The sequence below is a fragment of the Xanthomonas arboricola pv. guizotiae genome (assembly GCF_002940205.1).
Taxonomy (GTDB): Bacteria; Pseudomonadota; Gammaproteobacteria; order Xanthomonadales; family Xanthomonadaceae; genus Xanthomonas; species Xanthomonas arboricola_C.
Map to the genome: position 1 here is coordinate 1 of NZ_MDSK01000016.1, position 57,671 is coordinate 57,671.

Sequence of the window (57,671 nt, forward strand, 5' to 3'; positions counted from 1 at the left end):
GAACGTCGCATCGATCTCCACTTGGCGTTGCTTTCGCTCGCATCCTCCATCATCTGCTTACGCCTTCTTCCTGGGTTTTGTTAGCCGCTCTAAGACTTGGGGGGCTATTGCTGGATCTGATTCGACTGGAGAAGTCGGTACCACTGTAGGAAAGTTTTCTGAAAGCGATGCGAGGCAAGCGGCTATTAGTCAATGCGCTCTAGGCGGCGCAGGCGATTGTAAGGTTGATCTCGTGTACCGCAATCAATGTGCTGCCTTTGCAATATCTCAATCTGCAACTTTTTTTCAAGCATCTGCTACAGAAGAGCGTGCTGTAAGTTTGGTTAAAAAAAAATGCGAAGATAGCAAAGGCGGTTTGTGCAAGGTTAGGTACTCTGAGTGCTCAAATCCTATTTTCAAGAAATATTGAATTGAATTAGCGGGGTTTTATGGCTGGCTTGCGTATTTCATTGGAGGCCTTGGTGAATTCGACTTTTTTGGCATGCGTCATTTCAATTGCAGCATGTAGTGCCAGCAATGCTCCACCTGAGGATGCTGACGGAGCGAAATTATCCGCTGAAGATCAAGCCGGAAAAAAGCCTGAATCCTCGCCGCAAAAGGACTTGAAAATGCCATCTACTACTGTCAATGCCAAGCTCAACGACCAGGGCGAGATAAGCGCAGATATCAACGGCATTGCTATTTCAATCAAGGCGCAGGGCTGTAGCGAAGATAGCCCAGGGATCATGCTATGTAACCGTTCGCCGGCCGTGGAGGTGACATTCCCCGGAGCCAAGTCGATTGCACTGGAGCCTGAGGCATTGTACGTGGATAGTAATTCCACGTTCTATCATGGTCCGTTAGACGACACTTACAAGAAAAACCGCCACTCAATTATTCTGACCGATATCAATGGCGATGGACACGAAGATGTAGTGGTGTGGTCTGGAAAAGAGGGTAATTATGGTGGCCCCTCTTATAGTGTCTATCTTTTCGATGTCGCGCAGAAACGCCCTGTTTTCAATCAGTCGCTATCCGATATTACGGTAATGGCCAATGGGCTATTCTCGGTGAAAGGAAATGTACTGACGTCTACTTCTGGTGATGGATGTTGTATCCACGTCTTCGATGCCTACGAGATTGAGAATAACGAAGCAGTGCTGATAGAGCGGTTAACCGAAGACACGAATGATCCGGCCAGTCCGAGGAAAAAGATCGAGCGGCTTCAAGACGGGGAAATGAAGGAGGTATCTAATTAGGAAGTGATTGGTAATCTGTAGTGAGTACATGCAACGCATCTTCGGGTCTGAACGCCGATAGATGCAATAACAAATTCTAATGACATGCACGTACGGAGAATACTATGAGCGATGGACGTGGTCGGAGCACCGAAGGCTTTGGTGTGGACCGGGAGTCTTCTGTTAGGTTGATCGTCAAAACCGCTCTTTAGAACGGCGTGACCGATCCAAAGCAAATATCGTACATGTTGGCGACGGCTCAGCATGAGACGCGTAATTTTCAGGCGCCTGAAGAAGATTTCGGACGCAGCCAAGCGCACAAGCTTGGATATAGCGGCGGCGAAGAGTTTTATGGCCGTGGTTACGTGCATCTTACCCACGACTACAACTATGCGAAGTTCGATAAGTTGCTAGGCCTCAACGGTGAAATGGTTCTTAACCCGGACATGGCCAAGCAACCGGAAATCGCTGCGAAGGTTCTAGTTATCGGTATGCGTGACGGTTTATTTACAGGCAAGCCTCTTGATCGCTACATCGATAATGATAGCCACGACGTCTACAACGCGCGGCGCGTTGTCAACGGAGTTACTCCTAGCAAACCCTGGAGCATAAAGGCAGCCAAGGAATGCGAGGAGTATGCGGGCAATTGGGAACGTCGCGTTCCCGATTTGATCGAAAGCGTCAAGCGCGATGGTGTCGACCTCAAGCACAGCGTGACGTCTGGTTCGACATCCCATCAAGTTTGGAAGTCCAGTGATGGCAAGCTCGAACAAGGCGAGCGCGGCGAGCAAGTGAAGCAGTTGCAAGGCCAGCTTGCGCAACTCGGTGCCGTTGGTCGCGATGGCAAACCCTTGAAGCCTGACGGCGACTTCGGCGGCAACACCAAGCACGCGGTCGAGCAATTCCAGCGCGAGCACGGGTTGCAGATAGACGGCGTCGCAGGTCAGCAGACCCAGGCCGCTTTGGCTAAGGCGTTGACCCAGGCGACACCCAAGCAACCTGAGCACACTGCCTCTCCTGCTGCGTCGGCACAGGCAGCATCCCGCTCCTTGTTGTCTGACCCTCGCCATCCCGACAACGCGATGTACAACGGCGCAGTGAGCAAGCTTGAAGCGCTGGGTGAACGTGGCGGTTTTGCCAACCGCAAAGAACTCGAGCAGGCAGCCGGGCAAATCGTGTTCGAGTCCAAGGTCAGTGGTTTGCAGCGCATCGACCATGTGGTGCCCAACAAGAGCGGCGATGGCTTCTTCGCCGTGCAGGGAGAGATGACCGACCCGGCGATGCGGCGGGTTTTTGTGGATCGCAACCAAGCGCAGAATCAGTCGCTGGAAAACAGCAGCCGGCAAGCGGCCGAGGAAAGCCAGCGTCAGGCCACCCAGGTGCAGGCCCAGGAAACTGCTTCGCGCTCGATGTCCATGTAATTTGGGATTGCTGGTCGTTGCGCTTCAGCGATCTGGTAAAAAATCGTCAAGGCGGTCAGCAATGTCCGCCTTGGCTCTACCTCCTGCGACCTGCGCGATGAAATCTCGATTCTTCAGTGGGAATTGTTGCAGCGAACGACGGCTTGGGTGGGGATGGTGTCCCTAAGGAAGCTCTGAACAACTCCTCGATAGACTTCTGATTGACGCCTGAGGCTGGAGGCATCACGCGTAAGTGATTGATTTTCAACAACGGAGATTGTCGCGATCAAGCGAAATCCCAAGTTCGCTCGCAACGCCACGAGTTGTTCAGAGGTTCCCTAACGGTGTTGACGCTGTGGATCTTCATCCAGGGCTACCGCATCGTAACCGGCCAGTCGCGCGAAGCGGCGATGGGCCTGGTGGTCACAGCGTTGCGCGCTGCGCTGATCATTGGGGTGGCGACGAGCATGGCCAAGGGCTCGCCGCAACTGTACTGGACGCTGACCGACGGGATCAGCTCGGCAATCACCAAGACAGTAACAGGTGACTCCGATAGCCCCTACAAGTCGATCGACCAAAACCTGATGCTGATGCAGATGGCGCTGGCCGGGTTGGATCAGATCAAGACCGGCGGCGACAAAGAAAGCGAAGACGCCAAGAACCGGGCACGCTGGTTTACGGGCATTGGCATGGCAGGCCCTGGCGTGGTGGCCGGCTCGATGCTGCTGTTGAACAAGCTGGCGATGGCGCTGGTGGTAGGATTTGGACCGTTGTTCATTCTGTGCTTGCTGTTCCAGGCGACGAAGTCGCTGTTCAGCAAATGGCTGTTATACGGACTGGGCACCATGTTCTCGTTGTCGGTGCTGACGTTTACGGTGAGCTTGGCAACCAAGGTCGTGGGTGCGGTAGGCATGGCGTTCCTGGCCAAATGGGCGGTCAGCGGCGGCAATGGCGAAGGCATCAGCAGCATGGCGCTGCAGCAGGGAGGAGTAGGCTTGGTGTTGACGACACTCATTCTGACCGCACCACCAATGGCGGCGGCGTTCTTCCAGGGTACGCTGGGTCAGTTTGCCCCGTATTCGGCGATTGGGTCGCTGGGCTCGTCGGGCGCAGCGTCTAACGCCAATTGTAATGACCCACCGGTTTCTGCTCAGGTCATGCCGTTAATGTAGCGGCGTAGGCCGCGTTTGGGGTCATCATCTTCAGCGCCTGATGAGGGCGCTGTTGGTTGTAGAAGGCGATCCAGTCAGCAATCACGCGCAGCGCGTGGGTTTGGCTCTCGAAGCGATGCCGGTGCACGCACTGCTCCTTCAGCGTCCGGATCACCCGTTCCACCATCCCGTTCTGCTGTGGGCAGTGCGGGGGGATGAACTCCTGCTTCAGGCCATAGCTGCGCACCAACCGGGTGTAGTCGCGGCTGGTGAAGACCAGGCCATTGTCCGAGCGCAGTAGGAACGACTCCTTGACCTTGCCCAGCGTGCCGAAGCGCGTGATCAGGGCCTGCTCCAGGGCGGCCGAGGCCGTGCTGGCCTTCCCCGTCCGTGACAGGTGCCAGCCAAGCAGCTGACGCGTGCTGCAGTCGATCACCAATGCCAGGCTGAGCCAGCCATCCTTGCCCCCCCATACGCGACACAGGTCGGTCGCCCAACGTTGATCCGGCTTCTGCGCACGCGATACCTTGGCCTCGACCCGCGGGCACAGGCCAAGGGGCCGCTTACGAACCTGCCAGCCCTTGAGCTGGAAAATCCGCGGTACGGTGTTCTTGTTCATGCCAAGCAGCGCAGCCACGGTGCGATAGCCAAACGACGGCTCCGCCTCGATCATCTCCTTGATTGGCTCAGCCAACTCCGGCTTCACCTTGGCGGGCGAGCTGGTCGGCGTGTAGTACATCGTGCGACGTGCCACGCCGAACCACTGGCACAGCTTGGTCATCGGAACTGAAACACCTTCTTCCTTCAGGCCCTGCTGGACCGAGAGCATCAGCTCTCGTCCTTTCCCAGCAGGGATACCAGCTTTTTTCGCGCACGGATCTCCAGCATGGCCTCGCCGTAGGCCTCCTGCAGGTCCTTCAGCTGGCGCTCGTACTGCTCGCGCACGTCCTCCGGCTTGGCCCTCAGCGCGTTCTCCAGGCCGCGCTTGCCCTCTTCGACCCAGCTTTCGATCTCAGCCGGAGTCAGGTCGAACTGGCGGCTGGCAGCAGCCACCGTCCTCTTGCCTTGGATGATCTCAAGGACCAGAGCAGACTTGCGCCGGGCGGTCCAGCGCTTGATCTCTGCTTCCATCACTTCGCTCATTGGTGTCTCCTTCAGGGAAAGTAACACTTGAGCAGGAATTCAGTGGGTCATTACATGAATACGTATGCACGGTCACGCTGTGGGTCTGTTCCGCCGCTACGCTAATGCTCTTGGCTGGGTGCTCCTTCTTGTGCCCGCACTGGCCCGGGAGGGGCGTACATGTCGCAGACACCATGGTGGCGCGGGGCCGTCATCTATCAGATTTACCCGCGGAGTTTTCTGGATTCCAATGGCGACGGGGTGGGCGATCTGCCCGGCATCATCGCCAAGCTCGACTACATCGCCGGGTTGGGCGTGGATGCGATCTGGATCTCGCCGTTCTTCAAGTCGCCGATGGCCGATTTCGGCTACGACATCGCGGACTACCGTGCGGTGGATCCGCTGTTCGGGACCTTGGACGACTTTGATCGTCTGCTCGGCGAGGCGCATGGCCTCGGCTTGAAGGTGATGATCGACCAGGTGTTGAGCCACACCTCGATCGCGCATGCATGGTTCCAGGAGAGCCGGCAGGACAGGACCAACGCGAAGGCGGATTGGTACGTGTGGGCGGATCCGCGCGAGGACGGGACGCCGCCCAACAATTGGTTGTCGCTGTTCGGTGGGATGGCGTGGCAGTGGGAACCGCGGCGGGAGCAGTACTACCTGCACAACTTCCTGGTGGATCAGCCCGACCTCAATTTCCACAACGCCGAGGTGCAACAGGCGACGCTGGACAACGTGCGCTTCTGGCTGGATCGCGGGGTGGATGGGTTCCGCCTGGATGCGATCAACTTCTGCTTCCACGATGCGCAGCTGCGCGACAATCCAGCCAAGCCGGCCGACAAGCGGGTGGGGCGCGGGTTCAGTGCCGACAATCCTTATGCGTATCAATACCACTACTTCAACAACACGCAGCCGGAAAATCTGGCGTTCCTGGAGCGCTTGCGCGGGCTACTGGATCTCTATCCAAATGCAGTGAGCCTTGGCGAGATCTCGTCGGAAGACTCGCTGGCGACCACTGCCGAGTACACCGCTCATGGCCGCCTGCACATGGGCTACAGCTTCGAGCTGCTGGTGCAAGACTACAGCGCGGCTTATATCCGCGAGACGGTGAGTCGGCTCGAAGCCACGATGTTGGAAGGCTGGCCATGCTGGGCCATTTCCAACCACGACGTGGTGCGCGCGGTGACACGCTGGGGCGGGGCCGATGCGTCGCCGGCGTTCGCGCGGATGGTGGTGGCGATGCTGTGCTCGTTGCGCGGGTCGATCTGCCTGTATCAGGGCGAGGAGCTGGGCCTGGGCGAGGCGGATGTGGCGTTCGAGGATTTGCGCGATCCGTATGGCATCACCTTCTGGCCAACCTTCAAGGGGCGCGATGGCTGCCGTACGCCGATGCCTTGGACGGATGCGCCGTCGGCAGGCTTCAGCAGCGGCAAGCCGTGGTTGCCGCTGGTTGAGGAGCATCGTGCGGCTGCGGTGAGCGTGCAGCAGGACGATCCGTTGTCCGTGCTAAACGCTGTGCGCCAGTTCCTGGCTTGGCGCAAGGGCGAGCCTGTGTTGCGCGAGGGGGCGATCACGTTCTACGACACCGCCGAGCCTGTGCTCATGTTCCGTCGCGAGCACGCCGGCCAGGTGATGTTGCTGGCATTCAATCTGTCGGCCGACGCAGCCGAGCTTGGGCTACCGGCCGGCACGTGGAAGCAGGTCGATGTGCCTGGGGTGGAGCGCGGCGCCATCGAACATGGCCACCTGCGCCTGGCCGGGCATGCGGTGGTGTGCGCGATCGAGGCTGGTTGACGGTGTGTCGTGCCGGCTAACTGTCGGTGCCTGATTGTCTGGAACGCAGCGAGGCATTCCTTGGGGAATGCCTCGCTTTCTTTGTAGTTGGCGGCTGCTTGGTTGGCCGAGCATCCACGGCGTTATGCCGGCTTTGCGGCTGTTGCCGATCGATCAGGTCCTTGCTCTCTGGATGAGGCAGGGTGTGCTGCTCTCCACGCCAGTCGGGATGGTTTGACCAGAAGGCCGCACGTGGATGGCGATTGACTGTGAGGACGTCTGCATTACCGGCGGCCTTGCAGCAGCGGCTTGGATTCGTGTTGGTACGGGCAGGCGCTGATGGCGCCGGGATTGGTCCGGTTTTGTTGCCACAAGCGAATGCTATGCGCAGGGGAGTGCCGATACGCCGAGGTTGTGGGCAACAGAGCCGTCTCTAAAGTGACGGCGCATGAAGTAGAAGAGCTGGGGATTGTGCTTGGTGGATGCACGCCGTGCTCGTGCCGTACCCTCACCCCAACCCCTCTCCCGGCGGGAGAGGGGCTTTGGTGTCCCGGTGGAGAGGGCTGGCGCCGGGGCCGGCCAGCCTGGTGATGCGTCGGTTGCCACGTAGGTAACGTAGCCACAGTTAGCGATGTGGCCACAGGTAACGATGTAGCTACAGGTGACGATGTAGTTACAGGTAACGATGTAGCTACAGGTAACGATGTAGTTACAAGTGACGATCTGGCCACAGATAACGATGTAGCCAGTCAGCGCATCGCTTGCAGGTCACACCCCGTCAGAACTTGTAGTTGACGCCCAGCACGAAGGTGCGGCCCCATTCGATGTATTCCAGTGGGCGGTCCTTGGTTTCGGCGTAGGTGCGGTAGGGCGAGTTGCTGAGGTTACTGGCCTGCAGCAGCAGGGTCAGGCCGGCAAGATCGCTGCTGTCGTTGAAGCTGTAGCTGATCTGCGCGTCGGTGATGTTTTCGCCGACCACGTAGCGCAGCGTGCGGTTGCCGTTGAAGTTGCCGTTGAAGTTGCCGATCTCGCCGATGAAATCCGAGCGGCGGCGCTGGCTGACGCGTGCTTCGAAACCCTTGTGCTCGTAGTAGGCGGTGAGGTTGTAGACGCGTTCGGACAGGCCGGGCAGGCTGATTTCGCCGTCACCGACGCTGGAGGCGCTTTCCGGGTCGCGGATCTTGACGTCGCTGTCGTTGAAGGTCGCGTTGGCCTGGATGCCGAAACCTTCCAAGGGAGCGAAGACCAGATCCAGCGGCAGCGAAGCGGTGAGTTCGACGCCGCGCAGCGTGCCGCCCTTGCCGTTGAACGGGGCGCTGAAGGTGCCGGTGGTCAGCACCGGCGCCGAGCCCGGCGGCGGCACATAGCCGGCCACCAACGCGGAGAAGTCGTAGTTATCGCGGCTCTGGGTGTAGATGTAGCTCTTCAGGTCCTTGTAGAAGAACGCGGCGGCCACGTAGGCGCGCTCGGCGAAATATTTTTCGTAGGAAAGATCGATGGCGTTCGCGCGCCAGGGATCCAGCATCGGGTTGCCGCCGCTGGCACCGGGGCGGCCGGTGGAGGTGTCGACGCCGAATTCCAGCGAGGCGCGCAGCTGATCCACGCGTGGGCGTGCGACCTGCTTTGCCATCGCAAAGCGCAGTGTCTGTTCGTACGGGAACTGGAAGGCCAAATTCAGGCTGGGCAGCCAGTCGCGATAGCTCTTGCCGTCGTCGATCGGGCGCACTTCACTGCCTGCCGGCTGCGACGCGTCCCAATAGTTTGCGCGCGAGGATTGGTCGGCGCTCTGCAACTGCACGCCGATATTGCCGCGCACGCCCACATCGCCCCATTCGGTATCGAGATTGGCGCGCAGCCAGGCAGTGGTGATCTTCTCTTCGACGGTCCAGGCCTTGGACACCAGGAACGAGGCATCGTCGCTGGGAGTGAACAGCATGTAACGCGAGACCACCGCCGGGACGTTCCAGGCGGGCAGGGTACCGATGCCGGCAAAGCCCAGGTTGACCGGCGCGTATTGCAGGTCCGGTGCGATGGTGGATTCGCCCTGTGCGCCAAGGGTGATGTTGCCTTCCGGCTGGGTTTTCTGTTTTTCGCGATTGGCGTAGTTGACGCCGACATCCAGATCCGAGAACCAGCTCAGCGCCTCGGGCATCGGGAAGCTGGCCTGCAGACGCGCGCCCTTGAGCACGTCTTCCACGCGTGGCACCTTGCCGTAGCCGGAGCCGTAAATGGTGTTGGTGAGGAACAGCTGATCGGGATTGGAATAATTCATGCCCGGCGTCAGTTGCGAGAAGCCGTTGCCGACCACCGATACGCCGACGGTATCCAGCTGCGGCATCGGCGCACGCTGGAGATTGTTTTCCAGATTCAGTTCGTCGCGGGTGGCCTTCGAGTAGTTCAGGTCGGCGATGATCTTGACGGCACCGGCGGTGATTTCGTTATTCCAGCCGAACGCCTCGATCTTGTCTTCGCGCTTGTTGTACATGCCACGCACCAACGGATAGACGCCGCTGGCATCACCACCGACGAAGGTGTCTATCGTTGACGCGCACGTTGCTGATGTTCAGGCCCGGCGTGTAGCCACCGTTGTAGTTGCTCAGATTGAGCTCGAACTGGTTGGCGGTGTCGATCTGCTCGGCCTTGGTGTGGAACGCATCGAAGGTGCTGGTCCAGGCGTTGGACGGGCGGTATTGCACGGTGGCCATGATGCCGTCGCGCTTCTGGTTGCCGGTGCGGCGCAGCGCCTTGATGCCGTCGGAGAAATACACGCCGTCGGCCACGCCGGGGCGCTGGCGCTGCGCATTGACCTGCTGCCACGGTTCGTACAGGCCCACCTGGTTTTCCTGGATCGGCATGTCGGTGTGTGCGTAGCCAATGGTCAGGCCGATGGTACGGTCGGCGAACTGGTCGATGTAGCTGACGTTGAAGCGGTTGCCGTACGGATCGACGTTGGCGGCCTTGCCCAGCGAATTGCGCTGGTAGCGGCCACCGATGGCGATCACGCGCTCGTTGTAGCTGAGCGGGCGTGCGGTCTGCATGTCCACGGTGCCGGACAGGCCCTGGCCGACCAGGCCGGCATCGGGCGTCTTGTAGACGGTGACGCCGCTGACCAGCTCGGACGGGTATTGGTCGAATTCCACGCTGCGGTTGTCGCCGGTGCTGACCACTTCGCGCCCATTGAGCAGCGTGGTGGAAAAGTCCGGTGACAGGCCTCGTACGCTGATGACCTGCGCACGGCCGGCGACACGTTGCGCTGCCAGGCCAGGCAGGCGCGCGAGCGATTCGGCGATGCTGACGTCGGGCAGCCGGCCGATATCTTCGGCCGAAATGGCTTCCACGATCGAGGTCGAATCCCGCTTGACCGAGATGGCACCTTCGATCGCGCGGCGCAGGCCGGTGACCTGGACCTTGTCCAAGTCGGTCACCGCGCCGGCGGTCTGTTCGGAAGCGGATTGTTCGGTGTCGGTTGTTTGCGCCGGCGTGGCCGATTGCGCGGCAGCCAACGTCGGTGCCATGGCAACGGCCAGGGCGATACTCAGCGCAGAGCGCTTGTGCTTCAACATTTTCCCCTCCCAGGTACATGTTGTTCTTTGATTTTTTCGATCCGGCGGAGGCCTGGATGCATTGCATCGCGCGCCACGACGGACGTCACGACTGCGACGTATGGTAGACACGGCACCTGGGTGCGAACGGGCACTGCATACGTATTCAACCCGGCTGATGGCACTGGAATCGATTCCACGCAGGCTTCGCTGCAGCGCGGTACGCCGTTTGGCTTGTGATGAGACGGCACCACCGCATCACGTAGCGGCTGCCGCACCGCTGCGTGATGCACTCGATCGCGTTGAAGGTCTCTTCACCCCATTGCGACCAGGTCAGCGCCTGCCTTCCATCGGCACGAAACGAATCGCCTGCCCACCGCCTGGCGCAAGACGCAATTCCAGCGTATCGGCGCTACCGACCTGGCGTTGTTCGCTGACAAAGGCGAACGGGTTGCTGACATAGTCCGCACCGTCGCCATCGCGATAGATCTGCGCGGTGTAACGCACGCCGGGCTCAAGGAATCCGAGCGGCACCTGCAGCAGCCAGCCATGCTCGTCGGTGATGCTGCCCAGGAACCAGTCGCGACTATGCCGGTCCTTGCGCGCGATGGTGACGTAGTCGCCGACTTCGCCGTTCAAGGCACGGGTCTGATCCCAATCCACCGCCACGTCTTCGATGAAGCGGAAGGCATCGCGGTGCTGCAGATAATGCTCGGGCAGATCGGCGGCCATCTGGATCGGGCTGTACAGCGTCACGTACAGCGCCAGCTGGCGCGCAAGCGTGCTGGGAATCGCCTGGCCGTTGCGGCCTTTCAGGCTGAGAATGCCGGGCGTGTAATCCATCGGCCCGGCGAGCAGGCGGGTGAACACCAGATTGACCTCGTGCTCGGGCGGATTCGGTGGCTGGCCCCAGGCGTTGTATTCCATGCCGCGCGCGCCTTCGCGCGAGATCCAGTTGGGATAGGTGCGGCGCAGGCCGGTGTCCTTGATCGGTTCGTGCGCGTTGACCGCCAGGTGGCGCGCGGCGGCTTCCTGCACCACGCGCAGATGATGGCGCGCCATCCATTGGCCGTCGTGCCATTCGCGCAGCGGCGTGCCGCCTGCCGGGTTGCGACGTTCCACCTGGCCGTCGTCGCAGACATAGCCGGTCTTGACCGAGTCCACGCCGAACCGGGCGTACAGGTCCATCGCTTCGGCGATCTGGTCTTCGTAATGATCCATTGCGCACCCCGTTTCATGATGGCCGATCAGATGCACGCCCTTGCCGGCGGCGTATCTGCTCAGTGCGGGCAGATCGAATCCGGTGTCGGCCTGGTGAAATCGAAACTGCCGCCGTTACCGAACCATTCGCCGTCCCAGCCCGGATTCCAGCCTTCCACCAGCACGCCACGAAAGCCGTGTGCCGCGGCAAAATCGATAATGCGCTTGGTGTTGGCAGTGGTGGCGCCGTGTGTCGGCCCGGTCGCCCAGGTCTGCTGGTTGAGATGCATGGACCACCACACCCCGACATATTTGGACGGCTTGACCCAGCTCACATCGCCCAAGGCATTGGGCGCGTTGAGGTTGAGGATCAGGTTGGATTCCACCAAGCCGGTGGCCTGGTCGGCGATCTGCAGCGTGCGCCACGGCGTATCGAACGGCAGCGTGCGCCGCACCTTCCAGCCTTCGGCGGCGGGCGACAGCTGCGCGCGCAGGCGCCGGCCTTCGGTGCGGCGCAGCCACATGCCGGCGTAGTCGACCAGCGCCGCCTCATGCAGCGCGACATGCAGCCCGCTCTCGGTGCGCAAGGTGAGCGGCGTATGCGCCAGCGCGACCTGGTTCAACGGCGTGCGCTGATACAGGTATTCGTAGTGGATCGGCTCGCCTGCCGGAATCCACCATGCCTCTGACGGTTGCGCGACGGCGAATTCGGTCACTTCCTCGTCGATGATGGCTTCGCGCAATCCCGCTTGCTCGGGAAAGTGATAGCGTAGGCCGATGCCATCGTCGTACACGCGCAAGATCACATCGAAGCGGCGTTGCGCGCCGCTGCGTTCGCCCAGGCTGACGCTTAGTTCGTTGTAGTGGTTGCGCACCAGGCGCGTCTCGCCCCAGGGTTGTTCCCAGGTATCGTCATGGGCTTGGCGTACTTGCGAGAGGACGACCAGGCCGCGGTCCAGCCGGCCGTCGCGCAACTGGAAGCCCAGGCGCGAGCGTTCCAGCACTGGCTGACCCAGGCGTTGCACACGGTAGTAGGGCGTGCCGCCGTCCACTTCCAGCGTGACCTGCAGGACGTTGCCGGGCGAATCGGCACTGATGGCGATGCGCTCGGCCTGCGCAATGCCCGCAAGACTGCCAAGCAACAGGACAAGCCCTCGCGCACTGCATGCGGCGCGCGATCTCGAACGCACGCGATGTGAAACCAGCGGCATATCCCCTCCCAAGGCGGCCGTTGCGTCAGCGGCGGCTATGCAGCGCTGTGGCGTGGATGGGCCATGCTGCACTGCGGCCATTGCCATGAATACGTATGCATTGATGCGGAACCGCTGAGCGCGCGTCTACCATGGCGTCACGGCACCTGGGAGGGTCCGCGCCCGTGGCACGCCAGTGCCGCGCACTACAACGCGTGCAACGAGGGAGGGAGGCCGACGGTGCAAGCCGTCTGGCCGCTTCGATGCTGAAGATGATCTGCATGGTTGCAACGCTCGGCGTTGCGGCAAGCTCGCCGGTGTTGGCCGATGGGCTGGAATTCCAGGGCCGCCGTGCGCAAGCGCAGGCGCTAGAAGACGGCGGTTTCGTGCTGCGCTGGCCGCAGGGCGAGCGCCGCATCGGGCCGCAGCCGATGCGCACCCACACCGCCAGTTCGTTGTTCGACGCCTTGTTCGCCATGGCGCAGCAGGAAATGGCCGACGACCGTGTCGAGGCGATCCGCGATCCGGCCTTCAACGACGGCAAGCCGGTGCCGTGCGCGTGCTTCGAAACCGGTGAGCGCTGGCCTTACGTGTGGACGCGCGATGTCAGCTTCGCCGCCGATCTGGCGTTGGCGCGGCTGGAGCCGGAGCGCACGCGCAATGCGCTGCGCTTCAAGCTGTCGGCGGCGCGCGACGGGCAGACGCCGGGGGTGTTCGTTGCGCAGGACACCGGCTCCGGTGGCAGCTGGCCGATCAGTAGCGACCGCGTGGTGTGGTTTCTTGCCGCGCGCGGCCTGCTGGATGACAAGGCGTTCGCCGAAGGAGTGTGGGAGGCGTTGCAGGCCACCCTCGCGCAGGATCGTGACGCGGTCTTCGATGCGCAGATCGGCCTCTACCGCGGCGAAACCTCGTTTCTGGATTGGCGCGAGCAGACCTACCCGGAGTGGACGCGCCAGGATGTGCGCTTCATCGCCGAGTCCTCCGCCCTGTCCACCAACGTGTTGCACTACCAGGCCCTGGGCCTGGCCGAGCAGCTGGCGCGCCAGCATGGCGATGCGCGTGCGTCCAGGTACGCCCAGTGGGCCGATGCGCTGCGTCAGGCGATCGCCACGCGCTTCTGGGATGCGCCCAGCAAGCAGTATGTGAGCTATCTGGGCAATGCGGCGCATCCGGTGCGCTATGCCAAGGTCGATCTGCTCGGCGTGTCGCTCGGCGTGCTGGCCGAGGTGTTTCCGAAGGAGCGTGCGCGCACCGCGCTGCGCAGGTATCCGCTGGTTGCCGGCGGCAGCCCGGTGGTGTGGCCGCAGGACGCCGAACAGCCGATTTATCACAATCGCGCCGTCTGGCCCTTCGTCAGTGCGTATGCGCTACGCGCCGCACGCCAGCTGGACGACGCGCCGCGCATTGCGCTGGAGCTGCAGTCGTTGATGCGCGGCAGCGCGCCGGCTGGCTCCAACATGGAAAACTACGAGATGCAGAGCCTGGCGGTGCATGTGGAGGAGGGCACACGTAGCGGCCCGGTAGTGAACTCGCCACGCCAGTTGTGGTCGGTTGCCGGCTATCTCTCCGCGGTGCTGGAAGGCGTGTTCGGCATTGGCGCCGATGGCAGTGTGACGCCGAAACTGCCGCGTACGTTGGTGCCGTTGTTGTTTGGCGATCGCCAGCAGATCGTGCTTGAACAGGGCGCCCGACGCTATGTGCTGCAGCGGCCGACGGCGGGTGCAGGTGAGTTGCTGGTGGCGGGGAGGCTCGAGCAACAAGGCCGGACCACCTTGGTGCATCTGATCGGTCGCAAGGCCGATACCACCGCCCCGCCGCAGCCAGGCCAGGTGTTCGCACCCAGCACGCCGGAGGCGCCCGTCGCGCAACGGCAGGGCGACGGCTATCGCATCCTGATTCCGGCTGGGACGACGCTGTACATGGATGGGCATGCGTTGGACGCTACGCAGCACTGGGACCTGCGCGAGGACGGCCGGCTGCACGTGCTCAGCCTGACCCTGCGCGCCGATGGCCTGGAGTCGCTGCACAGTCCCGCGTTGACGCTCGGCCCGTTGCAGGAAGTTGCGGGCAGCGAAGCCTGGGTTTGGACTGCCACGCGCGCGGGCCAGCATCGCGTATCGCTGCGTTATGGCAACCCCAACGGCCCGATCAATACCGGCGTCACTGCGGCGGTCAAGCGGCTGCTGCTGGAATGCCCGGGGCAGGCGACGCAGTCGCAGGTCGTGGTGATGCCGCATAGCGTGGGCGAGCAGCTGTCCACGCAGGTCAGCTTCACTGCGGTGGCCGGGCAGCAGTGCAGGTTCCGGCTGGAAAACGGCTTCAACATGAGCGCGCTCGCGCATTTTGCGCAGTATAACGGCGGCCGCGGTGGTCGCGATTGCGTGGTCAACACCGCGCAGGTGAGCGCGCTGCTGGTCGGCCCGGCAGCGGGCACGGAGGCTGCGCAATGACCGCCAAGCCACGCTTGAATTTCTGGCAGATCTGGAACATGTGCTTCGGCTTTCTCGGTGTCCAGTTCGGCTTCGCGCTGCAGAACGCCAACGCCAGCCGCATCTTCCAGACCCTGGGGGCGCAGGTCGACGATGTGCCCGGCTTGTGGATCGCCGCGCCGCTCACCGGTCTGATCGTGCAGCCCATCATCGGCTACCTGTCCGACCGCACCTGGACGCCATGGGGGCGCCGACGTCCGTATTTCATGGTCGGCGCAGTCTTCACCACACTGGCCTTGCTGGCGATGCCCAACACACCGATGCTGTGGATTGCCGCCGGCACGTTGTGGGTGCTGGATGCATCGATCAACATCTCGATGGAGCCATTCCGCGCCCTGGTCGGCGATCAACTGCCACCGGCGCAGCGGCCCACCGGCTATGCGATGCAGAGCTTCTTCATCGGGGTCGGCGCGATTGTGGCGAGTTTCCTGCCGTGGTTGCTCACGCATTGGGGCGTGGCCAATACCGCGCCGCCAGGACGGTTGCCCGACAGCGTGCGCTACGCCTTCTACCTCGGTGCCGCGGTGCTGTTCCTGTCGATCGGCTGGACGGTGCTGCGCACGCGCGAGTACAGCCCGCAGCAGCTGGCCGGTTTCGACGATGCGCATCCGCCTGTAGCGGCTGCAGCGATCGCCGGCACCTTGCCGCCGCAACGTGCGAGTGTGCTGTGGTGCGGCATCGGTGTGCTGCTCGCCACTGCGATCGCCTGGCAGCACGGCGACCGCATGCTCTACGTGCTGGCCGGCCTGTGCATCGCCTACGGTGCGCTGCTTGCGTTGGCGCGCGTGCTGCCATCCATCGCCATGCTGGTGGCGATCGTGCAGGACGTGCGCAGCATGCCGCTGACGATGCGGCGCCTGGCCTGGGTGCAGTTCTTCTCCTGGTTCGCGCTGTTTGCGATGTGGATCTATACCACCGCGGCGGTCACCCAGGTGCACTTCGGCGCCAAGGACACCGCATCGGCGGCCTATAACGAGGGTGCGAACTGGGTGGGCGTGTTGTTCGGCGCCTACAACGGGTTTGCGGCGTTGGCGGCATTGGTCATTCCGTTGCTGGTGCGTGCGATCGGCCTGCGCTGGAGTCATCTGTGCAACCTGTGGCTGGGGGCGGCCGGGCTGTTGTCGATGCTGGTGATCCGCGATCCGCAGTGGCTGCTGCTGTCGATGCTGGGTGTCGGTTTTGCCTGGGCCTCGATCCTGTCGCTGCCTTACGCCTTGCTGTCCGACAGCGTGCCCGCCGCCAAGATGGGTGTGTACATGGGCATCTTCAATTTCTTCATCGTGATTCCGCAGCTGGTCGCGGCCAGCGCACTGGGCTTTGTGCTGCGCGTCTGGCTGGGCGGTCAGCCGATCCATGCGCTGGCCATCGGCGGCGCCAGTCTGCTTATTGCCGGTGTGTGCGTGGTGCGGGTTCCAGTAGCCTTGGGAGGGCGGTAATGCGTCATGTGATGATGGCTGGATTGATCGTATCTGCAGGAGCGGCGAGCGCGGCGGCTGCACCCGGCGATTACTACGGCACGCTGGAACCGTTCGCTGCTGACGCGGTGTATTTCGTGGTGACCGACCGTTTCGTCAATGGCGACCCCGGCAACGATCAGCGCGACCAGGGTGGTGCGCATCGCACGTTCGATGTGCCGACGCCTTGCGCAGATGGGGTCGGCGACAACATCGGTTACCTGGGTGGCGACTTCAAGGGCATCGTCGAGCATGCCGACTACATCCGCGAGCTGGGATTTGGCGCGGTATGGATCACGCCGATTGTCGACAATCCGGATGAGGCCTTCACCGGCGGCAAGCCGATCAGCTGCGGCAGTACGCTCAGCGACCATGGCAAGACCGGTTATCACGGCTATTGGGGCGTGAACTTCTACGAGCTCGACGAGCACCTGCCCAGCCCGGGCCTGGACTTTGCCGGCTTCACCCGCGCCATGCATGCCAACCGCTTGAAGGTGGTGCTGGATATCGTGGGCAATCACGGCTCGCCGGCCTACAGCATGCCGGTGGCGCAGCCGGGCTTCGGCAAGCTGTACGACGCCGATGGCCGCCTGGTCGCCGATCACCAGAATCTGCCACCGGCGCAGCTGGATCCGCAGCACATTCCGCTGCACGCGTTCTACAACACCGGCGGCGGCCTGGCCGAGCTGTCCGATCTCAACGAAAACAACCCTGCGGTGCTCGATTATCTGGCCGGCGCGTATCTGCAGTGGATGGAGCAGGGCGCCGACGCATTCCGCATCGACACCATCGGCTGGATGCCCGACCGCTTCTGGCATGCCTTGGTTGCGCGCATCCGCGAAAAACGTCCGGGGTTCTTCATGTTCGGCGAAGCCTTCGATTACGACGCCAACAAGATTGCCGGGCATACCTGGGCGCGCAATGCAGGCGTCAGCGTGCTGGATTTCCCGTTGAAGCAGCAGCTGTCCGCTGTCTTCGGCCATGAGCGGGCCGGGTTCGAGACGCTCGCCGCGCCGTTGTTCCTGCGTCGGGGGCCGTATGCCAATCCGTACGAGCTGATGAGTTTCTACGACAACCACGACATGGCGCGCCTGGATGCCAGCGACACCGGCTTCATCGATGCGCACAACTGGCTGTTTACCGCGCGCGGCATCCCGGTGATCTATTACGGCTCGGAGACCGGTTTCATGCGCGGGCGCGCAGAACATGCGGGCAACCGCAATTACTTCGGTGCCGAGCGCATCCGCACTGCACCGCACAGCCCGATCTTCGGTCCGTTGCAGCAGATCGCGCGGCTGCGTCGCGATACCCCGGCATTGCAGCGCGGCGTGCAGGTGGATGTGCTGCTACGCGGGGATCACGCGGCGTTTTTACGGGTCTATCAGCATGCGGGTGCCAGCCAGACGGCGCTGGTGCTGCTCAACAAGGGCGATGCGGCGGCGAACATCGAGGTGACGCGTTTTCTGCAGCCTGGCACCTGGCGCGACGCGCTGAGTGGCGAGCAGGTGCCGGTGCAACGTCGGCTGCTGGCGCCGGTGCCCGCGCATGGGGTGCGGGTGCTGCTCTCGGACGCACCGGTCACCGACCCGGCCTTGCGCAGGCAGCTCGACGCGCAGATGGCCGAGCAAACCGCGCGCGATGCCCGCAACGGGTAGGAGCGCACCCGGGCGCGACGGGGCATTGCCGGGAACGCCCCGTCGCGCCCGGGTGCGCTCCTACGAGGCGTCAATTCGCGGGCTGTCGCGCACGCTCCAACGATTCCCGATTCCCGATTCCCGAATCCCGAATCCCGAATCCCGAATCCCGAATCCCGAATCCCAAGCCTCGGCGCCCAGCGATTCCGCTGGTCACCTGACCGCATGTCAGCTTGAGCTTTCCCGGCCGACGGTGATTTCGATCCTGGTCACGCTGCGGGCCGCGGCAGCACGGGGCCGCCCGCAACAGGTAGGAGCGCACCCGGGCGCGACGGGGCATTGCCGGGAACGCCCCGTCGCGCCCGGGTGCGCTCCTGCGAGACGTCAATTCGCAGGCTGTCGCGCACGCTCCAACGATTCCCAATTCCCAATTCCCAATTCCCAATTCCCAATTCCCAATTCCCAATTCCCGATTCCCGATTCCCGATTCCCGATTCCCGACTCAACGCCTGACAGCCCCATCGGCGGCCCGACCTAGCACCGCATCGCCGGTCTCCGAGCCGGACGGTCTCCATCCCAGCGGTGGCTGCAGCCCACTGCTGCGCGAGGAATCACGCAGCGCCAGCTTTACCGGAATCGTGCGGCTGTGTGCCGCTTCGCGGCGGATCAGTGCCACCAGGCTTTCCACCAGGAGCGTGCCGGCCTGCTTGGTGTCCTGCTGCACCGTCGACAGCGCCGGCGCCACCGACGCCGCCAATGCGATATCGTCGAAGCCGCTCACCGCCACATCCTGCGGCACCCGCAGGCCGCGCTCGCGCAAGGCGCGCATTGCGCCGATCGCAATCAGGTCGCTGGCCGCGCACACCGCATCGAATGCCTTGCCGCTGTCGAGCAGCGCCAGGCACGCGGCATGGCCGGACGACTCGGTGGTGATCGCATCGAACTGCAGCGCGCGATCGGCCACCAAACCCTGCTGCTTCAGCGCAGCCACGTAGCCGCGGTAGCGCTCTTCGAACTCGGGATAGTGGTTGGACGCGTGGCCGAGAAAGGCGATGCGGCGACAGCCCTGTGCCAGCAGATGCTCGGTGATATCCAGCCCGCCTTGATAATTGTCGCTGCCGATCGAAATGCCCGGCTGCCCCGGCAGCGCCGCGCCCCAGCGCACGAAGTGAGTCCCTTGTTCGACCAGCAACTGCAGCCGCTGGCGCGACTGCTGATAATCGCCGTAGCCGAGCAGGATGATGCCGTCGGCCTTGTTGCTGTCCTCGTAATCGGCCTGCCAGTCCTTGGACAGCTGCTGGAACGACACCAGCAGGTCGTAACCCTGCAGCGCGCAGGCGCGGGTGATCGAGCCCAGCATCGAATGGAAGAACGGGTTGATCAGCGAATCGTCGGCGGTGGGGTCTTCGAAGAACAGCAGCGCCAGCGTGCCGGCATTGCGCAGCCGCAGCGACGAGGCGTTCTTGTCGACCTTGTAGTTCAACTCCCTGGCGATGCGCAGGATGCGCTTGCGGGTTTCTTCGTTGACCATCGGGCTGCCGCGCAGTGCGCGCGACACGGTCGGCTGCGACACCCCGGCCAGGTAGGCGATATCCAGCGAGGTGGCTTTGCCCTTGCTGGTCATGGTCGGCACTGGCAGCACAGGTGGCCGGCATCATGCCACGCGCCCGCCGGCCCCGTGCCGGCATGCGCAACAGCGGGCTGATTGGTTTACCATTCGCCTCCAAGACCCCTTGCGAGAAGGTGGCCCGCGCCCCGCGCCGGCCCAGCGTGCGACATGAGCACTACCACCGCCCACCGCTGATTCCGGCCGCGCCACTCCGCAGGGCGCCCGTGTGGCGTTCGTTCTGCCCCACCTCTCGCCATAGCCTTATCCGAGCCTGTCCCGTAACGGGCAGATCTCCCTTGCAGCCGCCGCGCTGCAGCCAGCACAGACCTCATTCTTGCCCATGATCAACATCACGCTTCCCGACGGCAGCCGCCGCGAATTCGAATCCCCCGTCTCGGTGATGCAGGTCGCCCAGTCGATCGGTGCCGGCCTGGCCAAGGCCACCATCGCCGGCCAGGTCGACGGCCAGCTGGTCGATGCCAGCGACGTCATCGACCATGACGCCAGCCTGCGCATCATCACCGCCAAGGACGCCGAGGGCGTGGAGATCATCCGCCATTCCTGCGCGCATCTGGTCGGGCATGCGGTCAAGCAGCTGTACCCCGAGGTCAAGATGGTGATCGGCCCGGTCATCGCCGAGGGCTTTTATTACGACATCTACAGCGAACGCCCGTTCACGCCGGACGACATGGCCGCGATCGAGCAGCGCATGCAGGAGTTGATCGCGCAGGACTACGACGTGATCAAGAAGGTCACCCCGCGCGCCGAAGTGATCGAGGTGTTCGCCCAGCGCGGCGAGGAGTACAAGCTGCGCCTGATCGAGGACATGTCCGACGACATCACCGCGATGGGCCTGTACTACCACCAGGAATATGTGGACATGTGCCGCGGCCCGCACGTGCCCAACACGCGCTTCCTCAAGGCCTTCAGGCTGACCCGCATTTCCGGCGCCTATTGGCGCGGCGATGCCAAGAACGAGCAGCTGCAACGCATCTACGGCACCGCCTGGGCCGACAAGAAGCAGCTGGACGCCTACATCCTGCGCATGGAAGAGGCCGACAAGCGCGACCATCGCCGCATCGGCAAGCAGCAGGACCTGTTCCATCTGCAGGAAGAGGCGCCCGGCCTGGTGTTCTGGCACCCCAAGGGCTGGTCGCTGTGGCAGGTGGTCGAGCAGTACATGCGCAAGGTCTACCGCGACAGCGGCTACGGCGAAGTGCGCTGCCCGCAGATCCTGGACGTGTCGCTGTGGCAGAAATCCGGCCACTGGGACAACTACCAGGACGCGATGTTCTTCACCGAGTCGGAGAAGCGCACCTACGCGGTCAAGCCGATGAACTGCCCGGGCCACGTGCAGGTGTTCAACCAGGGCCTGCACAGCTACCGCGACCTGCCGATCCGCTACGGCGAGTTCGGTGCCTGCCACCGCAACGAGCCCTCGGGCGCGCTGCACGGCATCCTGCGCGTGCGCGGCTTCACCCAGGACGACGGCCACGTGTTCTGCCTGGAATCGCAGATCGAATCCGAAGTCACCGCCTTCCATCAGCAGGCGCTGGCGGTCTATACCGCGTTCGGCTTCGACGACATCCAGATCAAGATTGCGCTGCGTCCGGAAAAGCGCCTGGGCGACGATGCCACCTGGGACAAGGCCGAAGCCGCGCTGCGTAGCGCGCTGGGCGTCTGCGGGGTGGAGTGGCAGGAGCTGCCGGGCGAGGGCGCCTTCTACGGCCCCAAGATCGAGTACCACCTCAAGGACGCGATCGGCCGTACCTGGCAGCTGGGCACCATGCAGGTCGATTTCATGATGCCGGGCCGTCTCGGTGCCGAGTACGTGGACGAAAACAGCCAGAAAAAGCATCCGGTGATGCTGCACCGGGCCATCGTCGGTTCGATGGAGCGTTTCATCGGCATCTTGATCGAACACCATGCCGGCGCCTTGCCGTCCTGGCTGGCCCCGGTCCAGGTCGTTGTCGCAAATATCACCGATGCCCAGGCAGACTATGTGGACTCGGTTCGGAAAACCCTTGCAAATCAAGGCTTCCGTGTCAGCGCCGATTTGCGTAACGAGAAGATCGGTTATAAGATTCGCGAGCATACGCTGCAACGCGTGCCGTACCTGCTCGTCGTCGGTGACCGCGAGAAGGAAAATGGCGCAGTCGCCGTGCGGACACGTTCGGGAGAGGACCTCGGGACCATGGCGGTCTCGGCCTTCATCGAACGTCTGCAGGCAGAGCAGGCAGCGTGAGCCAACCCCGGCCGGTCTGGATGATCCGGATGCGCCGGTTCGATTCCCCTGGGAGATTGCAATATCAGTACCCCTGACAACAAACAGAACCGCAAGAACCAAGAAATCCGTGTGCCGCGCGTCCGCGTGATCGGCAGCGACGGTGAGATGGTCGGCGTGTTGTCGCGCGACGAAGCGCTCGCCAAGGCCGAGGAAGAAGGCCTGGATCTGGTCGAAATCCAGCCGCAGGCCGATCCGCCGGTCTGCAAGATCATGGATTTCGGCAAGTTCAAGTTTGAGCAGCAGAAAAAGGCCAACGAGGCCAAGAAGAAGACCAAGCAGGTCGAGATCAAGGAACTCAAGTTCCGTCCGGTCACCGACGAGGGCGACTACCAGATCAAGCTGCGCAACATGCGCCGTTTCCTGGAAGAGGGCGACAAGGTCAAGGTCAACATCCGCTTCCGTGGCCGCGAAATGAGCCACCAGGAGCTGGGGCGTGAAATGGCGTCCCGGATCGAGGCCGACCTGGGCGACGACATCGTCATCGAGTCGCGTCCGCGCCTGGAAGGGCGCCAGATGGTCATGATGATCGCGCCGAAGAAGAAGGTCTGATCCCGCGCCAGGGCGGGCCCGACGGGCGCGCCCTGGCCGGTGACAGCATCCATTTGCAAGAATTCCAGGCAACGGGTAGACTGCGCGGCCCGGTTTTGCCGGGGCGCCGCGCAAGCGGTACAGGACCTGTCCGGATCGTGTTCGATTTAGGGCTTACAAGCAGGCAAGGGCAAGGATGGAAAGCGTGGTCGCAAGACTGCCGCCCGGGTCAGTGACAAAACACCATCAAGGACATTGCAATGCCCAAGATCAAGACCAACCGGGCGGCGGCCAAGCGTTTCCGCAAGACCGCCTCCGGCAAGTACAAGTGCGGCCACGCAAACCGTAGCCATATCCTCACGAAGAAAGCGACCAAGCGGAAGCGCAACCTGCGGCAGACGAATCACGTCCGTGCCGAGGACGCTGGCCGTCTCGATCGTATGCTTCCCTACCTCTGAGGACTGACCCATGGCACGAGTAAAGCGTGGCGTACAGGCGCGTCGCCGCCACAAGAAAATTCTGACCCTGGCGAAGGGTTACTACAACGCTCGCCGCAAGGTCTTCCGCGTTGCCAAGCAGGCAGTCATCAAGGCGCAGCAGTACGCCTACATCGGCCGCAAGCAGAAGAAACGTAATTTCCGTTCGCTGTGGATCACCCGCATCAATGCGGCTGCCCGCATCAACGGCCTGAGCTACAGCCGTTTCATGAACGGCCTGCTCAAGGCTGGCATCACCCTGGACCGCAAGGTGCTGGCTGATATCGCGGTGCACGACGCCGCCGGCTTTGCCGCGCTGGCTGAGAAGGCCAAGGGCGCGCTGGCGGCATAGGTGCGAGTCCCTCGCAGGAGCCCGCACATCCATGTGCGGACTGCTGAAAGAAGCGAGTCATCGGATGTAGTCACACTCGGTGTGCTGCTGTCGATGAGGTGAAACGCAGAGATGCAGGGGGAAGGGCGCGAGTCCTTCCCCTTTTGCGTTGTAGCGACGTCGCCAAGTGGTCGATGACAGGTCAATGCAGTGACAATGCGTTCCGGTGTATCCGGAAACACCGTTCGGTTAGCAGTTGAGGCGCAAGTGCAATGAGTGAGATTCAATCCCTGACCGCGCGCGCGCTGGCCGATGTGGCCGCCGCGCAGACGCCGGACCAACTGGAAGCCTTGCGCGTTGCGCTGCTTGGCAAGAGCGGCAGCATCACCACCCAGCTCAAGCAGCTCGGTACGTTGCCCGCCGAGCAACGCAAGGCGGCCGGCGAAGCGATCAATCTGTCGCGCGATGCGCTGACCGCTGCGTTGGCCGAGCGCAAACACATGCTGGAAAACGCCGCGTTGGACGCCCGTCTGGCCGGCGAGCGCATCGATGTCACCTTGCCGGGCCGCCGCAGCGAACGCGGTGGTCTGCACCCGGTCACGCGCACGCTGGAGCGCATCGTCGAAATCTTCGCGCGGCTCGGCTACGAGCTGTCGGACGGCCCGGAGATCGAGGACGACTGGCACAATTTCGAAGCCCTGAACTTCCCGCCGCACCACCCGGCGCGCGCAATGCACGACACGTTCTATTTCGGCGACGGGCGTCTGCTGCGCACGCATACCTCGGGCGTGCAGGTGCGCTACATGGATGCGCACAAACCGCCGCTGCGCATGATCGCGGCCGGCAAGGTGTACCGCTCCGATTCGGACCAGACCCATTCGCCGATGTTCCATCAGGTCGAAGGCCTGCTGGTGGACGAGCACTCCACCTTCGCCGATCTCAAGGGCACCTTGTCCGAGTTCGTGCGGGCGTTCTTCGAGCGCGATTTCGAAATGCGCTTCCGCCCCAGCTATTTCCCGTTCGTGGAACCGGGCGCGGAAGTGGACATCGCCTGGCAGCAGCCCGACGGCAGCACGCGCTGGCTGGAAGTACTCGGCTGCGGCATGGTGCACCCGAACGTGCTGCGCAGCGTCGGCATCGACCCGGAGCGCCACACCGGCTTCGCGTTCGGCCTGGGCGTGGAGCGCTTTGCGATGCTGCGCTACGGCGTCAACGACCTGCGCGCATTCTTCGATAACGACTTGCGTTTTCTCAGGCAGTTCGCCTGACGGCGGGGAATCGGGAATTGGGAATCGGGAATCGCTGGAGCCACATGCTCTTTGGATTCCGTTCCCCAGGCCCGACGCCCCCGCTTTTGCGATTCCCCATTCTCCATTTCCGATTCCCGGCTCCTCATGAAATTCTCTGAAAATTGGCTGCGCAGCCACGTTCCCATCCAGGCGAGCCGCGACGAGCTTGCCGCGACGCTGACGGCGATCGGTCTGGAGGTCGAAGAGGTCACGCCGCTGGGCGAGGCGCTGGGGCAGGTGGTGGTGGCGCGTATCGTCGAGGCGGTGCGTCATCCGGAGGCCGATCGCCTGTGGGTCTGCAGTGTCGACGCAGGGCAGGGCGAGTTGCTGCAGATCGTGTGTGGCGCGCCCAATGCGCGTGCCGGTCTGGTGGCACCACTGGCGCTGGTCGGTGCGCAGATCGGCGCGCGGACCATTACCGCGGCCAAGCTGCGCGGGGTGGCGTCCAACGGCATGCTGTGCTCGGCCAAGGAACTGGGGCTGGACAGCGACGTGTCCGGCCTGTTCGAGCTGCCCGACGATGCACCGGTGGGTCAGGCGCTGGCCGAGTACCTGGGGCTGCCGGATGCCAGCATCGAGATCAAGCTGACGCCCAATCGCGCCGACTGCTTCAGCGTGCGCGGCATCGCCTTCGATGTGGCGGCCGCATGCGACAGCGCCGTGGTGGCCTTCGACGCCGGGGCGGTGGCACCGGTGTCCACGCGCACGCTGGCGGTGGACTTGCATGCCGGCAACGCCGCGCCGCGCTATTGCGGACGGGTGATCGAAGGCATCGACCCGGCCGCCAAAACGCCGGTGTGGTTGGCCGAGCGGTTGCGTCGCAGCGGCGTGCGTCCGGTTTCGCTGCTGGTGGACATCACCCAGTACGTGATGCTGGAACTCGGCCAGCCGATGCATGCGTTCGATCTGGACACGCTGCAAGGCCCGATCGGCGTGCGCCATTCGCGCAGCGGCGAGCAGCTGGCGTTGCTGGACGGGCGACAGGTCACGCTGGACGACAGCTTCCTGACCATCACCGATGCCGACCGCCCGGTCGCATTGGCCGGCCTGATGGGCGGCCTGGAGACCCGCGTCACCGAGACCACGCGCAACGTGTTCCTGGAGTCGGCGTACTTCGATCCGGCCGCGATCATGGGGCGCGGCCGCAAGTTCGGTCTGCATACCGATGCCGGTCATCGCTTCGAGCGTGGTGTGGATCCGGCATTGCCGCCGCAGGCGATCGAAGTGGCGACGCGGCTGGTGCTGGAACTGGCCGGTGGGACGCCGGGCCCGGTCGTGCATGCGCAGTTGCCGGAGCATCTGCCGCAGCCGGCGCGCATCCTGCTGCGGCGTGCGCGGATCGCGCGCGTGCTCGGCATCCAGATCGACGATGCCGAGGTCGTGCGCATTCTGGGCGCGCTCGGCATGCAGCTCGAGGCGGTTGCCGAAGGCTGGCAGGTGACGGCGCCGAGCCGTCGCTTCGATATCGCCATCGAAGAGGATCTGATCGAGGAGCTGGCGCGTATCCACGGGTACGACCGCGTGCCGACCACGCTGCCGGGTGGGGCAAGCCGGATTGCGATGCCGAGCGAAACCCAGCTCGATGAGCTCAGCGTGCGGCGCCAGCTGGTGGCGCGCGAACTGCAGGAAACCATCAATTACGCCTTCGTCGATGCCACCTTGCTGGAGCGCTGGCAGCTGACCGACGGTCTGGTGCCGTTGGCCAATCCGCTCAGTGCCGAGCTGGCGATCATGCGTCCACGCCTGTTGCCGGGCCTGGTGGCGACGCTGGGCCGCAATGCCGCCCGCCAGGCCGGGCGCGTGCGCCTGTTCGAGCTGGGCAAGGTGTTCGCGGCCGCTTCCGACGTCGGCGCTGCTCCGCAGGAGTCGCAGCATGTCGCCGCGGCCGTGTGTGGCGATGCCCTGGCGCTGCAGTGGGGCGAGCCCGCGCGCAAGGTGGACTTCCACGATCTGAAGGGCGACCTGATGGCGCTGGCCGCGGCCAGTGGCGCGGTGCTGGAATTCCAGCCCTCAGCGCAGCCCTTCGGGCACCCGGGGCGCTCGGCCGACATCCATCGCGATGGCGTGTGCATCGGCTGGATCGGGCAGGTGCATCCGCGCCTGGCCAAGGCGTTGGACATCGACGTGGGTGTGATTGCGTTCGAGCTGCAACTGACCGCGCTGGTCAAGCGTGCGCTGCCGCGTGCCGGCGAGCTGTCGCGGTTCCCCTCGGTGCGTCGCGATCTGGCCTTCCTGGTGCCGGAAGAGGTGAGCTGGGCGGCGCTGTCTGCCAGTGTGCGCACTGCCGTCGGGCCGTTGTTGCGCGAGCTGCAGCTATTCGACCGCTATGTCGGGCAGGGGGTCGAGCCAGGTTTCAAGAGTCTGGCTATGGGCTTGATTTTGCAGGATAACTCGCGCACTCTCACCGACCGGGACGTGGATGCAGTCGTTGCCGACGTGGTGGCCGTGATCGAGCGCGAGCACCGCGCCCGGATCCGGAGTTGAGGCGGTAACCAGGGGATTGGCATGGCATTGACGAAAGCGGAGATGGCCGAACGTCTGTTCGACGAGGTCGGTCTGAACAAGCGCGAGGCAAAGGAATTTGTCGACGCGTTCTTCGATGTGCTGCGCGATGCGCTGGAGCAGGGCCGTCAGGTGAAGCTGTCCGGTTTCGGCAACTTCGATCTGCGGCGCAAGAACCAACGGCCCGGTCGCAATCCCAAGACCGGTGAGGAAATTCCGATCTCGGCCCGCACGGTGGTGACCTTCCGTCCGGGCCAGAAGCTCAAGGAGCGGGTGGAGGCTTATGCTGGATCCGGGCAGTAATCGCGAACTACCGCCAATCCCGGCCAAGCGCTACTTCACCATTGGCGAAGTCAGCGAGCTGTGCGACGTCAAGCCGCATGTGCTGCGCTACTGGGAAACCGAGTTCCCCAGCCTGGAACCGGTCAAGCGGCGCGGCAACCGGCGCTACTACCAGCGCCACGACGTGCTGATGGTGCGCCAGATCCGTGGGCTGCTGTACGAGCAGGGCTACACCATCGGCGGCGCCCGTCTGCGTCTGGAAGGCGATGGCGCCAAGAGCGAGTCGGCCCTGAGCAACCAGATCATCAAACAGGTGCGGATGGAGCTGGAAGAGGTGCTGCAACTGCTGCGCCGCTAGGAAAACCTTTCACAAAGCCGCTATAATCGCAGGCCGCCCTCGCGGCGGATGCAACATCTTCGGGGTATAGCGCAGCCTGGTAGCGCACTAGTCTGGGGGACTAGTGGTCGTCGGTTCGAATCCGGCTACCCCGACCAAACACGGAGCCCATGTCTTCACGGACATGGGCTTTTTTGTTGCGCCGCACAATGCGGTGGCGGCTTGCCATACGGGTGAAACGATATGTCCATCGGCATACTGCAAAGCAGCATCGCGGGCTTGGCCGGGCCGGCCTGGCTGCGGTTCTGCTCGCTATGGACCTGGATCACGCAATGCAGCTAAGTCCCCGGAAACGCTCCAAATCATTGGGAGTGGATTAGTACGTGGATCACGTTTTGTTAACGCCGCAACGACGAACTTGAATCAATAGGCCAACGCCGTCAAAAAAATGGCGAGCAGCGTCTTGCGATGCGCGGGTTCTATGCCATAGTGCACTGCAACACGTCACACCCGTCGTGATCCCGAGCGTTTCGGGATGAATTTCTCTGTCGTACGTTCTTGCTGGCGTGTTGGCCGGTCGAATGCTGCGCGAGGTCCTGTCCCACCCAACCGAGGCAGCCAGCCACACGCATGAAAAAACTGATCGGACGATTTTGCCAAGGCCTCAGCTTGGCGTTGATCTGCTCGATGGCACTGGGCGCATGCAGCACCGATCCGAAGATGGCCGATTCCCTGCCGCTTCCGGATCCGCTCGCGATGTCCGGGGTGCAGCCGGAGTATCGACTCGCCCCGGGCGACTTGCTGTTGTTCAAGGTATTCCAGGTCGACGATCTGGAGCGGCAGGTCCGCATCGACCAGAACGGCCACATCTCGCTGCCGCTGATCGGCGACGTCAAGGCAGCCGGTCTGGGCGTGGGCGAACTGGAAAAGCTGGTGGCAGAACGCTACGCCGCCGGCTATCTGCAGCAACCGCAGGTGTCGGTGTTCGTGCAGGAATCCAATGGTCGCCGGGTCACGGTGACCGGTGCGGTCGACGAGCCGGGGATCTATCCGGTGATCGGCGCCAATCTGACCCTGCAGCAGGCCATCGCGCAGGCCAAGGGCGTCAGCACGGTGGCCAGCCGCGGCAACGTCATCGTGTTCCGTATGGTCAATGGGCAAAAGATGCTCGCACGGTTCGACCTGACCGAGATCGAGAAAGGGACCAATCCGGATCCTGAGATTTATGGCGGCGACATCGTCGTGGTGTACCGCTCGGACGCACGCGTCTGGTTGCGCACCATGCTGGAACTGACCCCCCTTGTGATGGTGTGGCGCGCTTACCGATGAGCATGAATTCAGACAATCGTCCTTCCCCGTCTCATCGTCATGGGCATCTCGAGCTGGCCGACGTTGGCTTGCTCGACTACTGGCACGCGCTGGTGTCGCAGCGCTGGTTGATCATTCTGATCACCGTCGCGGCAGTGGCATTGGCGTTTGGCGTCACCCTGTTGATGCCGGAAAAATACCGCGCCACCAGCACGCTGCAGATCGAGCGCGATTCGCTCAATGTGGTGAATGTCGACAACCTGATGCCGGTGGAGTCGCCGCAGGACCGCGATTTCTACCAGACCCAGTATCAGTTGCTGCAGAGCCGCTCGCTGGCCCGTGCGGTCATCCGCGAAGCCAAGCTCGATCAGGAGCCGGCGTTCAAGCAGCAGGTCGACGAAGCACTGGAGAAGGCCGCTGCCAAGAATCCGGAAGCCGGCAAGTCGGTCGACTCGCGCCAGGCGATCATCGAGCGCAGCCTGACCGATACGCTGCTGGCCGGGCTGGTGGTCGAGCCGATCCTCAATTCGCGGCTGGTCTACGTCAACTACGATTCGCCGGACCCGGTGCTGGCTGCCAAGGTCGCCAACACCTATGCCAAGGTCTTCATCGTCAGCACGCAGGAACGCCGCATCAAGGCGTCCTCGTTCGCGACCAAGTTCCTGGCCGAGCGCCTGGAGCAATTGCGCGACAAGGTGGAGGACTCGGAGAAGAGTCTGGTCTCCTATTCCACCGACGAGCAGATCGTGTCGGTGGGCGACGACAAGCCATCGCTTCCGGCGCAGAACCTCAGCGACCTCAATGCGATGCTGGCATCGGCGCAGGACGCCCGCATCAAGGCCGAGGCAGCCTGGCGTCAGGTCAGCAGCGGTGACGCGATGTCGCTGCCGCAAGTGCTGAGCAATCCGCTGATCCAGAGCCTGCGCGGCGAGCAGATCCGCCTGAGCACCGAGTATCAGCAGAAGCTGTCGACGTTCAAGCCGGATTATCCGGAAATGCAGCGTCTGAAGGCGCAGATCGAAGAGTCGCGTCGCCAGATCAATGGCGAGGTCGTCAATATCCGCCAGTCGCTGAAGGCGACCTATGACGCGTCGGTGCATCAGGAGCAGCTGCTCAACCAGCGCATCGCCGGATTGCGTAACGATGAGCTGGATCTGCAGAGCCGTAGCATCCGCTACAACATGCTCAAGCGCGACGTCGATACCAACCGCCAGCTCTACGATGCGCTCTTGCAGCGCTACAAGGAAATCGGTGTGGCGAGCAACGTCGGCGCCAACAACGTGACCATCATCGATACCGCAGACGTGCCTACGTCTAAGACTTCGCCGAAACTCAAATTGAACCTCGCTTTGGGCTTCATCTTTGGCGTATTCCTGGGCTTGGCTGTGGCACTTGTGCGCTACTTCCTGCGCGGCACGGCAGCGCAGACGCGGTTGGACTGACATCGTGATGTTGCACAACGGTGGTTAATTGAAGTGACAACTGATTCAGCGTGGAAAAGGGTGGATCCCGTATGTTTCGGGATCCTTCGTTTGAAAGTTTGTCTCTGTTGAAACAAAGGGCTGTCGTGCGATCTGGGGTCGGTAGGTATTACCGCGGTGATCGCTCGACGGAGATGATTGAAAGCTCGCGTGCGTTTCGTATGTTCCCCCCGCATGCGCCGTATCGAGTTTGGAGGACATCCCCATGCTTTTGGCAGACTTGAGTAGCGCGACCTACACCACATCCTCGCCGCGATTGTTGTCCAAGTATTCGGCTGCAGCCGATCTGGTCCTGCGCGTCTTCGACCTCACCATGGTCGTGGTCTCCGGGCTGATCGCCTACCGCATCGTCTTCGGCTCCTGGGTGCCTGCGGCACCGTACCGGGTCGCCATCGGCACCACGCTGCTGTACTCGGTGATCTGCTTTGCGCTGTTCCCGCTGTACCGCAGCTGGCGCGGTCGCGGGCTGTTGAGCGAACTGATGGTGCTGGGCGGTGCGTTCGGCGGCGTGTTTGCGCTGTTCGCGGTGCACGCACTGATCGTGCAGGTTGGCGAGCAGGTCTCGCGCGGCTGGATCGGCCTGTGGTTCGTCGGTGGGCTGGCCTCGCTGGTGGCGGCCCGCACGGTGCTGCGCGGTTTCCTGAACCACCTGCGTACCCAGGGTGTGGACGTGCAGCGGGTGGTGGTGGTGGGTCTGCGTCACCCGGTGATGAAGATCAACCACTACCTCAGCCGCAATCCCTGGGTCGGCATGAACCTGGTCGGCTACTTCCGCACGCCGTACGACATCGCGGTGACCGAGCAACGCCAGTCGCTGCCGTGCCTGGGCGATCCGGACGCGCTGATCGAGTATCTGAAGGACAACCAGGTCGAGCAGGTGTGGATTTCGCTGCCGCTGGGCGAACGCGACCACATCAAGCAGTTGCTGCAGCGCCTGGATCGCTATCCGATCAACGTGAAGCTGGTACCTGACCTGTTCGACTTCGGCCTGTTGAACCAGTCCGGCGAGCAGATCGGCAACGTACCGGTGATCAACCTGCGCCAGGGCGGCGTGGACCGCGACAACTACTTCGTGGTCGCCAAGGCGCTGCAGGACAAGATCCTGGCCGTGGTCGCGCTGATGGGTCTGTGGCCGCTGATGGCTGCGATTGCGGTGGGTGTGAAGATGAGTTCGCCGGGTCCGGTGTTCTTCCGCCAGCGTCGCCATGGCCTGGGTGGACGCGAGTTCTACATGTTCAAGTTCCGCTCGATGCGCGTGCATGACGACCATGGCACCACCATCCAGCAGGCGACCAGGAACGATACCCGTATCACCCGTTTCGGTGCGTTCCTGCGCCGCAGCAGCCTGGACGAGTTGCCGCAGATCTTCAACGTGCTCGGTGGCAGCATGTCGATCGTGGGTCCGCGTCCGCACGCCGCGCAGCACAACACCCATTACGAAAAGTTGATCAATCACTATATGCAGCGCCATTACGTCAAGCCGGGCATCACTGGTTGGGCGCAAGTCAATGGATTCCGTGGCGAAACCCCGGAGCTGCGCACGATGAAGAAGCGCATCCAGTACGACCTGGATTACATCCGTCGCTGGTCGCTGTGGCTGGATATCCGCATCATCGTGCTGACCGCAGTGCGTGTGCTCGGACAGAAGACCGCATACTGATGATGGCGGGGAGTGTGCGACCTGGCGTGCCGAGCGCCGCGGGCGGCTGCATTGCAGCCGCCCCTCTCAGACAGGCGTCTGCATGCTGATCCGACTGAGCGACGAGGCCCGCGTTCGCTGGCACAATCTGTTGATCGAGCTGACCCTGCTGATCGGCGTCGGTTACAACCTGGTGCTGGCGCTGATCAACGCGAACGTGTTCACCGTACGCCCGGTGATCACCTATGCCGTCGAGTTCATGGTCTACGCCGCGTGTTTTCTGCTCGGCCTGGGTTCGATGAGCCGCAAGCGCATTGCATTGATCGTCAGCGGCCTGGGGCTGATCGTCACCTTGATGTTCGTGCGCTTCCTGGTGAACTGGCAGATCGATCCGAAGTTCTTCCGCGACGCGCTGGTGGTGTTTGCGTTCGTGGTGCTTGGTTCGGCCTACACCGGTTCGCTGCCCAAGCTGTTCATCCGCATGACCATCATCGTTTCGCTGGTTGCCGCGTTCGAGTTGGCAATGCCGAATGCGTACGGCGATCTGGTCAACCCGAAAAGCTTCTTCGTCAACGCGCGCGGCATGAGCGCCGAAGGCTTCTGGAACGAAGACAGCAATCTGTTCGTCAGCGCGACGCGACCGGGCGAACGCAACTTCCTGCCGGGCTCCAACCTGCCGCGCGCCTCCTCAATGTTCATCGAGCCGGTGACGATGGGTAACTACATCTGCTTCTTCACCGCGATCGTGCTGGTGTTCTGGCGTTGGATGCGACCGGCGGCGCTGATCCTGTCGGTGGGCCTGATCGGCTTCATGATCGTGGCCTCGGACGGACGATTGGCGGCGGGCACCTGTGTACTGATGGTGCTGCTGTCGCCGCTATTGAAGCGGCTGGATCAACGGTTGGCCTTCCTGGTGTTTTTGCTGGTGATCATGGCCGCGTGGTTGCTGGTCTGGGTCACGGGCATCACCGCGTACCAGGACACCACGATGGGGCGGATATTCTTCACCGTCCACTCGATGAATAACCTGTCCTTCAATTCCTGGATGGGCCTGGATTTTGCGCAGGCGTATCGCTACTTCGACAGCGGCATTGCCTACTTCATCGCATCGCAGTCGATCGTCGGCGTGCTGGCCTTCCTGCTGGCGTATTCGTTCCTGCTGCTGATGCCGAGCAAGGAAGGGCAGTTGTTCAAGAACCTGGCGATCTTTGCGTTTGCGCTGAGCCTGCTGGTGTCCAACGGCTACTTCTCGATCAAGACCTCGGCGTTGTGGTGGTTCGTGTGTGGTTGCCTGTGGCACATGCTGCCGACCTGGTCTGCTGCTGCCAGCGCTACGCAGCTGCACCGACAGGATCCGGCCGACGACGAGGCGCGATTGCCACTGCCCGCGGGAGGTACGCGATGAGTGTGGCGGCAACGCAAGCACCGCAGCCGGTTGCACCGGTCGTCGGCGCGTACGTTGCCACCGGCAGGCGCAGCCGCGACCCGCGTATCGATGCCACCAAGGCCCTGGCGATTCTGTTGGTGGTGTTCTGCCACGCCAAGGGCGTGCCGCATGCGATGACGTTGTTCGCCTACAGCTTTCACGTGCCGCTGTTTTTCATGGTGTCCGGTTGGCTGGCGGCGGGCTATGCGTCGCGGACCACCGGATTGCCGCAGACCATCAGCAAGCAGGCACGCAGTCTGTTGCTGCCGTATGTGACGTTCTATCTGCTCGGTTATGTGTACTGGTTGCTGACGCGCAATATCGGCGAGAAGGCGGCGCGCTGGGGCAGCCATCCGTGGTGGGAGCCGATCGTGGCGATGTTCACCGGCATCGGCCCCGATCTGTATGTGCAGCCCCCGCTGTGGTTCCTGCCGGTGATGCTGGTGACGGTGCTGAGCTATGTGGTGCTGCGCCGCTGGCTGTCGCCGGTGGTGATCGCGGTGGCGTCGTTGATTCTGGCCTGGTGCTGGATGCGCTGGTTTCCGGGCCAGCAGGTACGACTTTTTTTCGGCCTGGACGTTCTACCGGTGTCGCTGTGCTTCTACGCACTGGGCGCCTTGCTGATCCACGTTTCCGCACGCCTGCCGAGTTCCTTGCCGGTGAGCGCGCTGGCGACGGTGGTGCTGGCGTTGGCGGTGGCCTGGCTGGCCGATCGTAACGGCCGCATCGACGTCAACATGCTGGAGTTCGGCCGCAACCACGCCGGGTTTGTGGTCAGCGCAGTACTCGGCTCACTGATGGTGATCTGTGCCGCACGGTTGGTGCAGGGCTGGGCCTGGATACAGTGGGTCGGCCGCAATACCTTGCTGATCCTGTGTACCCATATGCTGGTGTTCTTCGTGCTCTCCGGTGTCGCGGCACTGGCTGGTGGATTCGCTGCCTCGCGCCCGGGCCTGGGCTGGGCAGTGTTCGTGACGGTGTTTGCGCTGCTCGCGTGCGTGCCGCTGCGCTGGTTGCTGATGCGTTTTGCGCCGTGGACCCTGGGTGCCCGCCCGGTGGCGGCATGAGCGGCGCTGCGCCATGACCACCGCACCGTATTCCAACGCGGCCCGGCACGGCAGCCTGGGTGCCAAGGCTGCGCCGGCGCCTACATTGACCCGCGATTGGCAGATCGATGCAGCAAAGGCGCTGGCGATCGTCCTGGTGGTGCTGGGGCATGCCAACGGCATGCCGGCCGCCTACAGGTTGTTCGCCTACAGTTTTCATGTGCCGCTGTTTTTCGTGCTGTCCGGCTGGGTCGGCGAGCGCTTCGGCCACCGCGCAATGACGGTGGCGACGATTGCGAGGTTGGCGCGCACGTTGCTGGTTCCCTATGTCGCGTTTTTCCTGGTGGCCTACGCCTGCTGGTTGCTGATGGGAGTGACCAGCCGCGCGGCACATCCATCGCATGTGCTGCCGTGGTGGGATCCGTTTATCGGCCTGTTCTGGGCCAACGGCACGCGCCTGTACGTGCTTCCGGCGTTGTGGTTCCTGCCGGCCTTGTTCGTCACCACGTTGGCCTACATCGCCTTGCGCACGCGCCTGACGACGGCGGCGCTGGCGGCAGCAAGCCTGCTGCTCGCCTTGGCATGGGCAGGCTGGTTTCCGTCGTTGCACCTGCGGCTTCCGTTGGCGCTGGATGTACTGCCTGTCGCGTTGTTCTTCATCGCCGTGGGCGGATGGCTGTCGCGCTATGCCGATGCACTGCGCGCGCTTGGCGCCTCGGTGTGGGCGTTGGCACTGCCGGTGCTGGCGGCAGCATGGTGGTGGCTGGCCGGATGGAACGGGCAGGTGGATGTGAACAATCTGCAGTTCGGGCATTCCGCTGCGGTGTTCCTGCTGGTCAGCCTGCTGGGCACCGCGATGACCTTGTGCGTGGCGTATTTCGTTCGACAGTGGCGTTGGTTGCAGTGGATCGGTGGCAATACCTTGCTGATCCTGTGCACGCACACATTGGTGTTCCTGGTGCTCACCAGTGTGGTGGCACGAACGGGCGTGATCGCGCGCAGCCTGATCGGCACACCGGCCTGGGCGATGGGCCTGAGCGCGTTCGCGATCGCTGCAAGCGTGCCGATGCGCGCGGTGCTGGTGCGCGTGGCGCCGTGGATGTTGGGATTGAAACGTAAATGACGAGCTTCCAGAATGATCAGCCGAGCATGCCGACGTGTTTGCGTCGCTGGCACAGGAGATTGGCGTAATGAAAGTGGTGCATGTTGTCCGCCAATTCCATCCTTCGATTGGAGGCATGGAGGAAGTCGTCCTCAATGTGGCCCGTCAACATCAGGCCACCAGCGCCGATAGCGTGGAAATCGTGACCCTGGATCGGGTGTTTACCGATCCGGGCGCGCAGCTTGCGGAGCAGGAGACATATCAGGGCTTGCCGATCCGGCGCATCGGTTATCGCGGCTCGTCGCGTTATCCGTTGGCGCCGTCGGTGCTGAGCGCGATCCGCTCGGCGGATCTGGTGCATCTGCATGGCATCGATTTTTTCTACGACTACCTGGCGCTGACCAGGCCGCTGCATCGCAAGCCGATGGTGGTGTCCACGCACGGCGGCTTCTTCCATACCGCGTATGCCTCGCGGATGAAGCAGCTGTGGTTTCAGACGCTCACCCGCACCTCGGCATTGGCCTATGCGCGGGTGATCGCAACCAGTGAGAACGACGGCGAACTATTTGCCAAGGTGGTGTCGCCGGCACGGTTGCGGGTGATCGAAAACGGCGTGGACGTGGAGAAATACGCAGGGCAGGGTGCAGCGATGCCGGGACGGACCATGATGTATTTCGGCCGCTGGTCGGTGAACAAGGGTCTGATCGAAACCCTGGAGCTGCTGCAGGCGGTACTGCAGCGCGACCCGCAGTGGCGCCTGATCATCGCCGGGCGCGAATACGATTTGAACGAGGCCGACCTGCGCAAGGCGATCGCCGAGCGGGGCTTGCAGGACAAGGTGCAGCTCAGCATGTCGCCGTCGCAGGAGCAGTTGCGCAGCCTGATGCAGCAGGCGCAATTCTTCGTCTGCCTGTCGCGCCATGAAGGCTTCGGCATCGCTGCGGTCGAGGCGATGAGTGCGGGGCTGATTCCGATCCTCAGCGACATCCCGCCGTTCGTGCGGCTTGCCGGCGAATCGGGCCAGGGCGTGATCGTCAACCGCGACCGGATCGATGCGGCCGCAGACCAGGTACAGGCGCTTGCGTTGCAGGCGGATGCGGATTTCGATACGCGTCGTGCAGCGTCCATGGCGTATGTGAGCCGCTACGACTGGAAGCATGTGGTCGGGCGGTACGTCGACGAGTACCACATCGCGTTGGGCACGCGCCGCGCCCAGGAGGCAGTGCGATGAGCGCGCCTGCATCGGCAGCGACTGCGCGTGCGTCGGCACAGCCGCAGGTCACCGTGCTGTTCTCCACCGAGAAGCCCAATGCCAGCACCAATCCGTATCTGACCCAGCTTTACGCTTCGCTGCCCGCCGCAGTGCAGCCGCGCTTCTTTTCGATGCGCGATGCGCTGCTGTCGCGCTACGACGTGCTGCATCTGCATTGGCCGGAATATCTGCTGCGCCATCCCAGTGCGGTTGGCACCCTGGCCAAGCAGATGTGTGCGGCGCTGTTGCTGCTCAAGCTGCAGCTGAGCGGCACGCCGGTGGTGCGTACCTTGCACAATCTTGCGCCGCACGAGGATCGTGGTTGGCGCGAGCGCGGCCTGTTGCGCTGGTTCGACCGGCTGACGCGTCGCTGGATCCGCATCAACGCGACCACGCCGCCGCGACCGCCATTCACCGACACCATCCTGCACGGCCATTATCGCGAGTGGTTTGCAAGGATGCCGCAAGGCACGCCGGTTCCGGGGCGGCTGCTGCACTTCGGCCTGATCCGCCCGTACAAGGGCGTGGAAACGCTGCTGGAGGTAATGCGTCAGGTCGACGATCCGCGCCTGAAGCTGCGTATCGTCGGCAACCCGGCCACGCCGCAGATGCGCAGCCTGGTGGAGGAGGCCTGCGCGCAGGATCCGCGCATGAGCGCCCTGCTGGCCTATGTCGAGGAACCGGTGCTGGCGCGTGAGGTCAGCGAGGCCGAGCTGGTGGTGCTGCCATACCGGCAGATGCACAACTCCGGCACCTTGTTGCTGGCGTTGTCGCTGGCACGCCCGGTACTGGCACCGTGGAGCGAATCCAATGCGGCCATCGCCGAAGAAGTCGGCCCGGGCTGGGTGTTTCTCTACGACGGCGAATTCGATGCAGCATTGCTGACCGGTATGCTGGACCAGGTGCGCGCCGCGCCGCGCGGCCCGGCGCCGGATCTGTCGCAACGCGACTGGCCACGGATCGGACAGCTGCACTACCGCACCTACCTGGAAGCGCTCGGCAAGGATGGAGACGCCACGCTGTGACCGCAGAGATCCCGACGATGAATTCCCCCACGCCACCGCCACAGCGTAGCCTCGGTTCGCGCGCCGCCGGTGGCGCAGCGGTGACCATGATCGGCCAGTCGGCCAAGATGGTCGTGCAGTTCGGCGGCATCATCCTGCTGGCGCGCCTGCTGACGCCTTACGACTACGGCCTGATGGCGATGGTCACCGCGATTGTCGGTGCGGCCGAGATCCTGCGCGACTTCGGCCTGTCTGCCGCTGCCGTGCAGGCCAAGCAAGTCAGCCGCGAGCAACGCGACAACCTGTTCTGGATCAACAGCGGCATCGGCCTGTCGCTGTCGGTGATGGTGTACGCCTCTGCCCATGTGATCGCCAACTTCTACAAGGAGCCGGCGCTGGTGACGATCTCCCAGGCGCTGGCGGTGACCTTCCTGATCAACGGCATGACCACGCAGTACCGCGCGCACCTGAGCCGTGGGCTGCGTTTTGGCCAGGTTGCGCTCAGCGATGTGGGATCGCAGGTGCTGGGCCTGGGCGCGGCCGTCGCTGCCGCCTTGCTGGGCTGGGGCTATTGGGCGCTGGTGGTGCAGCAGGTAGTGCAGGCGCTGGTCAATTTCATCATCGCCGCCAGTTGTGCGCGCTGGCTGCCGGGCGGGTATCAACGCTCGGCGCCGATGCGCGACTTCATGAGTTTCGGCTGGAACCTGATGGCTGCGCAGCTGCTGGGCTATGCCAGCCGCAATGTGGGGCAGGTCATCATCGGTTGGCGCACCGGTCCGGACGCACTGGGCCTGTACAACCGCGCGTTCCAGTTGCTGATGATGCCGTTGAATCAGATCAACGCGCCCGCCACCAGCGTGGCGTTGCCGGTGTTGTCGCAGCTGCAGGACGACCGCGAACGCTTCAGCGCCTTCCTGCTGCGCGGGCAGACGGTGATGGTGCATCTGATCGTTGCGCTGTTCGCCTTCGCCTGCGCGCTGGCCATGCCGTTGATCGTGCTGGTGCTGGGCGAGCAGTGGCGCGAGGCCGTGCCCCTGTTCCAGGTGCTGACGCTGGGCGGCATTTTCCAGACCGCGTCCTATGCGACCTATTGGGTGTTCCTTGCCAGGGGCCTTATGCGCGCGCAGTTGCTGTTCTCGCTGGTCAGCCGCATCGTGCTGATCGGCTGCATCTTCGTCGGCTCGCGCTGGGGCGCGATGGGCGTGGCGATCGGCTACTCGTTCGGCCTGCTGATGACCTGGCCGTTGTCGCTGGTCTGGGTCGGCAAGATCTCCGACGCACCGGTCGGCGCGCTGTTCACCAATGCGGTGCGTGCGATGACCGCGTACGGCGTGGCAGGGGCGTGCGCGTATTACGCCTCCGTCACCGTCGGTGGCCCGCTGTGGCAGCAACTGGCCGTTGCTACGGTCACGATGGCGGCGGTCTGTCTGCTGGCGCTGGCAATCTGGCCGGCGTTCCGTCGTGACGTCATTGCCATCCTCAACATCCGCAAGTTGCTGAGACAGGCCAAGGCACGCCAATGAGATCGACATCGTCTTCGCTTGCGTCCCTGCATGCTTTCTCCCACTCCTTCATAGGACACGGCCCATGAGCGATACACCCGCCGCCGCTTCCGGCATTCGCCGGCCTTGCTATCTGGTCCTGTCCGCCCACGATTACCGCACGCCACGGCGTGCGAATATCCACTTCATCACCGATCAACTCGCGCTACGCGGCACCACGCGGTTTTTCTCGCTGCGCTACAGCCGGCTGTCGCGCATGAAGGGCGACATGCGGCTGCCGCTGGACGACACCGCAAACACCGTGGTGTCGCACAAAGGTGTGGAGTGCTACCTGTGGCGCACGACGGTGCATCCGTTCAACACGCGCCGTGCCTGGCTGCGTTCCGTCGAAGATGCGATGTTCCGCTGGTATGCCGCGCACCCGCCACGCCAGTTGCTGGACTGGATGCGCGAGGCGGACGTGATCGTGTTCGAAAGCGGTATCGCGGTGGCCTTCATCGCGCTGGCCAAGCGCGTCAATCCGTCAGCCAAGCTGGTCTATCGCGCCTCCGATGGCCTGAGCACGATCAATGTCGCGTCCTATATCGAGCGCGAGTTCGATCGGGTCGCACCGATGCTGGATGTGATCGCCTTGGTATCGCCGGCAATGGCGGAGGAAGTGGCAAGCCGCGACAACGTGTATCACGTCGGTCACGGTGTGGATCACAACCTGGACCAGCTGGGCGACCCGTCGCCGTATGGCGAGGGCATCCATGCGGTCGCGGTGGGCTCGATGTTGTTCGATCCGGACTTCTTCGTGGTGGCCAGCAAGGCGTTCCCGCAGGTCACGTTCCATGTGATCGGCTCGGGCATGGGGCGGCATCCGGGCTATGGCGACAATGTGGTCGTCTATGGCGAGATGAAGCACGCCGAGACCATCGGCTACATCAAGCACGCCCGTTTCGGAATCGCACCTTACGCATCCGAGCAGGTGCCGGTGTATCTGGCCGATAGTTCGATGAAATTGCTGCAATACGATTTCTTCGGCCTGCCTGCGGTGTGTCCGAATGCCGTCGTGGGGCCGTATCAATCGCGTTTCGGCTACACTCCCGGCAACGCTGAGTCGGTCATTGCGGCCATCAGTCGCGCGCTGGAAGCACCGCGCGCGCGTTACCGCCAATGCCTGAATTGGTCCGACACCACCGACCGCGTACTGAATCCAGGTGCGTATCCGGAAACCCGTTTGTACCCGCAGCAAGATGGCGCAGCGGTGCGTGCTTCTTCGGAGGCCGCGCTCTCGCACTGATGTGGCGCACCCAACCTTAGAAGGAGACTGCTCGTTATGGCCAATGCTTTGTTGCAGAAATGGATCGAACATGCGGAACGCCGTGCCTTGTTCTGGTGGCAGCCGAAGAACGCCGGCGTCAACATGGGCGATCATCTGTCCAAGGTGATTGTGTCCTGTGTGCTCTCCTTGCAGGACAAGACGCTGATCGAGAAGCGTGATCTCAGCAAGAAGCTGATCGCCATCGGGTCGGTGCTGCATTTCGCCAAGGACGGCGACACCGTCTGGGGCAGCGGCATCAACGGCAAGATTCCCGCCGAGCGAAATACCTTCAGCACGCTCGATGTGCGTGCAGTACGTGGTCCGAAGACGCGTCAATTCCTGCTTGATCGCGGGATCGCGGTGCCGGAGGTCTATGGCGACCCGGGTCTGCTGACACCGATGTTCTTCCCCGCCGATGCGCTGGGAACGGCGAACAAGCGCCCCTTCGCCATCGTTCCGCATTTCAACGAGCCGGTGGAGAAGTACAGCGCGTACGCGGATCACCTGGTGTTTCCCAACGTCAAGCCGGCGACGTTCATGAGTGCGTTGCTGGGCGCCGAGCTGGTGATCAGCAGTTCGCTGCACGGGCTGATTCTTGCCGAAGCCTACGGGATTCCGGCGGTGTACCTGGATTGGGGCAACGGCGAGGATCGGTTCAAGTACGACGACTACTACAACGGCACCGGACGCATGCAGTGGCACTCGGGCAACAGCGTGGAAGAGTGCCTGCAACTCGGCGGTAACGGCGATTTCGACCTGGGAAAGCTGCAGGCCGGGCTGCTGGCCGCGTTTCCTTACGACCTTTGGTGATTCGATGATGCAGGGCCGGCACGTGGATACGCAGACGACCGCTGCCACCAATGCGGCGACGCCGCAGGGCGTGGTGATTCCACTCGGTGGATTTCCGGTGCTCTCCACTACGCAGGAAGCGTTTGCACTGGAGTTGTTTCACGCATTGGCCGCCCGGCAACCACGCCGGGTATTTTTTGCCAACACCAATTTCATCGTGCAATGCCAGGCACTGCGGCTGCGGATGCGCGAGCCCAGCGTGCGCATTGTCAACGACGGCATCGGCATGGATCTGGCAGCACGCCTGATCCATGGCCGGCGCTTTGCCGGCAACCTCAATGGCACCGATCTGATTCCGTATCTGTGCCGCGAGGCCGCGCAGCCGCTCAAGTTCTTCCTGCTCGGCGGTCGCCCGGGCGTGGGCAAGACCGCTGCCGCGACCTTGAGTGGAACCCTGGGCCAGCAGGTGGTCGGCATGTGCGACGGCTACGGCGAGTTTGCCGCCGCCGGCGAAGGCCTGGCCGAGCGCATCAATCGCTCTGGCGCCGATGTGCTGCTGGTGGCCTTCGGCAACCCGCTGCAGGAGCGCTGGATCCTGGATCACAGCCATGCCTTGGACGTGCCCTTGGCGTTCGGGGTCGGCGCGTTGCTGGATTTCCTGTCCGGCACCGCCAAGCGTGCGCCGGACTGGGTGCGGCGCCTGCATATGGAATGGATGTACCGGCTGCTCAACGAGCCGCGTCGTCTGCTCAAGCGCTACAGCTGGGATCTGCTGGTGTTCTTCCGCACCTGCCTGCGTGCGGGCAAGCACCTGCCGTGATGCATGCGCGGCGTTGGCTGGCTTAGCATGTAGGCATGCATCCGACCGCCGCCAACCTGATCCGTTCGCTCGAACTCGCTCCGCATCCGGAGGGCGGGCATTTCCGTCGCGTGTATGCGTCTGCGCGCCAGGTCACAGAGGGCGGCCAGCCGCGCCCGGCGCTGACCGCCATCCGCTTCCTGCTCGCTGCCGGCGAATCCAGCGCCTGGCATCGCGTCGATGCGGAAGAAAGCTGGCATTGGCAACAGGGCGATGCGCTGGAGCTGTCGATCTACGACGAGGCCAGCGGACAGCTGCAACGCCTGATCCTGGATGCCGCCGAGCGCGGCGAGCCGATGCACGTGGTGCCGGCAGGGTGCTGGCAGGCGGCGCGGTCGCTGGGCGATTTCACCCTGGTGGGCTGCACGGTTTCGCCGGGATTCGTCTGGGAAGGATTCGCGCTGCTCGACGGCGGCTCGTCGCTGGCCGCGCACCTGGCCAGCCTGGATCCACGCTGAGCCATCGGCGGCTGCGGCGGCGAACGTTTCCCTAACGCGGCCATGGCCGGCTTGGCGTAGTGTCCGCGTTCTCACACAGGGGGCGAGACGTGATGCGAGGCCAGCGGGCGGGGTGGGGCGTGGGAATGATGTTGGTGTCGTTGCTGGCGTCGGCCAGCGATGGCACGCCGCCGCCGCCGGCCGCGCCATCGCCGCCGGCCGTGGTCGATCTGGAAGCGATGGTGGTGCGCGGGGTGCAACCCGGCCCGGGCCTGTGGAAGGTCAGCAAGGGCGATCATGTGCTGTGGATCCTGGGCACCGTGTCGCCGCTGCCGAAGCGGCTGCAGTGGCAGTCGGCCGAGGTGGAAACGATCATCGGCCAGTCGCAGCAGGTGCTGATGGCGCCGACCGTCCAGATCGATGCGGACATGGGGTTCTTCGGCAAACTGACCCTGCTGCCCTCGGCGATGAAGGCGATGAAGAACGAGGACGGCCGCGAGTTGCGCGCGCTGCTGCCGGCTGATCTGTATGCGCGCTGGTCGGTTGCCAAGGCCCGCTATCTCGGCAGCGACCGAGGGGTGGAGCGCAAGCGTCCGATGCTTGCCGCCGGTGAGTTGTATCAGGCGACGATCAAGCGCTCCGGCCTGGCGCGCTCGCCGGTGATCTGGTCGGTGGTGGAGCGTGCCGCCAAGCGCGCCGGGATCAAGCCGACGCCCACCGCGCTGGATTACAAGATCGCCGACCCGCGCCAGGCCATCAAGGAGTTCCGCGCCGGCGGCATGGACGATACCGCGTGCTTCCGCAGCATCCTGGTTACCGTCGAGCGCGACCTGCCCACGATGGTCGAGCGCGCCAACGCCTGGTCGGTGGGCGACATCGAGGCATTGCGCCAGTTGCCACGCGAGGATCCGCAGGCCGCCTGCATGAGTGCCATGGCCAGTTCCGGCGCCGCCAGGAAGCGCGGCATCGACGATCTGGAACGGCGCATGCGCGAGCACTGGTTGAGCATCGCCACCACCGCGCTGCAACGCAATCGCAGCACCTTCGCGGTGCTGCCGATCAGCCGGCTGACCGCAGCCGATGGCTATCTGGTGCGGTTGCAGGCGCTGGGATACGTGGTGGAAGCGCCTTGACACGTCGGCACGACTGGCCGGCGGTTGTGGTCTGGAACGAGACGGCGATCGACTGACCGATCGCCGTCCTTGCAGGCAGGCGATGCGCATTGCGCGCTCCGGCGATCGATCGGCTCGGCCTACGCCAGCCACGGTATGCTGCGCGCCTTGTCCAACGAGACCTCCGTGTTGAACGCATTGCCGCTGCGCATTCTGGGCACCGGGCGCCATGTCCCCGCCACGGAGGTGACCTCGCAACAGCTGGATCAACGCTGGCAGCTGCCGGCAGGCACCACCTTCGCGCGCTCGGGAGTGGCCACGCGCCATTACGTGGGCGAGGGCGAGACGGCCTCGTCGATGGGTGCGGCGGCGGCGGCCCAGGCGCTGGCAAGCGCGGGCATCGACCCCGGTCAGATCGATTGCCTGATCTCGGCCTGCAGCGTCATGGAGCAGCCGATTCCCTGCCAGGCGGTGCTGATCCAGCGCGCGCTCGGGCTGGGCGATTCGGGCATTCCGGCCTTCGACGTCAATGCGACCTGCCTGAGCTTTCTGGTGGCGCTGGACCTGGCCGCGAATGCGCTGGCGCTCGGGCGCTACCGCTGCGTGTTGATCGTTTCCAGCGAGGTGGCGTCGGGCGGGCTGGATGCATCGACGCCGGCCACCGCCGGCTTGTTCGGCGATGGCGCGGCCGCGGTGGTGGTGGGGCGCAGCGCCGACGACGAGGGATCGGCACTGCTGTCCAGCCGCCTGTCCAGCTACGGCGACGGCGCGGAGCTGTGCTGCATCCGCGGCGGCGGCACCCGCTATCCGCGCGGCGAAGAACAGTCGCCCGAGGCCTTGCGCAGCTTCCGCATGGATGGGCGCGGCGCCTACCGGTTCGCGGCACGCCATCTGCCTGCATTCTGGGAACGACTGCTGGGCGAGGCCGGCACCACCACGGCAGCGTTGCGCTGCCTGGTGCCGCACCAGGCCTCCGGTGGCGGTCTGGATCATGTGGTGCAGGCGCTGGGGCTGCGACCCGATCAGGTGATTCGCATCCTGCAAACCACCGGCAACCAGGTCGCCGCCTCGCTGCCGCATGCCCTGCATCACGCCCGGATCGAACAACGCGTGCAGCGTGGCGATCTGGTTGCGCTGCTCGGCACCGGTGCCGGGCTGGCGATCGGCGGCATGGTGTTGCGGTACTAGGGCGTGGCATGTTCCGACCAGGTCGCGCCCTGATGCCGCCGCGCGTGTCGATCGAGTTGCTGCGCATCGGCCATTGCCGCCACTGCGAGCGCATGGTGCGTGCGGATGGCCACTGGCATGCCGTGGAGTTCCCTGCGTTGAGCGTGCTGATCCGGCATCCGCAGCGCGGCGCGCTGTTGTACGACACCGGGTATGCCGAGCATTTTTTCCGCGCGACCGATCCCTGGCCCGAGCGCCTGTATCGCTGGACCACGCCGGTGCGCCTGCCCGCGCACGAAACGTTGGGCGCACAGCTGGCACGCCGCGGCGTGCAGCTGGAGGAGATCGCCTGGTGCCTGATTTCGCACTTCCATGCCGACCATGTCGGTGGCCTGCGCGATCTGCCCAACGCGCGCTTCCTGTGCCTGCGCGCCGACTATCAACAACTGCGCGGTTGTTCGCGCATCGGCGGCCTGCGGCGTGCCTTGTTGCCGCAGCTGCTCCCGGAGGATTTCGATCGCCGCCTGCAGTTTGCCGAGCAGGCGCCGTTGCGTGCGCTGACCGGCGCCTGGCGCGGCCTGGGCGCGGCCTACGATCTGTTCGCAGACGGCAGCGTGCTGGCCGTGCCGTTGCCCGGACACGTGCCCGGGCAGATGGGCCTGTGGTTGCGCGATCAACGCGACCGCGAGGTGTTGCTGTGCGCCGACGCGGTGTGGTCGTCGGCGACCTGGTCTGCGCTGCAGTGGCCTGCCTGGCCCACACGTCTATTGATGCACGATTGGCGCGCGTTCCGGCGCACCGTGCAGCAGCTGCACGCGCTGTCGCATGCGCACCCGGAGTTGGCCATCCTGCCGTCGCACTGCCAACCCAGTCTTGACCGTTATCAACCGGAGTGGCGATGAGCCTGCGTATTCTCGTGACCGGTGCATCCGGCTTTGTCGGTGGCTCCTTCCTGCGACGTTTCCAGGGGCAGCCGGGCGTGGAGATCCACGGCATCGGTCGTCGCGCCAGCGATCTGCCCAACTACCATCGCATCGATCTGAGCCAGCCGTTCTCGTTGCAGTGGCAGCCGGATGTGGTGATCCACGCTGCGGCATTGGCCTCGCCGTGGGGCACGCGCGCGCAGTTCCAGCGGCACAACGTCCAGGCCACCGCCAACCTCATCGACTTCTGCAAGCGCCATGGCTGCCCGCGTCTGCTGTATGTCTCGTCCAGTTCGGTGTTCTATCGCGAGGAGCATCAATACGAGCTCAGCGAGCACAGCCCGATCGGGCCGACGTTCGTCAACACCTACGCGCAGACCAAATACCTTGGCGAAACGCTGCTGGAGCAGTATCCGGGCGACAAATCCGTGCTGCGCCCGCGTGCGGTGTTCGGGCCGGGAGACACGGTGCTGTTCCCGCGCGTGATCGCCGCTGCGCGCAAGGGGGCGCTGCCACGCTTCGTCGGCCAGACGCAGCCGGTGATCGGCGACCTGATCTACATCGATACGCTGTGCGATTACCTCTATCGCGCTGCGACCGCGCCGCAGTTGCAGCCGGCCTACAACCTCACCAATGCGCAGCCGGTGGATCTGCAGCAGTTGCTGTTGGACCTGCTCACGCGCCTGCAGCTGCCGCTGCCGCAACGCGAGGTGCGCATCGCTACCGCACTGCGCATGGCCAGCGTGGTGGAAGCGGCGTATCGCGTGCTGCGCCTGCGCGGCGAGCCGCCGATCACGCGCTTCGGCGTGGGTGCGTTCGCCTATTCCAAGACCTTCGACCCACGACGCACGCTCGCCGATCTCGGGCCGCCCAGCGTCAGCCTGGAGCAGGGCATCGAGGCGTTCGTGGGTTGGCAGGCGGCGCAGTGGGCGTAGTCGTTCCGATAGTGGCAGCCGCCTACCTGGCGGTGCTGATGGTCAAGACGGCTGCAGTGCTGTGGGTGCTGCGTGGTGCACGCGCACTGCCAGCGGGTGGCGCCACCGCAACCCAGGCCGAGGTGACGATCCTGCAGCCGGTGCTGGGGGGCGATGCGCATTTGCAGCAGGTGCTTGCGGCCAACCTGCAGGCGCTGCCGGCCGCCCAGTTTGTCTGGTTGCTGGATGCGGACGACATCCCGGGAAATAGCGTTGCCGACGCCTTGGTCGCGCTGCATCCGCATGCACGCATCCAGCGCATGCGGGTGCCGGCCGCGCCAGCCGGCATCAACCCCAAGGCCTGGAAGCTCGAGCACGCGCTGGCGCATGTGCGCGCGCCGATCAGCCTGGTCCTCGACGACGATGCACAGCTGAGCGCCAGCGCGCTCGCACGCCTGCTGCAGGATCTCACCGACGCCGATATGGTCACCGCGCTGCCGTACTACCAGGACAGCACCACGCTGCCAGGCCGGCTGTTGTCGCAGTTCGTCAACAACAATGCGGCGCTGACCTATCTGGGCTGGTTGCCGTTCGCCGCGCCGCTGACCATCAACGGCATGTGCTATGCCGCGCGTACCGAGCAGCTGCGTGCCTGGGGCGGGTTTGCCGCGTTGCTGCAGCAGCTCACCGACGATCTGGCCGTTGCCACCCTGGTGCGTGAGCGCGGCGGGCGACTCCGCCAATCCGTCGCGCCGGTGGCGATGCGCACCGCGATGCCGGATCTGGCCAGCTACGCACGCCAGATGCATCGATGGATGCTGTTCGCATCGATCCTGCTGCGTCGGCAGAGCGTGGGCGTGCGCTCGGCGATCGGCGTGCTGCAGGGGCTGCCGCCGTTGCTGCTGCTGGCCTTGCTGGCCTGTGCCTGCGTGCAGGCGAGCTGGCCGGCGCTGGCCTGGGTGCTGGGCACCGTGCTGCTGCGTGCGCTGCTGCTGTGCCTGGTGCAATGGCGGGTGAGCGGTGCGGTTCGCCACCGTCCGCTGCTGTCGATCGTTGCGGAGTGCCTGCAGCCGCTGCATCTGCTGCATGCGGTGCTGGTGCGCACGATCCGCTGGCGCACCCGGCGTTATCGCGTGTTGCCGGATGGGCATTTTCGTGCGGACTGACGGCGCCACCCTGCAAGTCGCCTTCCTCACCGGGCAAAGCGATCCGGAGAGTTGCGCATTGAGCAGGCAGCAACAGCATTTTCTGCAGCAGCTGCAAGGCCGGGGCCGGCGGCTGATCGACTGCAATTATCCGTATTGCCTCGATAGTCCACCGCACCGGCACATGCCGCTGTGGCGCGCCAGCGTGTCCAACGCGCGCCAGTATCTGGCCGCGCGCACCGCACGCGTTGCCGATGCGGATCGCTTGCGCGTGGCGGCGCTGCTGGAGCAGGCACCGACGACGGTACTGCTGGCCGGCAGTTGTGGCCTGCAGTTGCTGACGGCCTTACGGCTGCCGCAGGCGCTGCGCACGCGTCTTGCGGTGTTCGCCTATGGCCCGGTGTGCGATGCGCCTGCGGCGTTCGGGCAGTTGCGCGTCGTCCAGGGCCGCGGCGACTGGATCTCGCGCGCGCTGTTCGCCGGTGCGCCAGATCTGACGCCTGCCTGCGGGCATCTGCACTATCTGCGCGATGCGACGGTGCTGGCCGAGTGCCAGGCCTTCATCGCGCGGGTCGAGCGGGCAGCGCAGGGAAGGGCACATGCGCATTGATCTGATTGCGCCGCCGTATAGCGGGCATCTGCATCCGATCCTGGCGATCGCCCGGCAGCTGGCGCCACATCACGATGTGCAGGTCATCAGCACGCCGGCGGCACTGGCGCGCATCCGTGCATGCGGACTGAGCGCGGTCGGCGTGCTGGATGCGCAAGCCGACCGGCACCTGCTCGATATTGCCAACCCACCGCATGCGGTAGGCCACAATCCCTTGCGGCTGCGCCGACAGTTGCACCGCGCGCTTGGCCTGATGGCGCGGGTGGGCGATGCGGTACGGCAGCGCTGGCGCGAGCGCAGGCCGGACCTGGTGATCGCCGATTTCACCCTGCCCAGCGCGGGGCTGGCGGCGCAGGCGATGGGCATCGCCTGGTGGACCAGCATGCCGTCGCCCTGCGTGATCGAAACCGGCGACGGGCCTCCGGCGTATTTCGGCGGCCTGCTTCCGCCATCCACGCCAGCGCAGCGGATCTGGCAGGCGATGGCGCGGCGGCTGACGCGTGGCTTCAAACGGAGCCTGCATCTGTGTTACCGCCGTCAGATGCGCGCATCCGGATTGCCGGCGATCTATCGCAGCGATCGCAGCGAGGCGGTGTATTCGCCGCACTGCATCCTGGCCCTGGGGCTGCCGTCGTTCGAGTTGGCGCGGCGCTGGCCGGCGGCGGTACATTTCGTCGGGCCGCAGCTGTGCACGCCGCCGGCGGCGGTGGCGCCGCCGCAGTTCGTCCCCGGTCGTCGGCATGTGCTGGTGACGCTGGGCACCCATCTGCAATGGGTCAAGCAGCGGATGGACCAGGTGCTGCGTGCCGTCGCAGTGCAGTTTCCGCAGGTGATCTTCCACTTCAGCGATGGCGATACCGCCGCGCCGCCAGCGCAGACGCACGGCAACTACCAGCGCCTGCCATACGTGGACTACGCACAGCAGCTGCATCGCTACGACCTGGTCGTCCACCATGGCGGTGCCGGCATCCTGTATGCCTGCCTGGCCGCGGGCTTGCCGTCGATCGTCTACCCGCTGGATTACGATCAGTTCGACCATGCCGCGCGCCTGCACAGCGCAGGTGCGTCGCGGTGGCTGCGCGAGCTGGACGGCCTGCCTGCGCTGTTGCGCGAGGCACTGGCTGCCACCGAGCTGCCGGCGGGCGTGCGTAGATTGCAGGCAGAGCTGCACGACATCGCTGCGCAGGCGCGCATCGTGCGGCTGGTGGAGGTGTTTGCACGCACCGGGGCGGTGCCGCAGGTCTGATGCGTCATCGCGCGCGATCGGTCGTGTCGCGGGTCACTACGTCCGCGTCAGCACGCGGCATCCGGCAGTGCCGGCACAGGCAGGCAATTTTTGCAAGCACCTGCCGCCACTGCCGCCGCGTGCGACCAGCGCAGGCCTCAGCCTGCAGCGGCATTCAACGCGGGCGGCTTGCCTGCCATCAGCTGCGGCCAGCGCTTGAGCACGGCGGCGCGGATGCCGGCCTGGTCGATGCCGGCCTCGGCCAGCAGGTCTTCGCGGCTGGCATGGTGCTGGAAGCTGTCCGGCAGGCCCAGGTGCAGCATCGGCATGGTGACCGCTTCGGCGTTGAGCAGTTCGGCCACGCCCGAGCCGGCGCCGCCGGCAACGACGTTGTCTTCGATGGTGACGAAGCCTTCGTGGCTCTTGGCCAGTTCCAGCAGCATGGCTTTGTCGAGCGGTTTGACGAAGCGCATGTTGACCACGGTCAGGCCGAGCTCGCGGCCGACCGCTTCTGCGGCGTCCACGCTGGCGCCGAAACCCAGCAGGGCGATGCGCGTGCCGCTGCGACGCAGCTGCGCCTTGCCGATCGGCAGGCTGGTGAGCGATGCGTCGAGCGCGCTGCCCGGGCCGGTGCCGCGCGGGTAACGTACTGCCGCCGGGCCTTCGTAACGCACGCCGGTGGTGAGCATCTGGCGGCATTCGGCCTCGTCGGCCGGCGCCATCACCACCATGTGCGGGACGCAGCGCAGGAAGCTCAGGTCCAGGTTGCCGGCATGGGTGGCGCCATCCGGGCCGACCACGCCGCCGCGGTCGATCGCGAACAGCACGTCGAGCTTCTGCACCGCCACGTCGTGCACCAGCTGGTCGTAGCCGCGCTGCAGGAACGTGGAGTAGATCGCCACCACCGGTTTGGCGCCCTGGGTCGCCATGCCGGCGGCCAGCGTCACCGCATGCTGCTCGGCGATCGCCACGTCGAAATAGCGCTGCGGATGTTCCTTGCTGAAACGCACCAGGCCCGAGCCCTCGCGCATCGCCGGGGTGATCACCAGCAGCCTGGGTTCGGCCGCGGCCATGTCGCAGACCCAGTCGCTGAAGACATCGGTATAGGTTGGTTTCCTGGCGCCGGCCTTGGCGACCAGGCCCTTGCTCGGGTCGAACGGGCCGACGGCGTGATAGCCGATCTGGTCGCCTTCGGCCAGCTCGTAGCCCTTGCCCTTGGTGGTGATCACGTGCAGCAGCTGTGGGCCCTTGAGCGTCTTCAGGGTCTTCAGTGCGCCGACCAGGCCGGGCAGGTCGTGGCCGTCGATCGGGCCGGTGTAGTGGAAGCCCATTTCCTCGAACAGCGTGGACGGCACGAACATGCCCTTCCAGTGTTCTTCCCAGCGCCGCACGAAGCGCGCGGTGGGGTTGTTCTTCTTGTCGCCGAGGATCTTCTTGCCGCCCTCGCGGATGGCGTTGAGGGTGCGGCTGCCGCTGGCACGCCCCAGCATCTTGGTCAGCCCGCCGACCGCTTCGGAGATCGACATGCGGTTGTCGTTGAGGATCACCAGCAGGTTCGGCTCCGGGTCCATGCCGCCGGCGTGGTTGAGCGCCTCGTAGACCATGCCGGCGGTCATCGCGCCGTCGCCGATCACCGCCACCACCTTGCGCTCGTCGCCGTTGCGCTGCGCGGCGATCGCCATGCCCAGCGCGGCCGAGATCGAGGTCGAGGAATGCCCGACGCCGAAGGTGTCGTAGATGCTCTCTTCGCGCTTGGGGAACGGCGCCACGCCGTCCTTCTGCTTGACCGTGTGGATCTGGTCGCGGCGGCCGGTGAGGATCTTGTGCGGATAGGTCTGATGGCCCACATCCCACACCAGCTGATCGACCGGGGTCTGATACAGGTAGTGCAGGGCGACGGTGAGTTCGATCACGCCCAGGCCGGCCGCAAAATGCCCGCCGCTCTTGCCCACCGATTCGATGAGGTAGGCGCGCAGCTCTTCGGCGATCGCGGGCAGATCGGCTTCGTCGAAAGTGCGCAGATCGTCGGGGGTCTGGATGCGGGACAGGCGCGGATAGCGGGTGGTGTCGATCATCATCGTGTCAATGTTCTGAAGCCGTATTGTCCTCCCCATGCGAAGGCCCGGCAAGCAAACCGGTTCAGCTGTCAGCGGGAAGTGATGGGCACGCGCGCCGTCGCGCCCGGGGCGCGCGGCGCTCACGGACATCTGCGGCAATCTGCCGCACCTGACGATGTAGCGGTTCCGCCGGGCGTTCTCGATCACGCGGCCCCTGGCGCGCCTGTGTGGGGCGGCGGAAGCTCGGCCGTATCAGGGGTGCCTCATGCGTTGGGCGCCGTGGTCACGGGACGTCAGGTCAGATACACGGCCCGCACGTAGAGCTGCCAACGCTGCGCGAGTGGGACAGCGGTACGCGCGGCCAGGCTCAACAACTGCGCGTGGCTATGTTGGCACGCATTCGAAGGTTGCTCGGCCACTGACCGGCCAGCAGTCGCAACGAGTGACCAGTTGGCTACAGCGACAGCTTGGAACGCTTGGGCAGCTGCGCGCGCAGGAATGCCATCTGGTCGGAGAGGATGTTGCGGTTGGACAGGATCAGGTGTTCGATCCAGCTCGGCCGGTACGGCACGGCCAGCAACGGCATCTGCGCCTGCTGTGGCGTCCGGTTGGCCTTGCGCGAGTTGCACTGGAAGCAGGCGGTGACCACGTTCTCCCAGCTGTCGCGGCCGCCCTTGGAGACCGGCATGACGTGATCGCGGGTCAGGTGCGGGCGACTGAAGTGCTGGCCGCAATACATGCACAGCTGCGCGTCGCGCGCGAACAGGGCGGTGTTGCTGAGCGTCGGGGTCGGGTCCAGCGCACGCGAACGCGCGTGCCCGCGCGCGGCGATGATGGGATGCAATTCCAGCATGCTGCGCTCGCCGGTCAGGCGCGAGATGCCACCATGGATCTGCATGCAGGGCTCGCCCAGCGTCCAGGACACCGCATCGCGTGCGTACAGACAGGCGGCGTCCTGCCAGTTGATCCAGTCCAGCACGCGACCATGCGCATCGAGCGACAGCAGGCGCAAGGTGGGAAGTGGCTGGATCGCAGCGACAGCACTGCCCGCGACCGGAGCAGAAGAGCCTCCGGGGAAGATCACATCACCTGCGTGCGTGTCTGTCTCCATCGGGAAAACAGCTTATACCCGATCGTTGACAGTTTGTGTATCGCAGCGAACGGCTTTGGCGCGCGTCTTGCAATCACGCGTCTTGCAATCAGGGATCGGCACGTCCCTGCCCAGCCGCTCCGACCGCGATGCCGCCGCGCTGCGCACAATGTTCGGACGCGTTGCAGGCCTTGTTTAGCCGTAGGCGCGCACCTGGGCGCGACGTCTTGCCGATCGGTACTGCCTTGTCGCGGCCAGGTCCGCTGCTACGACAGCGGCGGAATCGTGCGATGTTGCCGTGGGCGCGCACCTGGGCGCGACGTCTTGCCGATCGGTACTGCCTTGTCGCGGCCAGGTCCGCTGCTACGACGGCGGCGGAAATCCTGCGGTGTTGCCGTAGGCGCGCACCTGGGCGCGACGTCTTGCCGATCGGTACTGCCTTGTCGCGGCCAGGTCCGCTGCTACGACGGCGGCGGAAATCCTGCGGTGTTGCCGTAGGCGCGCACCTGGGCGCGAGGTCTGGCCGATCGGGGCCGCCTCATCGCGGCCAGGTCCGCTCCTACGACCGCGGCGGAATCCTGCGGTGTTGCCGTAGGAGCGCACCCGGGCGCGACGTCTTGCCGAGCGGTACCGCCTCGTCGCTGCCAGGTCCGCTCCTACGACGGCGGCGGAAATCCTGGGATGTTGCCGTAGGAGCGCACCTGGGCGCGACGTCTTGCCGATCGGTACTGCCTCGTCGCGGCCAGGTCCGCTGCTACGACAGTGGCAGCCCGCCGCGACGATTGCGCTTGCTCAGGCTTCGCCGAACAACTCCGCTTCCAGCGTCATCAACGGCGCTGCGCCGCTGCGGATGGTGGCGGCATGGGTCAGCGTGCGCGGCAACACGCGCGCGAAATAGAAGCGGGCGGTTTCGCGCTTGGCGCGCTTGAACTCCTCGCTGTGCGCGGAAGCATCGGCAGCGGCCACGCTGCGCGCCCACCAGTACGCCAGCACCACATAGCCGGAATAGAACAGGTAGTCGTAGCTGGCGGCACCGAGTTCGTCCGGGTTGCGGGCGGCGCGATCGAGCACGTCGCGGGTCAGCATCGCCCACTCGCTGCACTTGTCACGCAGCGGCTTGATGAACTCGGCCAGCGCCGGCGTATCTTGCTGCGCGTTGGCGAAGCGTTCGACATCGGCCAGGAACAGCTTCAGTCCCGCCGCCTGGCTGGCAGCGGTCTTGCGGCCGATCAGGTCCAGCGCCTGGATGCCGGTGGTGCCTTCGTAGATGGTGGTGATGCGTGCGTCGCGGGCCAGCTGCTCCATGCCGTATTCGCGGATATAGCCGTGGCCGCCGAAGCACTGCAGCGCATGGTAGGTGTTCTCGATCGACCACTCGGTCTGGCAGGCCTTGGAGATCGGGGTGAGGAAGCTCACCAGGGTCTCGGCGTCGGCGCGTTCCTGCTCGGTCTCGCCCCGGTGGCTGATGTCGACCAGGCTGGCGGCGTGCAGCGCGAGCAGGCGGCTGCCTTCGGTCAGCGACTTGATGGTCAGCAGCATGCGGCGCACGTCCGGGTGCACGATGATCGGGTCGGCCGGCTTGTCGGGAAACCTGGCGCCGCTGAGCGCGCGCGACTGCAGGCGCTCGCGGGTGTAGCGCAAGGCGTTCTGATAGGCGCGCTCGGACAGCCCGATGCCCTGCAGACCCACACTCAGGCGCGCGGTATTCATCATCGTAAACATGGCCTGCAGGCCCTTGTGCGGCTGGCCGACCAAGTAGCCCTGCGCGCCTTCGAAGTTCATCACGCAGGTCACCGAACCCTTGATGCCCATCTTGTGCTCGATCGAGCCGCAGTGCAGCGCGTTGCGTTCGCCCACGTTGCCGTCGCGGTCCACCTTGAACTTGGGGGTGACGAACAGCGAGATGCCCTTGGCGCCGGCCGGTGCATCCGGCAACTTGGCCAGCACCAGATGCACGATGTTGTCGGTGAGGTCGTGCTCGCCGGCGGTGATGAAGATCTTGGTGCCGGTGATGGCATGGCTGCCGTCGGCGTTGGGCTCGGCGCGGGTCTTGAGCAGGCCCAGGTCGGTGCCGCAATGCGGCTCGGTCAGGCACATGGTGCCGGTCCAGCGGCCGTCGATCAGCGGCTTGAGGAAGACATCCTGCTGCCAGGTTTCGCCGTGCTGGCGCAGCGCTTCCATCGCGCCGTGCGATAGCAGCGGAAAGTTGCCCCAGGCCAGGTTGGCGGCGTTGATCATTTCGCTCAACGGCACGCCCAGCGTGTGCGGCATGCCCTGGCCGCCGAATTGCGTTTCGGCGGTGAGCCCATTCCAGCCGCCTTCCACGAACTGGTCGTAGGCCGCACGGAAGCCGGGTGGGGTGGTCACCGCGTGGCTGTTCTTGTCGAAGGCGCAGCCGATTTCGTCGCCGATGCTGTTGAGCGGCGCCAGTACCTGCGCGGTGAAGCGGCCGGCTTCTTCGAGCACGGCGTCGATGATGTCGGTGCTGGCGTCGGCATAGCCGAGCCGGGCGAACAGGGCCTGCGCGCCGAGCACGTCGTGCAGGGCGAAGCGGAAATCGGTCAGCGGGGCGGTGTAGCTGCTCATGCGGAATCCTTCAAATGCGTGCGGGAAGGCGTGCGCGTCAGCGCAGCACGCCGTTGAGGCCGGGGGCCGGGCTGAGCGTGTTGCGCGACTCGACGCTGAAATCGCGCTGCTTCTTGTCCTGCGGCGTCGCCCACACCGTGCCCTTGAGCGCGTAAGGCAGCGAGCGGCCACTGGCGAGCACATCGGCCACGGTGAGGCGGCCCAGCGAGGTTGGCTGCACGCTGACGGTCACGACGTCGGCGGTTTCCGGGCCGATCGAGATGCCGACGTTCTGGTCGAGCTTGCCGGCCAGCTGGTCGCCGGCGGAAATCTCCAGCGCCACGCGTTCGAACTGCATCGGGATGCTGCTGTAGTTCTGCAGCCGCAGATCCACCGACCAGGTGCCGTCGGCACGCACGGTCAGTTGCTGGATGCTGGCGGCCGGCTCGGACACGCGGCGGACCGCACCGCCGCAGGCGCTCAGCAGCAGGCCGCAGGCCAGCGACAGGATCAGGAGACGGGAGGCACGACGCATGTACTGAGGTCCTTGGCGGGTGTAAGGCGGCGCCAAGAATACTACGCAGTACGGACGCTGCCTTGCTGCCTTGCGGCGTGTCCGTGCGCAGGCGTTGCGGCACACCACGCAGCACGGCCTGCGTTCAGGCTGCTGGCGTCAACGCAAGGGCGCAGCCACGATCAGCGGCGACAGGTCATAGCCCATCTGCGTGGCCTGCGCCTTGAGTTGCTCGAGCTGCGCGCGCGGCATCTGTGGCGAGCGCGACAGGATCCACAGATACTTGCGATCCGGTTCGCCGACCATCGCCCATTGGTAGTCCGGGTCGAGCGCGATCACCCAGTAGTCGGCCCACACCAGCGGCAACCAGCTCAGCCACTCCGGCGCAAAGCGCACCTGCAGCTGCCCGGGCCGGCCCTCGACCGGCCGTGCCACTCCCTCGGCCTGGGTCAGCTCGCCATCGGCGCTGCGGCAGCCGTTGCGCACGCCGATCAGGCCATCGTCGCGCAAGGTGTAGCTGGCGGTGATGTCGCTGCGGCACTTCTTCTGGAACGACACCGGAAGATGCGCGATCTCGTGCCACTGGCCGGCGTAGCGGGAGATGTCCAGTTGCGGCACTGCGCGTACCGGCTGTTGGGCCGCGGCCATCAACGGCAGCAGCAAGGCGAACGACAACAGCAGGCGGGGCAGGCGCATGACAATCTCCTCGGGACCTGCGCAGGCTAGGCCATGCCGCCCGCCGTGCGGCGTGAACCGGCGCAGGAAAGCACGCTCACCGCGCCGGCCCGCAACAAAGTTCATCACAATGCTTGCTCAAACTGCGCCTGCTCGCTATGATGCGCGTCCTCGTAACGCAGGCAGCATGTTGCGATAGTGGCCGAGTAGCTCAGTTGGTAGAGCAGGGGATTGAAAATCCCCGTGTCGGCGGTTCGATTCCGTCCTCGGCCACCATTTCCACGCCTTCGTTCGCAAGGCGTCCCGGCAATCGCCGGATGTGCAAACTCTCTTGCTTCGTTTTGTCGATGCCACGTGGCGGCGATTGCTGCGGATGGAATTCTTGCGTTTGCCGGCAGGCCTGGCGCCTGCGGCGGTGGTTTTCCACGTGGTCTTCAACTGCGCGTGGCGATACTTCCGCGCATGACGCACAGAACACTTCGACGCACGTTGATTCACGGCTACTGCGGTGAGTTCCGCGTGGAAACGATGGAAAGTCAGGCGCCTGGACAGACCCAGTGGTCGTCGACGGCGTTCGTGTATCACCGCGACCACCCTTCGCCGATCGCCACGATCGAAGGCGCCGGACAGGGCGAATACCGCGGCGATGCGCGCGAGCAGGCACTGCGTGTGGGTTCGTGTCTGGCCGAGTTTCTGGACCCGAAGGA

General features: G+C 64.4%; 45 protein-coding genes, 2 tRNA genes and 3 pseudogenes (1 of these 50 running past the window's edge). 40 read left to right on the plus strand and 10 right to left on the minus strand.

The window, feature by feature from the left end; genetic code table 11:
- The 5 genes and pseudogenes from XarbCFBP7408_RS23160 to XarbCFBP7408_RS11375 form a co-directional block, all read left to right on the plus strand.
- A pseudogene (locus XarbCFBP7408_RS23160) lies at nt 1-84 on the plus strand (IS5/IS1182 family transposase); the annotation flags it as partial.
- Between the two features lie 22 nt (nt 85-106).
- Nucleotides 107-409 (plus strand): DUF4189 domain-containing protein, encoded by a 303-nt coding sequence (locus tag XarbCFBP7408_RS22375; protein ID WP_258072115.1) that lies wholly within the window; start codon nt 107-109, stop codon nt 407-409.
- Nucleotides 410-461: 52 nt separating this feature from the next.
- Nucleotides 462-1,238 carry an FG-GAP repeat protein gene (locus tag XarbCFBP7408_RS11350; RefSeq protein ID WP_258072113.1) on the plus strand — a complete coding sequence of 259 codons (777 nt, stop codon included), beginning with the start codon at nt 462-464 and terminating at the stop codon, nt 1,236-1,238.
- A 224-nt stretch (nt 1,239-1,462) separates the two neighbouring features.
- A complete protein-coding gene (locus XarbCFBP7408_RS22960) occupies nt 1,463-2,638 on the plus strand; it encodes a peptidoglycan-binding protein (RefSeq protein WP_146093762.1) in 1,176 nt (391 codons plus the stop codon).
- A 302-nt stretch (nt 2,639-2,940) separates the two neighbouring features.
- Nucleotides 2,941-3,789 carry a type IV secretion system protein gene (locus XarbCFBP7408_RS11375; RefSeq protein ID WP_258072116.1) on the plus strand — a complete coding sequence of 283 codons (849 nt, stop codon included), beginning with the start codon at nt 2,941-2,943 and terminating at the stop codon, nt 3,787-3,789.
- On the opposite strand, the gene XarbCFBP7408_RS11380 is transcribed toward XarbCFBP7408_RS11375, so the two are convergent.
- Nucleotides 3,773-4,597 (minus strand): IS3 family transposase, encoded by an 825-nt coding sequence (locus XarbCFBP7408_RS11380; RefSeq protein ID WP_104563049.1) that lies wholly within the window; start codon nt 4,595-4,597, stop codon nt 3,773-3,775. The two genes, XarbCFBP7408_RS11375 and XarbCFBP7408_RS11380, sit on opposite strands and share 17 nt — an antisense overlap.
- The gene (locus XarbCFBP7408_RS11385; RefSeq protein ID WP_104563050.1) at nt 4,597-4,911 is read right to left on the minus strand and encodes a DUF1153 domain-containing protein; all 315 of its coding nucleotides are present in this window, start codon (nt 4,909-4,911) and stop codon (nt 4,597-4,599) included. Before XarbCFBP7408_RS11385 ends, XarbCFBP7408_RS11380 begins: the two co-directional genes overlap by 1 nt.
- A gap of 159 nt (nt 4,912-5,070) precedes the next feature.
- Here XarbCFBP7408_RS11385 and XarbCFBP7408_RS11390 point away from each other — a divergent pair, with 159 nt between their 5' ends.
- On the plus strand, nt 5,071-6,687 hold the full coding sequence (locus tag XarbCFBP7408_RS11390; RefSeq protein ID WP_104563051.1) for an alpha-glucosidase: 1,617 nt from the start codon (nt 5,071-5,073) through the stop codon (nt 6,685-6,687).
- Between the two features lie 757 nt (nt 6,688-7,444).
- Here the strand turns inward: XarbCFBP7408_RS11390 and XarbCFBP7408_RS11395 are convergent.
- Together XarbCFBP7408_RS11395 and XarbCFBP7408_RS11400 are read right to left on the minus strand one after the other, a co-directional pair.
- A pseudogene (locus tag XarbCFBP7408_RS11395) lies at nt 7,445-10,229 on the minus strand (TonB-dependent receptor).
- 312 nt (nt 10,230-10,541) lie between these two features.
- Nucleotides 10,542-12,619: pseudogene (locus XarbCFBP7408_RS11400) on the minus strand (glycoside hydrolase family 97 protein).
- A 242-nt stretch (nt 12,620-12,861) separates the two neighbouring features.
- Here XarbCFBP7408_RS11400 and XarbCFBP7408_RS11405 point away from each other — a divergent pair.
- Genes XarbCFBP7408_RS11405 through XarbCFBP7408_RS11415 form a run of 3 tightly spaced genes read left to right on the plus strand, consistent with a single transcriptional unit; the run spans nt 12,862 to nt 18,196 of the window.
- Nucleotides 12,862-15,048: a Six-hairpin glycosidase-like protein gene (locus XarbCFBP7408_RS11405; protein ID WP_104563052.1), complete on the plus strand. Its 2,187-nt coding sequence runs from the start codon at nt 12,862-12,864 to the stop codon at nt 15,046-15,048.
- On the plus strand, nt 15,045-16,523 hold the full coding sequence (locus tag XarbCFBP7408_RS11410) for an MFS transporter (RefSeq protein WP_104563053.1): 1,479 nt from the start codon (nt 15,045-15,047) through the stop codon (nt 16,521-16,523). Before XarbCFBP7408_RS11405 ends, XarbCFBP7408_RS11410 begins: the two co-directional genes overlap by 4 nt.
- Nucleotides 16,523-18,196 carry an alpha-amylase family glycosyl hydrolase gene (locus XarbCFBP7408_RS11415; RefSeq protein WP_429001376.1) on the plus strand — a complete coding sequence of 558 codons (1,674 nt, stop codon included), beginning with the start codon at nt 16,523-16,525 and terminating at the stop codon, nt 18,194-18,196. The genes XarbCFBP7408_RS11410 and XarbCFBP7408_RS11415 overlap by 1 nt, the downstream gene beginning before the upstream one ends.
- Nucleotides 18,197-18,677: 481 nt before the next feature.
- Here XarbCFBP7408_RS11415 and XarbCFBP7408_RS11430 read toward each other — a convergent pair whose 3' ends face one another.
- Complete coding sequence (locus XarbCFBP7408_RS11430; protein ID WP_181106361.1) at nt 18,678-19,799, minus strand: LacI family DNA-binding transcriptional regulator; 1,122 nt, start codon at nt 19,797-19,799, stop codon at nt 18,678-18,680.
- Between the two features lie 325 nt (nt 19,800-20,124).
- Between XarbCFBP7408_RS11430 and thrS the strand changes: the two genes are divergently transcribed.
- The 29 genes from thrS to XarbCFBP7408_RS11575 all read left to right on the plus strand — a co-directional run bounded on the left by thrS (nt 20,125) and on the right by XarbCFBP7408_RS11575 (nt 50,084).
- A complete protein-coding gene (thrS, locus tag XarbCFBP7408_RS11435; RefSeq protein WP_104563055.1) occupies nt 20,125-22,029 on the plus strand; it encodes a threonine--tRNA ligase in 1,905 nt (634 codons plus the stop codon).
- 48 nt (nt 22,030-22,077) lie between these two features.
- Complete coding sequence (infC, locus tag XarbCFBP7408_RS11440) at nt 22,078-22,620, plus strand: translation initiation factor IF-3 (protein WP_104563056.1); 543 nt, start codon at nt 22,078-22,080, stop codon at nt 22,618-22,620.
- A 239-nt stretch (nt 22,621-22,859) separates the two neighbouring features.
- The gene (rpmI, locus tag XarbCFBP7408_RS11445) at nt 22,860-23,057 is read left to right on the plus strand and encodes a 50S ribosomal protein L35 (protein WP_002811096.1); all 198 of its coding nucleotides are present in this window, start codon (nt 22,860-22,862) and stop codon (nt 23,055-23,057) included.
- Nucleotides 23,058-23,067: 10 nt separating this feature from the next.
- Complete coding sequence (gene rplT, locus XarbCFBP7408_RS11450) at nt 23,068-23,427, plus strand: 50S ribosomal protein L20 (RefSeq protein WP_003484828.1); 360 nt, start codon at nt 23,068-23,070, stop codon at nt 23,425-23,427.
- A gap of 251 nt (nt 23,428-23,678) precedes the next feature.
- Entirely contained in the window at nt 23,679-24,674 is a 996-nt protein-coding gene (gene pheS / locus XarbCFBP7408_RS11455; RefSeq protein ID WP_104563057.1) for a phenylalanine--tRNA ligase subunit alpha, read from the plus strand.
- 126 nt (nt 24,675-24,800) lie between these two features.
- Nucleotides 24,801-27,179, plus strand: coding sequence for a phenylalanine--tRNA ligase subunit beta (gene pheT / locus XarbCFBP7408_RS11460; protein WP_104563058.1), 2,379 nt, complete (start codon nt 24,801-24,803; stop codon nt 27,177-27,179).
- Between the two features lie 21 nt (nt 27,180-27,200).
- A complete protein-coding gene (locus XarbCFBP7408_RS11465; protein WP_002811076.1) occupies nt 27,201-27,500 on the plus strand; it encodes an integration host factor subunit alpha in 300 nt (99 codons plus the stop codon).
- Nucleotides 27,481-27,837 carry a MerR family transcriptional regulator gene (locus tag XarbCFBP7408_RS11470; protein WP_005995911.1) on the plus strand — a complete coding sequence of 119 codons (357 nt, stop codon included), beginning with the start codon at nt 27,481-27,483 and terminating at the stop codon, nt 27,835-27,837. The genes XarbCFBP7408_RS11465 and XarbCFBP7408_RS11470 overlap by 20 nt, the downstream gene beginning before the upstream one ends.
- Nucleotides 27,838-27,897: 60 nt before the next feature.
- Nucleotides 27,898-27,974 (plus strand) — tRNA-Pro (locus XarbCFBP7408_RS11475).
- Between the two features lie 472 nt (nt 27,975-28,446).
- Nucleotides 28,447-29,145 (plus strand): polysaccharide biosynthesis/export family protein, encoded by a 699-nt coding sequence (locus XarbCFBP7408_RS11480; protein WP_181106339.1) that lies wholly within the window; start codon nt 28,447-28,449, stop codon nt 29,143-29,145.
- Nucleotides 29,127-30,566, plus strand: a complete 1,440-nt coding sequence (locus XarbCFBP7408_RS11485) for a GumC family protein (RefSeq protein ID WP_181106341.1) — start codon at nt 29,127-29,129, stop codon at nt 30,564-30,566. Before XarbCFBP7408_RS11480 ends, XarbCFBP7408_RS11485 begins: the two co-directional genes overlap by 19 nt.
- A gap of 244 nt (nt 30,567-30,810) precedes the next feature.
- Nucleotides 30,811-32,265, plus strand: a complete 1,455-nt coding sequence (locus XarbCFBP7408_RS11490; protein ID WP_104563060.1) for an undecaprenyl-phosphate glucose phosphotransferase — start codon at nt 30,811-30,813, stop codon at nt 32,263-32,265.
- Nucleotides 32,266-32,347: 82 nt separating this feature from the next.
- Complete coding sequence (locus XarbCFBP7408_RS11495) at nt 32,348-33,649, plus strand: polysaccharide biosynthesis protein GumE (protein WP_104563061.1); 1,302 nt, start codon at nt 32,348-32,350, stop codon at nt 33,647-33,649.
- Nucleotides 33,646-34,737 carry an acyltransferase family protein gene (locus tag XarbCFBP7408_RS11500; RefSeq protein ID WP_104563062.1) on the plus strand — a complete coding sequence of 364 codons (1,092 nt, stop codon included), beginning with the start codon at nt 33,646-33,648 and terminating at the stop codon, nt 34,735-34,737. Before XarbCFBP7408_RS11495 ends, XarbCFBP7408_RS11500 begins: the two co-directional genes overlap by 4 nt.
- A 13-nt stretch (nt 34,738-34,750) precedes the next feature.
- Entirely contained in the window at nt 34,751-35,839 is a 1,089-nt protein-coding gene (locus XarbCFBP7408_RS11505; RefSeq protein ID WP_104563063.1) for an acyltransferase family protein, read from the plus strand.
- Nucleotides 35,840-35,906: 67 nt separating this feature from the next.
- Entirely contained in the window at nt 35,907-37,049 is a 1,143-nt protein-coding gene (locus XarbCFBP7408_RS11510; RefSeq protein ID WP_104563106.1) for a glycosyltransferase family 4 protein, read from the plus strand.
- On the plus strand, nt 37,046-38,095 hold the full coding sequence (locus XarbCFBP7408_RS11515) for a glycosyltransferase (RefSeq protein WP_104563064.1): 1,050 nt from the start codon (nt 37,046-37,048) through the stop codon (nt 38,093-38,095). The genes XarbCFBP7408_RS11510 and XarbCFBP7408_RS11515 overlap by 4 nt, the downstream gene beginning before the upstream one ends.
- A 17-nt stretch (nt 38,096-38,112) precedes the next feature.
- Complete coding sequence (locus XarbCFBP7408_RS11520; RefSeq protein WP_181106343.1) at nt 38,113-39,597, plus strand: lipopolysaccharide biosynthesis protein; 1,485 nt, start codon at nt 38,113-38,115, stop codon at nt 39,595-39,597.
- A gap of 64 nt (nt 39,598-39,661) precedes the next feature.
- The gene (locus XarbCFBP7408_RS11525; protein ID WP_104563066.1) at nt 39,662-40,861 is read left to right on the plus strand and encodes a glycosyltransferase; all 1,200 of its coding nucleotides are present in this window, start codon (nt 39,662-39,664) and stop codon (nt 40,859-40,861) included.
- Between the two features lie 36 nt (nt 40,862-40,897).
- Nucleotides 40,898-41,692, plus strand: a complete 795-nt coding sequence (locus XarbCFBP7408_RS11530) for a polysaccharide pyruvyl transferase family protein (RefSeq protein WP_104563067.1) — start codon at nt 40,898-40,900, stop codon at nt 41,690-41,692.
- Nucleotides 41,693-41,696: 4 nt separating this feature from the next.
- Nucleotides 41,697-42,491: a WecB/TagA/CpsF family glycosyltransferase gene (locus XarbCFBP7408_RS11535; RefSeq protein ID WP_104563068.1), complete on the plus strand. Its 795-nt coding sequence runs from the start codon at nt 41,697-41,699 to the stop codon at nt 42,489-42,491.
- A 35-nt stretch (nt 42,492-42,526) separates the two neighbouring features.
- Entirely contained in the window at nt 42,527-42,988 is a 462-nt protein-coding gene (locus tag XarbCFBP7408_RS11540; RefSeq protein WP_104563069.1) for a cupin domain-containing protein, read from the plus strand.
- A gap of 92 nt (nt 42,989-43,080) precedes the next feature.
- Nucleotides 43,081-44,100 carry a TraB/GumN family protein gene (locus tag XarbCFBP7408_RS11545; RefSeq protein WP_181106345.1) on the plus strand — a complete coding sequence of 340 codons (1,020 nt, stop codon included), beginning with the start codon at nt 43,081-43,083 and terminating at the stop codon, nt 44,098-44,100.
- 135 nt (nt 44,101-44,235) lie between these two features.
- Complete coding sequence (locus tag XarbCFBP7408_RS11550) at nt 44,236-45,267, plus strand: 3-oxoacyl-[acyl-carrier-protein] synthase III C-terminal domain-containing protein (protein ID WP_181106347.1); 1,032 nt, start codon at nt 44,236-44,238, stop codon at nt 45,265-45,267.
- A 32-nt stretch (nt 45,268-45,299) separates the two neighbouring features.
- Nucleotides 45,300-46,148 (plus strand): MBL fold metallo-hydrolase, encoded by an 849-nt coding sequence (locus tag XarbCFBP7408_RS11555; RefSeq protein WP_104563108.1) that lies wholly within the window; start codon nt 45,300-45,302, stop codon nt 46,146-46,148.
- Nucleotides 46,145-47,104 carry an NAD-dependent epimerase/dehydratase family protein gene (locus XarbCFBP7408_RS11560; protein WP_104563071.1) on the plus strand — a complete coding sequence of 320 codons (960 nt, stop codon included), beginning with the start codon at nt 46,145-46,147 and terminating at the stop codon, nt 47,102-47,104. Before XarbCFBP7408_RS11555 ends, XarbCFBP7408_RS11560 begins: the two co-directional genes overlap by 4 nt.
- Nucleotides 47,095-48,249: a glycosyltransferase gene (locus XarbCFBP7408_RS11565; protein WP_104563109.1), complete on the plus strand. Its 1,155-nt coding sequence runs from the start codon at nt 47,095-47,097 to the stop codon at nt 48,247-48,249. The genes XarbCFBP7408_RS11560 and XarbCFBP7408_RS11565 overlap by 10 nt, the downstream gene beginning before the upstream one ends.
- The gene (locus XarbCFBP7408_RS11570; RefSeq protein WP_104563072.1) at nt 48,227-48,838 is read left to right on the plus strand and encodes a hypothetical protein; all 612 of its coding nucleotides are present in this window, start codon (nt 48,227-48,229) and stop codon (nt 48,836-48,838) included. The genes XarbCFBP7408_RS11565 and XarbCFBP7408_RS11570 overlap by 23 nt, the downstream gene beginning before the upstream one ends.
- Nucleotides 48,828-50,084 carry a glycosyltransferase gene (locus XarbCFBP7408_RS11575; protein WP_104563073.1) on the plus strand — a complete coding sequence of 419 codons (1,257 nt, stop codon included), beginning with the start codon at nt 48,828-48,830 and terminating at the stop codon, nt 50,082-50,084. The genes XarbCFBP7408_RS11570 and XarbCFBP7408_RS11575 overlap by 11 nt, the downstream gene beginning before the upstream one ends.
- 137 nt (nt 50,085-50,221) lie before the next feature.
- On the opposite strand, the gene dxs is transcribed toward XarbCFBP7408_RS11575, so the two are convergent.
- The 5 genes from dxs to XarbCFBP7408_RS11600 form a co-directional block, all read right to left on the minus strand.
- Nucleotides 50,222-52,138 (minus strand): 1-deoxy-D-xylulose-5-phosphate synthase, encoded by a 1,917-nt coding sequence (gene dxs, locus XarbCFBP7408_RS11580; RefSeq protein WP_104563110.1) that lies wholly within the window; start codon nt 52,136-52,138, stop codon nt 50,222-50,224.
- A gap of 436 nt (nt 52,139-52,574) precedes the next feature.
- Nucleotides 52,575-53,231: an HNH endonuclease gene (locus XarbCFBP7408_RS11585; RefSeq protein ID WP_104563074.1), complete on the minus strand. Its 657-nt coding sequence runs from the start codon at nt 53,229-53,231 to the stop codon at nt 52,575-52,577.
- A 771-nt stretch (nt 53,232-54,002) separates the two neighbouring features.
- A complete protein-coding gene (locus tag XarbCFBP7408_RS11590; RefSeq protein ID WP_104563075.1) occupies nt 54,003-55,796 on the minus strand; it encodes an acyl-CoA dehydrogenase C-terminal domain-containing protein in 1,794 nt (597 codons plus the stop codon).
- 37 nt (nt 55,797-55,833) lie between these two features.
- Nucleotides 55,834-56,310, minus strand: coding sequence for an LEA type 2 family protein (locus XarbCFBP7408_RS11595; RefSeq protein WP_104563076.1), 477 nt, complete (start codon nt 56,308-56,310; stop codon nt 55,834-55,836).
- Nucleotides 56,311-56,448: 138 nt separating this feature from the next.
- On the minus strand, nt 56,449-56,985 hold the full coding sequence (locus XarbCFBP7408_RS11600; RefSeq protein ID WP_104563077.1) for a lipocalin family protein: 537 nt from the start codon (nt 56,983-56,985) through the stop codon (nt 56,449-56,451).
- 179 nt (nt 56,986-57,164) lie between these two features.
- Here XarbCFBP7408_RS11600 and XarbCFBP7408_RS11605 point away from each other — a divergent pair.
- Together XarbCFBP7408_RS11605 and XarbCFBP7408_RS11610 are read left to right on the plus strand one after the other, a co-directional pair.
- Nucleotides 57,165-57,240, plus strand: a tRNA-Phe gene (locus XarbCFBP7408_RS11605).
- 186 nt (nt 57,241-57,426) lie between these two features.
- Nucleotides 57,427-57,671, plus strand: the 5' portion of a protein-coding gene (locus XarbCFBP7408_RS11610) for a hypothetical protein (RefSeq protein ID WP_104563078.1). It continues 13 nt past the right edge of the window; 245 of the gene's 258 nt are visible here — the first part of the coding sequence; it begins with the start codon at nt 57,427-57,429; its stop codon lies off the right edge, out of view.

Coding starts and splice junctions, on each gene's coding strand:
- XarbCFBP7408_RS22960 (WP_146093762.1), top strand. CDS start 1,463: ATGTTGGCGACGGCTCAGCATGAGACGCGTAATTTTCAGGCGCCTGAA.
- XarbCFBP7408_RS11380 (WP_104563049.1), bottom strand. CDS start 4,597: ATGCTCTCGGTCCAGCAGGGCCTGAAGGAAGAAGGTGTTTCAGTTCCG.
- XarbCFBP7408_RS11385 (WP_104563050.1), bottom strand. CDS start 4,911: ATGAGCGAAGTGATGGAAGCAGAGATCAAGCGCTGGACCGCCCGGCGC.
- XarbCFBP7408_RS11390 (WP_104563051.1), top strand. CDS start 5,071: ATGTCGCAGACACCATGGTGGCGCGGGGCCGTCATCTATCAGATTTAC.
- XarbCFBP7408_RS11405 (WP_104563052.1), top strand. CDS start 12,862: ATGCTGAAGATGATCTGCATGGTTGCAACGCTCGGCGTTGCGGCAAGC.
- XarbCFBP7408_RS11410 (WP_104563053.1), top strand. CDS start 15,045: ATGACCGCCAAGCCACGCTTGAATTTCTGGCAGATCTGGAACATGTGC.
- XarbCFBP7408_RS11415 (WP_429001376.1), top strand. CDS start 16,523: ATGCGTCATGTGATGATGGCTGGATTGATCGTATCTGCAGGAGCGGCG.
- XarbCFBP7408_RS11430 (WP_181106361.1), bottom strand. CDS start 19,799: ATGACCAGCAAGGGCAAAGCCACCTCGCTGGATATCGCCTACCTGGCC.
- thrS (WP_104563055.1), top strand. CDS start 20,125: ATGATCAACATCACGCTTCCCGACGGCAGCCGCCGCGAATTCGAATCC.
- rpmI (WP_002811096.1), top strand. CDS start 22,860: ATGCCCAAGATCAAGACCAACCGGGCGGCGGCCAAGCGTTTCCGCAAG.
- rplT (WP_003484828.1), top strand. CDS start 23,068: ATGGCACGAGTAAAGCGTGGCGTACAGGCGCGTCGCCGCCACAAGAAA.
- pheS (WP_104563057.1), top strand. CDS start 23,679: ATGAGTGAGATTCAATCCCTGACCGCGCGCGCGCTGGCCGATGTGGCC.
- pheT (WP_104563058.1), top strand. CDS start 24,801: ATGAAATTCTCTGAAAATTGGCTGCGCAGCCACGTTCCCATCCAGGCG.
- XarbCFBP7408_RS11465 (WP_002811076.1), top strand. CDS start 27,201: ATGGCATTGACGAAAGCGGAGATGGCCGAACGTCTGTTCGACGAGGTC.
- XarbCFBP7408_RS11470 (WP_005995911.1), top strand. CDS start 27,481: ATGCTGGATCCGGGCAGTAATCGCGAACTACCGCCAATCCCGGCCAAG.
- XarbCFBP7408_RS11480 (WP_181106339.1), top strand. CDS start 28,447: ATGAAAAAACTGATCGGACGATTTTGCCAAGGCCTCAGCTTGGCGTTG.
- XarbCFBP7408_RS11490 (WP_104563060.1), top strand. CDS start 30,811: ATGCTTTTGGCAGACTTGAGTAGCGCGACCTACACCACATCCTCGCCG.
- XarbCFBP7408_RS11495 (WP_104563061.1), top strand. CDS start 32,348: ATGCTGATCCGACTGAGCGACGAGGCCCGCGTTCGCTGGCACAATCTG.
- XarbCFBP7408_RS11500 (WP_104563062.1), top strand. CDS start 33,646: ATGAGTGTGGCGGCAACGCAAGCACCGCAGCCGGTTGCACCGGTCGTC.
- XarbCFBP7408_RS11505 (WP_104563063.1), top strand. CDS start 34,751: ATGACCACCGCACCGTATTCCAACGCGGCCCGGCACGGCAGCCTGGGT.
- XarbCFBP7408_RS11510 (WP_104563106.1), top strand. CDS start 35,907: ATGAAAGTGGTGCATGTTGTCCGCCAATTCCATCCTTCGATTGGAGGC.
- XarbCFBP7408_RS11515 (WP_104563064.1), top strand. CDS start 37,046: ATGAGCGCGCCTGCATCGGCAGCGACTGCGCGTGCGTCGGCACAGCCG.
- XarbCFBP7408_RS11520 (WP_181106343.1), top strand. CDS start 38,113: ATGAATTCCCCCACGCCACCGCCACAGCGTAGCCTCGGTTCGCGCGCC.
- XarbCFBP7408_RS11525 (WP_104563066.1), top strand. CDS start 39,662: ATGAGCGATACACCCGCCGCCGCTTCCGGCATTCGCCGGCCTTGCTAT.
- XarbCFBP7408_RS11530 (WP_104563067.1), top strand. CDS start 40,898: ATGGCCAATGCTTTGTTGCAGAAATGGATCGAACATGCGGAACGCCGT.
- XarbCFBP7408_RS11535 (WP_104563068.1), top strand. CDS start 41,697: ATGATGCAGGGCCGGCACGTGGATACGCAGACGACCGCTGCCACCAAT.
- XarbCFBP7408_RS11540 (WP_104563069.1), top strand. CDS start 42,527: ATGCATCCGACCGCCGCCAACCTGATCCGTTCGCTCGAACTCGCTCCG.
- XarbCFBP7408_RS11545 (WP_181106345.1), top strand. CDS start 43,081: ATGCGAGGCCAGCGGGCGGGGTGGGGCGTGGGAATGATGTTGGTGTCG.
- XarbCFBP7408_RS11550 (WP_181106347.1), top strand. CDS start 44,236: ATGCTGCGCGCCTTGTCCAACGAGACCTCCGTGTTGAACGCATTGCCG.
- XarbCFBP7408_RS11555 (WP_104563108.1), top strand. CDS start 45,300: ATGCCGCCGCGCGTGTCGATCGAGTTGCTGCGCATCGGCCATTGCCGC.
- XarbCFBP7408_RS11560 (WP_104563071.1), top strand. CDS start 46,145: ATGAGCCTGCGTATTCTCGTGACCGGTGCATCCGGCTTTGTCGGTGGC.
- XarbCFBP7408_RS11570 (WP_104563072.1), top strand. CDS start 48,227: ATGGGCATTTTCGTGCGGACTGACGGCGCCACCCTGCAAGTCGCCTTC.
- XarbCFBP7408_RS11575 (WP_104563073.1), top strand. CDS start 48,828: ATGCGCATTGATCTGATTGCGCCGCCGTATAGCGGGCATCTGCATCCG.
- dxs (WP_104563110.1), bottom strand. CDS start 52,138: ATGATCGACACCACCCGCTATCCGCGCCTGTCCCGCATCCAGACCCCC.
- XarbCFBP7408_RS11585 (WP_104563074.1), bottom strand. CDS start 53,231: ATGGAGACAGACACGCACGCAGGTGATGTGATCTTCCCCGGAGGCTCT.
- XarbCFBP7408_RS11590 (WP_104563075.1), bottom strand. CDS start 55,796: ATGAGCAGCTACACCGCCCCGCTGACCGATTTCCGCTTCGCCCTGCAC.
- XarbCFBP7408_RS11595 (WP_104563076.1), bottom strand. CDS start 56,310: ATGCGTCGTGCCTCCCGTCTCCTGATCCTGTCGCTGGCCTGCGGCCTG.
- XarbCFBP7408_RS11600 (WP_104563077.1), bottom strand. CDS start 56,985: ATGCGCCTGCCCCGCCTGCTGTTGTCGTTCGCCTTGCTGCTGCCGTTG.